Origin of the sequence: Amycolatopsis sp. NPDC051061 (assembly GCF_040682935.1) — a bacterium.
Taxonomy (GTDB): Bacteria; Actinomycetota; Actinomycetes; order Mycobacteriales; family Pseudonocardiaceae; genus Amycolatopsis.
The window spans coordinates 9790-62879 of the sequence record NZ_JBFBBZ010000050.1; the positions used below are offsets into that span (position 1 = coordinate 9790).

Consider the following 53090-nt stretch of genomic DNA (forward strand, 5'->3'; position numbering starts at 1 on the left):
AGAGGTTTGCTCTTCCTATCTCCGCCTCCGCCCTCGGGGTGCCCCTGGGGGGACCGTGACGGCCACCTTCAGGAACTTCAAGTTCCTGAAGGTGGCCTTCACGGACCTGGGAGAAGGGCTCAAGGAGCCACGGCGGGGACGGGCGCGTCGACGTAGACGACACCGTCGGTGACGGCCACGCGGTGCGTGCGCACGGCCTTCTTGGCGGGCAGGCAGGTCGGCGCGCCGGTGCGCAGGTCGAACTGCGCGGCGTGCAGCGGGCACTCGACGAAACAGCCTTCGAGCCAGCCGTCGGCGAGCGACGCGTCCTGGTGGGTGCAGGTGTCGTCGACGGCGAAGAAGCCGGCTTCGGTGTGGAACACGGCGATGGGGACGGGCCCGTCGAGGCGGAGGGCTTCACCCTCGGGCAGGTCGGCGACGGCGCAGGCTCGGATCATCGGGGCCTCCGGGGAACGGGTGACGGGAAACCGGGACGTTTGGTGAAAGTTGCGCATGGCGCGACGCTGCGCTTCTTGCGCAACAATCCGGCTCGACGGGCAGCCGCGTCAAGAGATTCGCCCACTCAGCCGATAGGAGCGGGACGAAACGGATAGTGTTGCGCTATGCGGAACCAGGACTCGGGCAACGCAACTCAAAGCCAGGTGCAGTCGGTCGACCGGGCGATCAGCGTGCTGGAGCTGCTCGCCCGCAACGGCGAAACCGGCATCACCGAGATCGCGGGCGAGCTGGGCGTCCACAAGTCGACGGCGTCGCGGCTGCTCAGCGTCCTGGAGTCCAGAGGCCTCGTCGAGCAGCTCGGCGACCGCGGGAAGTACGCGATCGGCTTCGGCATCGTGCGGCTGGCGGGCGCCGCGACCGGCCGCATGGACCTGGCGAAACTCGGCCGCGCCAGCTGCCTGACGCTCGCCGAGGAACTCGGCGAGACGGTGAACATCGCCATCGCCGACGACGGCGTCGCGATCAACATCAGCCAGGCCCGCGGCTCGGCGGCGATCACGACGCAGAACTGGACCGGCCAGCGCACGCCGCTGCACGCCACGTCCAGCGGCAAGATCCTCTTGGCGTACATGGCCGAAACCGAGCGCAAGCGCGTGCTGAAGCGGAAGCTGGAGCAGTACACGCCGCGCACGACGGTCGAGCCGGACGAGCTGATGACCGAGCTGGAACGAGTGCTCGAAGACGGCTTCGCGGCCTGCTACGAGGAGCTCGAGCTCGGCATGCACGCGGTCGCCGTCCCGATCCACGGCCCGGGTGGGGACGTCGTGGCGGCGATGAGCGCTTCGGGCCCGTCGTACCGGCTTTCCAAGCAGCGGGTGAAGCAGATCGTGCGGCCGATGACCGAAGCGGCGGACGACCTTTCCGCGCAGCTGGGCTATTTTCGGGAGTAGGGGTACAGCCGCGCCATCGCGCGGATCGTGGTTCCCAGGTGTGCCACCAGTTCCGGGGGCGCCAGCACCTGCGCGTCCGCGCCGAGCCGCAGCAACCCCGCAGCCGCGTGCGGCACGCTCTCCAGCGGCACGCGGGCGCGGCGCCAGCCGTCAGCGTCCTCGGGTTCGAGCGTGCGGGAGACGAGCCGGGCGGCTCGCGGGCCCAGGATGTCCGGCAGGGCCTCGATTCCCGCCGGCGAGAGCCGCACAGCGGCCGTCTCGCCCGCTTCGCTCTCCTCGTAGCTTTCGACGTTCGCGCGCCAGAACTCCGCCAAGTCGAAGCCCTCGGGCCGGGTGAAGTGCTCGTCGAGCGTCTGCAGCTCCTCGATGTTGGCGACGCGGTAAGTGCGCACCTTCGGCCCGGCGACGAGGTACCAGACGCCGGCTTGAGCACGAGACCGAGCGGGTGCAGCCGCCGCGTCACCACGCCGGGCGTCGGCGACCAGCGGCGGTAGGCGACCTCGACGACCTGGTCCTGCCACAGCGCTTCCGCCGCCGCGAGCAGCTGCGGCACCTCGTCCGCTTCGCGGTACCAGCCGGGCGCGTCGAGGTGGAAGCGCTGCCGGATCCGCACCGACGCCTCCCGGTACGGCGTCGGCAGCGCGGCCATCAGCTTCAGCTCGGCCGCGGCCACCTGCGCGCCCAGGCCCAGTTCCGCGGCCGGCTGCGGCAGGCCGGTGAGGAACAGCGACCCGGCCTCGCCGGCGGTCAGCCCGGTCAGCCGGGTCCGGTAGCCGTCCATCAGCTGGTAGCCGCCGTCGGGGCCGGTCTCGGCGTAGATCGGGACGCCCGCGGCCGCGAGCGCCTCGACGTCCCGGTACACGGTCCGCGGGGTCACGCCGAGCTCCACCGCCAGCTTCGACGCGCTCATCCGGCCGCGGTTCTGCAGCAGCAGGAGGAGGGAGACCAGCCGGCTCGCGCGCACCCGGCGAAGTCTGCCAGCTACCACTGACAGAAGATGTCAGTGGTAGCGGCCCAAGATCACCGTCATGAACGACTTCGACTTCCTCATCGGCTCCTGGACCGTGACGAACCGGCGGCTCGGCAAGCTGCTCGCCGGCAGCGACGACTGGACCGTCTTCCCCGGCACGACCACCTGCTGGTCGCTCTTCGAGGGCGGCGGCAACATGGACGAGATCGTCTTCCCGACCCTCGGCAGCCGCGGCTGCACCCTCCGGCTCTTCGACGTCGAGCGCGAGGAGTGGTCGCTGCACTGGGCCAACAGCCGGACCGGGCTGCTCCAGCCGCCGGTCGTCGGCACGTTCACCGGCGGCCGCGGCGACTTCTACGGCGACGACGCCCACGAAGGCGCGCCGGTGAAGGTGCACTACGCCTGGACCGGCACGACCACGTCCTCGCCGCGGTGGGAGCAGGAGTTCTCCGCCGACGGTGGGCGGACCTGGGAATCCAACTGGGTCATGGAGTTCACCCGCGCCTGAGCGGGCACCTTTTCGGGCGCTTGACACCGCGTCGCGCATGACGCACGTTGTTGCCGAAGACGCAACTTCGTCGCCCGGAGGGACACGATGGCAGCACGGCCCCGGGTGGTCGTCGCCGGCGCCGGCCTGCTCGGCTGCGCGCTGGCCGACGAGCTGACCGAGTTCGCGAAGTACACCGCCGCGAAGTACGGCGGCCTCCACGGCCAGTGGTGCTTCAACCCGGTCGGCAGCCTGGACCTCGCGACCACCCCCGAGCGGCCCGCGGACCTGGGCCGCCGCCGGTGGGACACCCTGCGCGAACGGGACATCGCCGTCTCGGGTTATCAAGCGTTAACGAGCCTGCGGCTGGAGGCCGCGGCCGGTTACGTCACCAGCGCCGGGTACGGCCACGCCATCCCGTACGCCCGGCTCTCGGTGGAGTACGGCGGACCCGGGACGCCCGTGGAGATCGAGTACTTCGGCGACCGCGTGCCGGGGAGCGTCGCATGACGCACTACGACGTGATCGTGCTCGGCCTCGGCGGGATGGGCAGCGCCGCGGCGTACCGGCTGGCGCGGCGCGGGCAGCGGGTGCTCGGCATCGACCAGTTCGCGCCGGTGCACAACCGCGGGTCGAGCCACGGCGGTTCGCGGATCACGCGCCAGGCCTACCTCGAAGGTCCCGAGTACGTGCCGCTCCTGCTGCGCGCCCACGAGCTGTGGGAGGACATCGAGCGCGACAGCGGACGGCGGCTGTTCACCCGCTGCGGCGGGATCATGGTCGGCGCGGCGGGCTCGCGCACGATCACCGGCAGCGTCGCCTCGGCTCGCGCCTTCGACATCCCCCACGAGCTGCTCGACGCCGGCGAGATCCGCCGCCGGTTCCCGACCTTGGCGCCGTCGACCGGCGAAGTCGCGCTGTACGAGCCGGGCGCCGGGCTGGTGTCGCCCGAGGGCAGCGTCGCCGCGCACCTGCAGCTCGCGGCGCGGTGCGGCGCCGAGCTGCACCACGAGGAGAAGGTGTTCACCTGGAGCACGATGGCCGGCGGCGTCCGCGTCGGGACGTCGCACAGCTACTACACGGCCGACCGGCTGGTGCTCGCGCCCGGCGCGTGGGCCGGCGAGCTGCTGCGCGATTTCGGCGTGGAGTTCACGGTCCGGCGGCAGGTGCAGTACTGGTTCGCGCCTTCGGGCGGAGTGGAGCCGTTCCGGCGGCACCCCGTGTACCTCTGGGAAGGCGACGGCTACACGTTCTACGGCTTCCCGGCGCACAACGCGCCCGCGGACGGCGTCAAGGTCGCGTTCCACACCGGCGGCCGCGCGTGCACCCCGGACGGCATCGACCGGACGGTGTCCGTCGAGGAGGTCCTCGACATCGCCGCCGTCGTCGAACGCCACCTCCCGACGCTGCCGGGGGCGTTCCTCCGCGCGGCGACGTGCATGTACACCGACACGGCCGACGAGAGCTTCGTCGTGGCACCGCACCCGGACGAGGAGCGGGTGGTGCTGGCGTGCGGGTTCTCCGGCCACGGCTTCAAGTTCGCCCCGGTGATCGGCGAGATCGTCGCGGACCTGGTGATCGACGGCGCGACGGCCCACCCGATCGAGCGGTTCGACCCGGCCCGGCTACTCCCCTAGCAGCGTCTTCGCGAGCGCTTCGAGGTCGACGCCCGCGACGCCGTCCAGGACGTGCCACGGCGACAGCCAGCCCGCCGCCGCCAGCTCGTCGTACACCGCCGCGCAGCGCCGCTGAAGTCCGTCGTCGGTCTCGAACGCGTCGCGCTCGCGGTCGGTCTCCGCCTCCGCGCGCCGCTCCGCCCGCTCGGCCGCCACCGCGGGCGCCACTCGCAGCAGCAGGTGCGCGTCGGGGCGGGGCAGGCCGAACCGCGCGACCTCCAGCTCCCACACCCACTTCACGACTTCGCCGGCCGCGTCCTGCCTTAGGCGCGCGGCCGCGTACGCGGCGTTGGACGCGACATAGCGGTCGAGCAGGACGACGTCGTGCGCGTCGCGCAGGGCGCGGATGTCGTCCGCGGCGCCGCTGCGGTCGAGCGCGTAGAGCACGGCCATGCCGTACACCGAGTCGGCGAGGTCGCCGTGCCCGCGGTGCAGCGCCTCCTTGACGAGGTCGGCGTGCACGCTCTCGCCGTAGCGCGGGAACGCCAGCGACGCCACGCTCGCACCCTTCGCGCGCAACGCGTCCGTCAGCCCGTCGGCGAGCGTGCGCTTGCCCGCGCCGTCGAGCCCTTCGATGACCACCAGTCGACCCACGGGCGTCACAGTAACGGTGGTGGACCGGCGGGCTCGGTGGAAGGGGATCGACGCCGAGCCCGCCGGTTCGTCTTCAGGCGGAGATCCGCCGCAGGTGCAGCACGTAGCCGGCACCGCTGACGGCCAGCACGCCGACGAGGATCAGCAGCGGCACCCAGCCGGTGTCGTGGCCGGACGGCGCCGGGCCGCCGTCGCCGCGGGGCATCACCTGCGACGTCGCGTCGTAGCCGCCCGCCTCGCCTTCGCGGGCGTAGGCCGAGCCGGGGAGCTTGTCCGCGTAGCGCGCCGCGACCGTGCGCTGGTAGTCGGCGACGTTAACGGTCGTTCGCTCCGACAGGGACGTGAGACGGCCGTCCCTTACGGCGTACCAAGCGTCGACCTGCGGCTCGTGCAGCAGTTGCGCGCCTGCGGGCAGGGTCCGGGCGAACGCCGTCTCGACGTCGCCCGAGGCGATGTTGCCGACCTGCCAGGCACCGTCGGCCCCGCGGACCGACCAGAGCGTCGCGGTCCGGCCGTCGGAGGCCTGGGCAAGCACCGCGAAGTAGGCGAAGTCGCCGGGTGCCGCGCCCGGCTTGCCCACGACGAAGTCCGGCGACAGCTCGTAGACCGGGTAGGCGTCGGGCGCGATCCGGACCGTCACCGGCTCCTTCGCGTCCGGTGCCTGCGCGAAGAACCGCACCAGCGTGTCCTGGAGGTCCGCCGCCGCGGCGTGCGCGGCCACGGCGTCGGCGCTGCTGATGCCGGCGGCCTGGGCCGCGCCTGACACCGGGGCCGTCATCAGCAGCGCCGCGCCGGTCAGCACGGCGAGCACGAGCGCCCGCCTGCTCATCGGGAGATCCCGGTGAGCGAGTGCGTCCAGGTGAACGACGAGTTGTGCGTGTAGTAGCCGTAGGTCGACCAGTTGTAGCGCGTGGCCGGTCCCGGGTCGCCCCAGGACACCCAGCCGCCGCTGGTGTCGTAGCCGTAGAGGACGTGGGTGTGGCCACCGCCCGAGCGGTAGCCGACCCGGGTCTCGACCGGCCGGTTCGCCGCCGTCTGCGTGCGGACGTCGGCGTAGGAGATGCGGTGGTCGAGGTAGCGGCCCGGCGAGGCGTACCCGAGCTTGGCGAAGGCGCGCTGCGGGTCGGCGAGGGTGCCCGGGAGGTTCGCGCAGTCCTTTCCGGTCTCACCGTGGGCGAGCTGGCAGAACCGCGTCTGGCTGACGGTGGTGCCGTGGAAGGCCGCGATGGTGGCGCCCGAGCCCGCCCAGCACCACTGGCTCCGCTGCTGGGACTGCATCGTGAGCTGGGCCTGGAAGGTCGAAGGCACTCCGGGCGCGGCTCCGGCGGTGACCGGGGCGACCAGGCACAACATCAGGCACACCGCCAGTGTGACGGGTACCCGGCTCGACTTCACCAGCACGGACGGCCTCCTGCTCGAACGTGGGCGAACCAGCGGTGGTCACAACGGTGAACAACGCGGTCACAAGGAGCAAGAACGCCATCTGGATGAACGGACCGTTCCGGGTCGTTGCCGGAACGCGGAACAGTCACCATCACGTGGCCAACCACCCTGAACGGGGGTCGGCACTGCCACCCTACGCTGCTAACGTGAACGTTCCGCGGTGTTCACGCCCAGCGCACACACTGGTCGGGTGAAGGGACGAGCGGTGGCACAAGACGGGAACCTCCCACTGATCATCGATGGCGCCCGCACGACCCGGGCATCGGTCGCCGAGCTGCCGAAAGAGCTGACCGAGGCGCTCCGCACCGGCGAGTTCCACCACGCCTTGAGACTGGCGATCGCCTACCGCGGCCTCTCGCTCGCCCGGCTGCGCGCGCACCTCGCGCTGCGCGGGGTCCAAATCGGACAGTCCACGCTGAGTTACTGGCAGCGCGGGCTGCGCCAGCCCGAGGTCCCCAAGGCGCTCCCGGCGGTCCGGGCCCTGGAATCGGTCCTCCAGCTGCCCGCGGACGCCCTCGTGGTGCTCATCGGGCCGCGACTGGTCCGCCGCGGCCACCAGCCGGCCGCGTCGTTCCACGACCTGCGTTCCGGTGACATGGGGTCGATCGTCGAGGACCTGCTCGCCGAGCTGGGCGCGTACCCGTCGTCGAACCACTACAACGCCGACCTCGAGCTGCTGTCCGTTCACGACACGATCACGTTCGACGCGGAACACCGCCAGGTCAGCCTGCGCACGCGGCTGGTGACGCGGGCGCGCCGGCACGGCCCGGACCGCTACCTTACGGTGTACAACGGCGATCCGGGCTGCCGGATCGACGACGTCGAGCTGATCACCGACGAGGGTTGCCGCGTCGGGCGGATGCGCCGCAACCCGGACGCGGACACGATGGCGACGGAGCTGCTGTTCGACCGCAAGCTCGCCGAGGGCGACATCCACGTGTTCTGCTTCGAGGTCCGCGACGACTCGGGTTCGGCGTCGCCGGGCTACTACCGGATGCTGCGCGACCGGTGCGCGAGCTACCTGGTCCAGCTGCGCTTCGACCGCAACGCGCTGCCCGCTCGCTGCACCCGTCAGGTCCGGGCGCGCGACGACGCCCTGCCGGTGGTCGCGGAGGAGCTGGCGTGCGACATGGGCGGGGTGAGCAGCGCGTTCTTCAACGACGCCGGGCCGGGGCTGGCCGGCGTCGCCGTCGAGTGGAACTGATCACGCCACTCCGCCGCGCAGCGCGACGAACAGCCGCTCGAGACGTTCGCGGTGGTCATCCGCCACGGCATCCGGTTCGCCCCGGTCGATGAGCCGGCTCGCGGTCTGCACCAGCACCGTGGCGTAACCGGCGATGAAGAACGCGGCGAACAGCGGCCCGTCGCCGTCGAAGTCCGGGTCGCTCGCGAGTTCGTCGGCGAGGAGCCGCTGCAGGTCCGCACCGATCTCCCGCCCCCGCGCGATCAGGGCCGGCGACGCCGCGACGGTCCGGAAGAACGGGATCGCCCCGTCGGCGACCCCGGACAGCCCGTGGCGCTCGTCGAGGAGCCGCAGCATCGCGGCGCGCAGCGACTCGAGCACGTCGACACCCGGAGCGCGGTCGCGCACCGCCGAGCGCAGGACGTCGGCGGCGTCGACCTGGCGGTCCAGGAGGAGGTCCTCCTTGCGCGGGAAGTGCTTGAAGACCGTCACGCTCGAGACGCCGGCCTCCCGCGCGACCTCGGCGACCGTGACCGCGTCGAACCCGCGCTCGAGGAACAACCGGGTGGCGACCTGCGAGATCTTCGCCCGCGTCTGCGGCCCGCCACGCTCCCCGGTCCGGGGCATCGGATCACACTCCCTTTCGTCACTAAACTTAGTCAGTTAACTTAGTGGTATGCCCTCCGAACAGACCACCGGCATTCTCGCCGCACCGCGTTCCCCCCGATCACTGCGGGAGGCGTGGATCGCCCTGGCGGGGCTGTCCGCGGTGTTCCTCTTCGAGATGCTCGACAACTCGATCCTCAACGTCGCGCTGCCCACGATCGGCCGCGAGCTGCACGCTTCGACCACCGTCCTGCAGTGGGTGACCGGCGCCTACGCGGTCGTGTTCGGCGGCCTGATGCTGGCGTTCGGCGCCGCGGCCGACCGGTTCGGCCGGCGGCGGATCATGCTCATCGGCCTGGTCCTGCTCGGCGTCGCGAGCCTGGCGACCGCGTTCGTCTCCACCGCGGAACAGCTGATCGCCGTCCGGGTGGCGATGGGGGTCGCGGCCGCGATGACGACCCCGGGCTCGATGGCGCTGGCGTTCCGGCTGTTCGCCGAAGACGGCCTGCGCGTTCGCGCGACCACCCTCATCTCGACCGTCGGCCTGGTCGGCCTCGCGATCGGCCCGACCGCGGGTGGCTTCGTGCTCGCGTTCGCGCCGTGGCAGGTGCTGCTGCTGGTGAACGTGCCGGTCGCCGTGCTCGCGCTCGTCGGCGTGCGGTTCGGCATCGCCGCGGACGACCCGGCCGGCCTGCACCGCGAGCCGGTGGACGTCCTCGGCGCGGTGCTCGGCACGGCGACGGTCGTGCTCGCGCTCGTCGCCCCCACGCTGTTCGTGAACGAGGGCGCCGGCGCGTGGGCGCCGTGGACGGTCACCGCCGCGGCCGGTGTCGCCGCGTTCCTGTTCGTGGTCCGCGAACGCTCGGCCCGCCATCCGCTGCTGGACCTGAAGCTCGTCGCACACCCGCTGGTGTCCAGCGGCCTGGCGTTCAAGGCCGCCGCCGGGCTGGCGACCGCCGGCCTCGGGTACCTCGTGACGCTGCAGCTGCAGCTCGACTGGGGCTGGCCGCCCGCGCTCGCCGCGGCCGGGATGCTGCCGCAGGTCGTGGTGCTGGTCGCGGGCGGCGCGTTCGTCAGCCCGTTCGTGCGCCGGGTCGGTCTCGAGCACGCGGCTTGGATCAGCGCGGCGGCGGTCGTGGCCGGGCTCGCCGTCTACGGCCTGTTCAGCCAGTTCGGCTACCCGTGGGTGGCGATCGCGCTGGTGCTCGTGGCCGCCGGGATGCGGGTGGTGGGCGTCGTCGCGGGCGTCAACGTCCTGCGCGGCCTGCCGGAGAACCGGACGACGATCGGCGCGGCCCTCACGGACACGGCCACCGAGGTCACCTCGGGCGCCGGCATCGCGGCCACCGGCACGATCCTCGCGGCACTGTTCACGGGCGACATCGCCACGACGCACTGGAGCGCGCGGCAGACCGCGGAGTTCCGGGAGGCGGTGACGGCGGCGGGCCTGACGCTCACGATCGCGGCGGCGGCGCTCGTCGCCTGGGGATTCGTCCGCTCACGACGGGCTCAGTGACCGCGACGCTTGGCGCGGGCTTCGGCCTTGGCCAGCTCACGACGGCGGATCGCTTCGGCGGCCTCTCGGCGCTTGCGGGCTGCCTTGTTCTCGAGCGCCCGCCCGGCCACCGCTTCCTTCAACGCGCGCTGAGCGGTGGTGCCGACGCCTTCTTCGCTCTTCACCTGCTTCGCGCGCAGCTTCCGTTCGGGAACCGGCGGGGCTTCGCGTGCTTCGTCGGCGAGGCGCACGAAGTCACGGCCGGCCGCGAAGGCCGCCAGCTCGGCGTTGTTCGGCTCGGCGTTGTTCGGCTCGGCGTTGTTCGGCTCGGCGCCGAAGATGTGGCCCGGACTACCCACCGGGCCGTGAGGTTCGTGAAGCCAAGAACGTCGTCGAGGCTACGCGGGTCCGCCGCCGATGCCGAGCTCGTTTCCCTCGGGATCGCGGTAGATCATCTTGCGGACGCCGTTGTCGTAGGTCTCCCGATCGGCGGGCTCGATGCCCCGCGCGGAGATCCCCGCGACACGCTCGTCGAGGTCCTCGACGAAGAGGGTGCGCATGGCGAGGCCGGCGAGTTCGACGCTCACCACACCTCGAATCCATTGGCTTTCGCGCCTCGCCTTGACGGTGATCTCGCGTAACGAAGGCAACGGGTTCGCCGCCGGTCAACTCGGCCGTGTCGTGCATCGCGACGGCAATGTGGATCGCGTCGAGGGTGCGGACGGGGTAGTTGCCGGTGACCAACCGTCGTGCCGCAGCGAAGATCCGCGGCGGCTCCAACGGGATGACCCCGAGTACCGACTGGGCGTCCTCGTCGAACTGGGCCAGGAACGCACGGGCATCCGGAATCCGGCCGGCTCGCTTGGCCGCCGTGACCGCGCTCGCGAACTCGAGCCGGGTCAGCTCGCTGGTGAGCACGACGTGATCACCGTCGATCAGCAGCTTCCGCAGCTCGGCGTGTTCGGGCTCGTCGACGAGGTAGGCACCGACCACCGCACTCGTGTCGGCGTAGAGGACGGTCACCATTCACCCCTGGTCCAGTCGAGTGCCTCACTGACGGCCGTACCCCAGCCGCGCGAGAGCCTTTCCAGCTCGTCGTGTCCCGGCGCCTCGCCTTCGGCCTCGAACGTCATCAGCTTGCCTTCGGCGATCAGTCGCCGCTTCCATTCCGCGCGTGTTTCGGTCTTCGCCACTACCCCCCTCAACGCTTCCGTGACCAGGTCGTTCATGCTGCGCCCTTCGGCTTCGGCTCGCGCCTTCAGCCGGGCGTGCAGCTCGTCGTCGATCCTCGTGATCAACTGCTTCACAATTCCATGATAACACGTGACCCATTCGTGCTATCACTGTTCAGCGCGCAGAACAAAGGGCCGCCCCGAACACTTTCGGGGCGGCCCTGACCTGCAAAAACCCAATTACCTCAGTACCGGTAGTGCTCCGGCTTGAACGGGCCCTCGACGTCCACGTCGATGTACTCGGCCTGCTCCTTGGTGAGCTTGGTCAGCTCGCCACCCAGGGCATCCAGGTGAATGCGAGCCACCTTCTCGTCCAGCTTCTTGGGGAGGCGGAAGACCTCCTTGTCGTACTCCTCGTGCTTGGTGAACAGCTCGACCTGCGCGATCACCTGGTTGGAGAAGCTGTTCGACATCACGAACGACGGGTGCCCGGTCGCGTTGCCCAGGTTAAGCAGCCGGCCCTCGGACAGCACGATGATCGTGTTGCCGTTCGGGAAGATCCACTCGTCGACCTGCGGCTTGATGTTGATGCGGCGGATGCCCGGGTAGCGCTGCAGCCCGGCCATGTCGAGCTCGTTGTCGAAGTGGCCGATGTTGCCCAGGATCGCCTGGTGCTTCATCTTCGCCATGTCCTCGACCAGCACGACGTCCTTGTTGCCGGTCGTGGTGATCACGATGTCGGCCTCGGGCAGCGCGTTCTTCAGCGTGCGGACCTGGTAGCCGTCCATCGCCGCCTGCAGCGCGCAGATCGGGTCGATCTCGGTGACGATCACGCGGGCACCCTGGCCGCGCAGCGACTCCGCCGCGCCCTTGCCGACGTCACCGTAGCCGCAGACCACCGCGACCTTGCCGCCGATCAGCACGTCGGTGCCGCGGTTGATGCCGTCGATCAGCGAGTGGCGGATGCCGTAGCGGTTGTCGAACTTCGACTTCGTCACCGCGTCGTTGACGTTGATCGCCGGGAACAGCAGCTCGCCGGCCGCGGCGAGCTGGTAGAGCCGCAGGACGCCGGTGGTGGTCTCCTCGGTGACGCCGCGGATGCCCGCGCCGATCTTCGTCCACTTGCCGGTGTCGGCGGCGACCGAGTCGCGCAGCAGCCCGAGGAACACGCGGAACTCGTCCGAGGTGTTTTCGTCCGGGGTCGGCACGACGCCCGACTTCTCGAACTCGGTGCCCTTGTGCACGAGCATGGTGGCGTCACCGCCGTCGTCGAGGATCATGTTCGGGCCCTCGCCGTCCCAGGTGAGCATCCGCTCGGTGCACCACCAGTACTCCTCGAGCGATTCGCCCTTCCACGCGAAGACCGGGACGCCCTTGGGCTCCTCGGCCGTGCCGTGCGGGCCGAGGACGACCGCGGCGGCGGCGTGGTCCTGCGTGGAGAAGATGTTGCAGGACGCCCAGCGCACCTCCGCGCCCAGCGCGACCAGCGTCTCGATCAGGACGGCCGTCTGGACGGTCATGTGCAGCGAGCCGGAGACCCGCGCGCCGCGCAGCGGGTAGACCTCCGCGTATTCGCGCCGCAGCGCCATCAGTCCCGGCATCTCGTGCTCGGCGAGGCGGATCTCCTTGCGGCCGAATTCCGCGGCCTCGAGGTCGGCGACGGCGAATTCGATGCCGTTGCGGGTCTGGTGCCGCTTGGCAACGCTTTCGGGGGTCATAGTGGCGGTTCCTCCAAGACTCGATGACGTCCGAACACTACCGTTGTCCGCTCGACCTTCCCTAGGATCGCGTAGGAGGCCTTCACCGTGCCCATGCCCGGCCCGGACACCCGCGTCGTCGAAATCCGCGTCGCCGGGCTCGTGGGCACCAGCGGCGAGACCCTGCTCGACGCGGTCGCGACCGTCGACGTCGCCGGTGACGGGCTCGGTCGCGTGATCCGCCCGGCGGACCGGCTGCGGCGCCCGGCACCCGGACCCGTGCTGCCGGCCCTGGGCCGGTCGATCCCGCGGACCCTCGAAGGCTACCTCTGGCACGGCATGACCTCCGGCGGCGCCGCGAAGGCCACCTGGGCGCTGCTGTTCCCGTTCTCCCTCGCCAACGTCGCGTTCTGGATGCTGCCGCCGGCGCCGGACCGCCGGCTGCCCCGCGTGCTCGGCGCCGTGTGCCGCGGCCTGCTGCGCGTCGGCGCCCTGCTGCTGACCATGCTGCTGATGGGCCAGCTCGCGGCGATCGCGCTCGACCTGTTCGCCGCGCAGTGCCTCGCGCCCGGGTCCGGCTGCCTGCCCGTGGTCCCCGACGTCCTCCGCTCGGTGCCGGCGCGGATCGCGGTCGGCGTGGTGCCTCTCCTCGTCGTGATCTTCGTGCTGCACCGGATCTCGTCGGCGACGTGGGCGGTGCACGCCGACGGCGACCTCACCGCGGGCCCGCTGCGGATGCGCGCCGACCCGGAGACGCCGGCGCTGCGCTGCCTGCACACGGTCGCGGCGCTGGTCTCGGTCGCGCTGCTGCTGCTCGGCGGGCCGTTCCGAGTGCCGGGCGACGGCTTCGACCTGGTGGTCTGGATCGTCGCGCTGGCGCTGGTGCTCGCGACGATCGTCGCGGCCGCGGTCGGCGTCGACACCGGCCGGTTCGCCCGCCCCGGCGTGATCGCGCTGGCCGCGCTGCTCGTCGTCGTGGCCGCGGTGCGGCTGCGCCCCGGCCCGGGTCCGCTGCCGGGGACCAACGGCGTCGTCGAAGGCCTCGGCGCGGCCCTGGTCGCCGTCACGGTGCTGTTCGCGCTGTTCCTGGTCCCGGCCGCGCTGCTGGCCCGGCCCGGCTGGACGCACAAGCCGCGCCGGCTGCGGCCGTGGCTGGGCGGCTGGGCGGCCGCGCCGGTGCTCGCGCTGGCCGGGCTGCTCGGCGGCGGCTTCGGCGCCGGTCTCGCCGAAGCGCTCCGACGGCTTTCCGGCGCGGAGCTCCTGCACGTGCCCGACACGTACCTGCTGGTCACGGTGCTGTGGGGCGCCGGGCTGGCGCTGGCCGCCGTGCTCGCCGTACTGGGCTTCGCGGTCGCCGTCCCGCTGCGCCGGCTGCGGCGCGGCGTCCCCGCGATCGTCGAGCTGATGGAACACGACGAGCGGCAGAAAGCCCAGGCCGCGGCGGCGTGGGCGCGCTCGGCGTGGGAGCGGCGGCACCTGCACCACCTGGCTCTCACGGTGGCGTCGGCGATGTCCGCGGGCGGCGCGGCACTGCTGGTGCTGCGGTTCGGGTTCGGGCTGGTCCCCGGCTGGTTCGGCCCGCTGTCCGCGATCGGCGTGGTCGCGCTCGGCGCGCTGGCCGCGGGCCTGCTGCGCATCGTCTACACGGCCGCGCGGACCCCGCAGCGCAGCCGGCACCTCGGGGCGCTGGCCGACCTCGTCTGCTTCTGGCCGCGGGCGGCGCACCCGACCGTGCCGCCCTGTTACGCGCTGAAGGTCGTCCCGGAGCTGGCCGCGCGGGCGCGCGAGCACCTCGCCGAGCCGGGGACGCGCGTGGTGCTCTCCGGCTACAACCTCGGCAGCCTGCTCACCGTCATGGCCGCCGCCCGGCTGGCGGCCGAGCTGCCGGAGGCCGACCTCGAACGCGTCGGCGTGCTCACCGCCGGCTCCCCGCTGCAGTGGGGCTACCAGCGCGCCTTCCCGGCGTTGCTTCCGCAGGAAGCGCTCGAAACGCTCTTCGCCGACCTGGACGGCCGCTGGCGCGCGCTGTGCCGCGGCACCGACATCTTCGGCGGCGGCGTGACGACGTGGCGGCACGAGGTCTCCGACCGGCAGCTCTACGGCGTCGGCTACCAGCCCGAAGGCGGCATCGGGCCGCTGAAGGCGAAAGCCGACGAGAACGGCGTCCTCGTCCTCGGCGGCGACCATTGGCTGCCGGACCCGCTTCGCGGCCCGACCGGGCGGCACCGCTGGGCGCCGGGGGTGCTCAAGCACCAGGACTACGTGGTCGACGCGGAATGGGACCACGCCGTCGCGATGGCCGCCGGCCTCGGCAAGCCCTCCGGTGGCGAACAGGGTCTGCTCTTCGGAGACTTCCCCGGAAAGCCGTGAAGGCCCCCTTACCGGCTTCTTGAGCCGGTAAGGGGGCCTTCACGGAACTTCGTGCGCTAGCTCAACCTCACTCGGAGGCCTTGCGGCGGAACTTCAGCAGCGCGAGCAGGCCGCCACCGCCGAGGATCAGCAGGGCCGCGATCCAGACCAGCCACATGTTGTCGAAGCCGGTGTTGGCCAGGCCGCCACCGGTGCCCGACTCGTTGCCCGCCGGGACGACGGCCGGAGCGGTGGTGCTGGTCGGCGCGACGGTCTCCGAGGACGCCGGAGCGCTGGGCTTCGTCGTCTCGGTCGGCTTGGTCGTCGGCGGCTTGGTGGTCTCGGTCGGCTTGTCGGTCTTCTTGCCGCAGAGGTACCAGTGGTCGATGTCGGCCTGGTGACCGTTGCGGCTGAACGGCGCGCGCAGGTCGTTCCACGGCGCGGTCTTCTCGAGACCCTTGGCGCCCGGGGTGTAGTCGTTGAAGCCGTCGTCGCCACCGACGACGACGATCCGCGTGACCGTGACGCCCTCGTGCACCTTCGAGATGTTCAGGCGGTTCTTGACCACCTTGAAGTCGACATCGCTCTGCTTGAGGTCGGTGCCCTTGGCACACGGCGTCGCGGTGCCCGGCGTCGGGTGCGGGCGGTTGTCATCACTGTGGCAGGCCAGCGCGGAGCCGGCGGTGCCGATGAGGGCGGCGGTGGTCAGCGCCATGATCGCGACGGCGCCGCGGAGAGTACGTCTGCGCATTCGGAACTCCTGATACCGGCGGGGAGAGAGCACTTGCGAAATCTGGGGTCACGAAGCCACCGAGCGTGTGAATCACGCTGCTGTAATTCATCCGTCAGTGGCACGCGAAGGATCGAAAGGTATCGCACGTCACTCGACCGGCTACACCGGGTCCCCTTTTAGGCACGAAACGCAAGATCGTCCGATGTGAAGTCCCGCGTAAAAGCCCCGCCGACCTGCGCGAACGCGGATCGGCGGGGCTGCCCGAACGGGTGGGTGACGCTAGGCCTCCGGAGCCTTGACGGGCTCGTCGAGGCCGCCGTCGGCGCCGGCGGCCTGCCGCTTGCCGAGCAGCGAGTGCCGCCGGCTGTAGCCGAAGTAGATCACCACGCCGATGATCATCCAGGCGACGAACCGCAGCCAGGTCAGCACGGTCAGGTTCAGCATCAGCCACAGGCAGGCCAGGATCGCCAGGATCGGGATCAGCGGCACCAGCGGCACCTTGAACGCGCGCGGCAGGTCGGGGCGCGTCCGGCGCAGGATCAGCACGCCCGCCGACACCAGCACGAACGCGAACAGCGTGCCGACGTTGACCATCTCTTCGAGCTTGTCCGCCGGGAAGAAGCCGGCCGCGAGCGCGACCAGGCCGCCGACGATCAGCGTCGCGTGCTTCGGCGTGCCGTGTTCGCCGGTCTTCGCCAGCCCGCGCGGCATCAGGCCGTCGCGCGACATCGCGTAGATGATCCGGACCTGGCCCAGCATCAGCACCATGACGACGGTGGTCAGGCCGGCCAGCGCGCCGAAGGAGATGATGTTGGCCGCCCAGTCGACGCCGTTCGCGGAGAACGCCGTGGCGAGGGTCTTGTGGCTGCCGTCGCCCGCCGAGGTGGCCAGGTCCTTGTACGACGTCATGCCGACGACCACCAGCGAGACCGCGACGTACAGCACGGTGACGATCGCCAGCGAGCCCATGATCCCGCGCGGGACGGCCTTCTGCGGGTTCTTCGTCTCCTCGGCCGTGGTCGCGACGATGTCGAAGCCGATGAACGCGAAGAACACCAGCGAAGCGCCGGCCAGCAGGCCGAAGACGCCGAACGAACTACTCGCGCCGCCCGCGATCAGCGAGAACAGCGACTGGTCGACGCCGGTCTCGCCCGAGCCGCCGGTCGAGCCCGGCGGGATGTACGGCGAGTAGTTGGCGCCCTTGATGTAGAAGATGCCGAGGATGATCACGAACAGCACGACGGCGACCTTGATGCCGGTGATCACCATCGAGACCCGCGAAGACAGCTTCGTGCCGACGGCCAGCAGCGTCGTCAGGATCGCGACGACGACCAGCGCGCCCCAGTCGACGGTCACGCTGCCGATGTCGAACGTCGTCTTGGCGCCCTTGCCGAACAGGTAGCTCAGCACGGTTTCGAGGTAGACCGACCAGCCCTTGGACACCGCGGCCGCGCCGACGGCGAGCTCGAGGATCAGGTCCCAGCCGATGATCCACGCCATGAACTCGCCGAACGTGGCGTAGGAGAACGTGTACGCGCTGCCCGCGACCGGCACGGTCGAGGCGAACTCGGCGTAGCACAGCGCCGCCAGCGCGCAGGCGATCGCGGCGAAGACGAACGCCAGCGAGACCGACGGGCCGGCGTAGTCACCGGCCGTGCGCGCGGTGAGCGTGAAGATGCCGGCCCCGATGACGACCGCGACCCCGAAGACCGTGAGGTCCCACGCGCTCAGGTTCCGCCGGAGCTTGGTGTCCGGCTCATCGGTGTCCGAAATGGACTGCTCGATGGATTTAGTGCGCCACAATCCCGTTCCGGGCACCGTTGACCTCCTGCGGCTGGCCTGCATGTATCGCGGTAGGTCACCCTATCGGGTCAGACGCGTGACGGCTCGCCGAACGCCGGGGCCTACTTCGCGAGACTGCGGTCGAGGTCCGGTTCGAGGTAGATCAGCTTCGCGACGGGTACCTTGGCGCGGACGCGGGCCTCGGCGTCGTCGATGGCCGCGGCCAGCTCGGCGGTGTCGAGGCCGGGGACCATCGCCAGCTTCGCGGCGACGAGCAGCTCGTCCGGGCCCATGTACTGGGTGCGGATGTGGATGACCCGCTCGACCTTGCCGGCGGCGAGCTCGTCGACGATCGTCGCGAGCACCGGCTCGTTGGCGCCTTCGCCGATGAGCAGGCTCTTCATCTCGACGATGAGGATGATCGCGATGACGCCGAGCAGCGCGCCGATCGCGAGGGTGCCGACGCCGTCCCAGACGGGGTTGCCGGTGACGACGGACAGCCCGACGCCGAGCAGCGCCAGGATCAGGCCGATCAGCGCGCCGGCGTCCTCCAGGAGGACGACGGGGAGCTCGGGCTCCTTGGCCTGGCGGATGAAGCCCCACCAGCTCACGTCGCCCTTGATCTTCCGGGACTCGCCGATGGCGGTGTAGAAGCTGTAGCCCTCCAGGCCGACCGCGACGAGCAGGATGATCACGGCGACGATCGGCGATTCCAGGGGTTCCGGGTGACCGATCTTGTGGATGCCCTCGTAGAACGCGAAGGCGGACCCGAGCGTGAAGAGCATCAGCGCGACGATGAAGGAGTAGAAGTACCGGTCGCGGCCGTAGCCGAAGGGGTGCTCCTGGTCGGCCGCGCGCTTCGACGTCTTCTGGCCGAGCAGCAGCAGGCCCTGGTTCGTCGTGTCGGCCAGCGAGTGCACGGACTCCGCGAGCATCGACGACGACCCGGTGACGAGGAAGCCGGCGAACTTCGCGGCCGCGATCCCGGCGTTCGCCCCGAGCGCGGCGATGATCGCCTTGGTTCCGCCTCCAGCTGACACGACCGCTCCCCTGCCGAAGTTCCCGAATTGCCGGTTTGGAGCCTAGAGGACCCTGATCGGTTCCCGCGCCGCACCGCCCCGTTTCTGTCGTACCCCTTCGCTACGGTGGCCGCTCCGGCACTGGGGAAGGTGGACATGGCGCACTTCGGCGTGCTCGGGCCGCTCGCCGTCGAGAGCCCGCCCGGGCACTGGGTCACGCTGCGCGGCGAGCGGCAGCGCACCCTGCTGGCCGTGCTGCTGCTCAACGCCGGCCAGCACGTCCACGCCGACGTGCTGGTCGAAGCGCTGTGGCCGGAGCGGCCGCCGAAGTCCTATGCCTCGAACCTGCACACCTACCTCTCGCGGCTGCGCGAGCGGATCGACGGCCTGCGCGTCGAGCACGGGCCGCCCGGCTACCGGCTGTGCGTCGAACCCGGCGAGCTCGACCTGCTCGTCTTCCGGTCGGCCGTCGCCGACGGGCAGCGGGCCGGGGACGCACTCGCCGCGTCGAGGCACTACCGGCGGGCGCTCGCGCAGTGGCGGGGGCCGGTGCTGGCCGGGCTGCACGTCCCGCGGCTCGACGCCGACGTCGCGCGGCTGGAGTCCGAACGGCTCGCCGTGTTCGAAGACTGCGTCGACGCCGAGCTCACCGCCGGCCGTCACGGGGAGCTGACCGGCGAGCTGCAGGCCATGATCACCGAGCACCCGCTGCGGGAGCGGCTGGCCGCGCAGCTGATGATCGCGCTGCACCGGGCCGGGCGGCAGGGCGACTCCCTCGAGATCTACCGGCGGCTGCGCACCACGCTGATCGAGGAGCTCGGCGTCGAACCGGGCGCCGAGGTGCGGCGCGTGCACGCCGCCGTCCTGCGCGGCGAGGACCCGGTGCCGCGGATGCCGCCGCCGGTCTGGCCGGTGTGCCAGCTGCCGCCGGACATCGCGGACTTCACCGGCCGCGACGCCGAGCTGGCCGAGCTCACCGGCGTGCTGGGCAGCGGCGCCGGCGTCCCGCTCGCCGTGCTCAGCGGCGAACCGGGCGCGGGCAAGAGCACCCTGGCCGTGCGCGCCGCGCACCGGCTGCGGGCGCGGTTCCCGGACGGTCAGCTGTACGTGCCGCTGGGCGGGCGCGACATCGGCGAGGTGCTGGCCGACCTGCTGCGCGCGCTCGGCGTGCCCGGCCCGGCGGTGCCGGACGACGTCCGCGCCCGCGCGGCGGTGTTCCGCGGCCGGCTGACCGACCGGCGGGTGCTGGTGGTGCTCGACGACGCCGCCGACCCCGAGCACGTCCGCGCCCTGTTGCCGGGCACGCCGGGCTGCGCGGTGCTGGTGACGAGCCGGCCGCGCCTGAGCGGGCTGGCCGGCGCGCACCGGCTGTCCCTCGGCCCGCTGTCCGACGCCGAAGCCACCGAGCTGCTGAACCGGCTCGCCGGGGCGCGCGTGGCCCGGGAGCGCGCGGACGCGGGCCGGATCGTCGCGGCGTGCGCGCGGCTGCCGCTGGCCCTGCGGATCGCGGGCAGCCGGCTGGCCATCCGCCCGCACCTGCGGCTCGGCGAGCTGGCCGACCGGCTGGAGGACGAGGTCCGCCGCCTCGACGAGCTGACGGTGAGCGACCTGGCCGTCCGCAGCAGCATCGCGCTGAGCCACGAAGGCCTCCGGCCGCCGGCGCGGCGCGCGTTCGGGCTGCTCGGGCGGTGCCGGCTCGTCGACCTGCCGGCGTGGGCGGTCACGACGCTCATCGGCGAGCCGGACGCGGACGAGGCCGTCGAAGAGCTCGTCGAAGCGAGCCTGCTGGAGGCGCGCGGACCGGATCCGACCGGCGAGGGCCGGTACCGGATGCACGACCTCGTCCGGCTGTACGCGGCGGAAGGGCCGCCGGAGGAGGGCGGCGCGTCGACGGTGCTGGCGGCGACCCTCGCGCTGGCCGACGCGGCCGCGGCCCGCCTGCCGCGCACGGTGCCGATGCCGGCGCCGGTCCACGAGCCGTTCCCGCAGCCGTTGCCGGGTTCGTTGGTCGAGCGGCTGCTGGAACGTCCGAACGAGTGGTTCGCGGCCGAGCGCGCGAACCTCGTGCGGCTCATCGGGTCGCTGGGTGCGCGGGAAGCGTTGCTGCTGCTGGACAAGCTGAGCGTGTACCTGTACCTGCACGGGCACTACGCGGACATGCGCGCGGCGTACGAAACGGTTCTGGCGGCGACGGACGATCGCCCGACGGCGGCGATCGCCGAGGCGAACCTGGCGCTGCTGCGGCACGCGCGCGGCCAGTACGAGGAGGCCGCGTCGGCGTATCGCGAATGCGCGAAGGAGCTCGAAGCCCACGGCGACCACCGCACGCACGCGTGGGTTTCGGCGAACCTGGCGCACTGCCTGATCGGCCTGGGCCGCGCGGAAGAGGCGTTGCACACCGTGCGTTCACTGTCCGCTTTGGACGACCAGTTCCTGGTCCGGGAAGCGGAATCGGCGGCCCTGCTGCGGCTGGGCCGGGTGGCGGAGGCCCGGGAGGTCGACCGGCTCGCCCTGGCCTCGGCCCGGGCCACGGGTGACCCGCGCCGGATCGGCACGGCGCTGCACGGGTTCGCGTGGTCGTCCCTGCTGACGGGCGACGGTGCGGCGGCGGAGGCGGCGATCACGGAGTCGGTGGAGCTGCTGCGCGGGACGATGGCGCGTTCGGCGCTGGCGAAGTCGTTGCGCACGCTGGGCGCGATCTCGGCGGCGACGGGGGCCCGGGATCGCGCGACGGCGGCGTTCGAGGAAGCCCGCGACCTCGCCCGGGACCTGGACGAGCGGCCCCGGGAGCTGTCCTGCACCCGCGCGCTGGCGGCGAGCTGGATCGGCGAAGGGCGGGCGGCGCAGGCGATCCCGGTGCTCCGGGCGTGCCTGGACGAGTTCCGCGAGATGGGCGGCAGATCCGCGACCGGCTTGACGTGGCTGGTGCTGAGCCGGGCGTGTGAGGCGGTGGGTTCCCCGGACGAAGCGTCGGCGGCGGCCGCCGAAGCGGCGGTTCTGGCGGACCCTCGCGACGCGAGCGCGGCCGCCTTGCGGCGAGCGCTGCTCGCGCTGACGGAGCCGGCCTGAGGCGAACACCCGTCGGACGGGACGGGGTGGTGCCGCCCCCTCGCGACACCACCCCCAGCCCAGGGCGCCGGACGATACCGCCCGGCGCCACCCCCAGTGGACCGGCGCGCGCCAGCGCACCAGGGTCCCCCCTTGGTGTCGATCGTGGCGGACGCCGCCACACGGAACGCACACAGAAGCCGGCCAGACACCCGAAGGCCGGCCGACGTACCCAGAGAGTCGGCTGGCGTACTCGAAGGGTCGGCTCACGTACCCAGAGAGTCGGCTGGCGTACCCAGAGAGTCGGCTCACGTACTTGGAAGGTCGGTTCACGAGCCGACCCCCGGGATACGCGAGCCGACCGTCCAGGTACGCGAGCCGACCGTCCAGGTACGCGAGCCGACCGTCTGGGTACGTGAGTCGGCTGCCGAGGTGCGGGAGCTGGGCTGGTGTCAGTCTTCGCAGGTTCCCGCGGTGGCCCGGAACAGCTGGGCCCGCGCGCCGTCCAGCGGGCGCACGCGCACCGGCGGGTCCGCCGCCGGCAGCCACACCGACTGGCCCCGGCGCAGCTCGACCTTCTCGCCGTCGTCGGCCGTCACCAGCAGGTCGCCCGCTGTGCACAGCAGGATCTGCGGGCCCACGCTGTCGACCGAGATCTCGTCGTCCTGACCCGCGGCCCACTCGACGCGCGACAGCTCGAACTCCGGCGCGTCGGTCCGGTACACCGCCATCCGGCCGCCGGCTTCGCCGCACTGGACCGGCATCTCGCCGCACGCGAAGTCGACCACGCGCAGCAGCTCCGGGACGTCCACGTGCTTCGGCGTCAGGCCGCAGCGCAGGATGTTGTCCGAGTTCGCCAGGATCTCCACGGCCGTGCCGTGCAGGTACAGGTGCAGGTTGCCGGCCGGCAGGTAGATCGCCTCGCCCGCGCGCAGCGTCAGCCGGTTCAGCAGCAACGCCGCCAGCACGCCCGCGTCCCGCGGGTGCGCCTCGCCGAGCTCCAGGATCGTCCGGCACTCGACCGCGAACTCGCCGTGCTCCTGGACGTGCCGGACGCAGGCGTCCAGCACGTCCGGCAGCAGCGCGTCGAGCGACGGCTGCGGCAGCGTGATCCACGTCGTGAACAGCGCGCGCAGCCCCGACGGGTCCGGCTGCGCCTCGATCAGCCCGGTGTACTTCGCCAGCCCCGGCGTCTCGATCGCCTTCAGCAGCTTCACCGTGCGGTCCGGCTCGCGGAACCCGGCCAGCGCGTGGAACTCCGTCAGCGCACAGACCAGCTCGGGCTTCGCCGTCGGGTCCGGGTAGTTGCGGTTCGACGCGTCCCGGGGGATGCCTCGCTTCTCCTCGCGGGCGTGTCCCTCCGCGGCCTGCGCCGCCGACGGGTGCGCCTGCATCGACAGCGGCTCCTCCGCGGCGAGGATCTTCAGCAGGAACGGCAGCCGCCCGCCCCACCGCTTCGCGCACCGCTCGCCGAGCTGACGCACCGGGTCGGCGTCGACCAGCTCGAGCAGGCTCCGCTCGGTCCCGTCGGGGCCGATGACGTGCGACGGGTCGCCCGGGTGGGCACCCATCCACAGCTCGGCCTCGGGGTGCGGCGCGGGTACCGGACGGCCCAGCAGCTCGGGGATCGCCGTCCGCGATCCCCAGGCGTAGGGCCGCACCGCGTTGCGCAGCAGCTCCACTGTCACCTCAACTCCACTCCTTCGGCGTCCGCCGGGGCCGGTGCCCGGCGGGTCTCACGCCGTCGCGGGCGCGAAGCGGCCCGCGCCGCCGATGCTCCCCGCCGCCAGCCCGAGATAGACCGCCGCCAGTTCGAACCGCAGCGCCAGCACCGCGGCCCGCACGATTTCGTCCGCCTCGATCTCCTCGGCCGGGGCGATGACCTCCGCCCCGGGCAGCAGATCCTCGGCCTGGAAGCGCGCCGCGTCCGTGGCCGGACCGGTTCGCACCGAGAGGAGCAGCACCCGAGTCGGGATGTCACCTGATGGATCGTCCGGATCGGCGAAGATGTCACGTTCCGCGCCACTCGAAAGTGCGGCCCGCCGCAATGCGGGACGCGCCAGAGCCTGACGATAGTCCTCGACGTCACAGACGGTAGCAGCGTGGGCGGCAAACGCGTGCGCAGCGTGTTCGCCGACGGCGACCGCGACCGGGTCCAGACCCCACAGCAGGGGCACGCGGTCCGCGACGCGCAGCGCGAGCGCCTTGGCCGGGTTCGCGAACGACTCCCGGGCCAGGTAGTCCTTCTCGGCTTCCAGGTCGAGCTGGTCGGCCAGCTCCTGGACGTCGGAGACCAGCAGGCCCAGCGCGTTCGCGGTGAGCAGCCCCGCGGCCAGGCCGCGCGGGAACGCCAGCTCCGGCGGCACCGGTATGCGCGGCGCCAGCAGCAAGCCCTTGCCCGCCACGGCGGCCGCGACCGGACCTTCGGCCGGCGCGGAGAGCACGACCGAGGCGCCGAAGCGCGCGGCGCGCTCCAGCGACGCGGCGAGCTCGCGGTCGCCGGGGTCGTCGGTGTGCGCGAAGACGACGTCGAGCGCGCCGATCCAGCTCGGCACCACCTCGGCGACGACGACCGGCACCGGGCACGCCGGCGCCAGCAGCGCCGCGAGCAGCCGGGTGAGCGTCCGGCTCACGCCCGGCCGGTCGATCAGCACCAGGGCGCGCGGGCGCCCCACGTCGAGCCGGTCGGCCAGCCCCATCTCGGCCGCGAGCTCGGCGGCCGCCCGCACCTGGGCGCCGGCCATCGCGGCAGCTCGCAGCAGCCCCGCGCTGTCGGCCTCGGCCAAACGCGCGGCGTCGTCGAGCAGTGAGTCGTCAAGCACTGTCGGCATCGGATTTTCCGGCGTCGCCCGGCAGGGTGGCCTCGTCGAGGAGCAGCACCGGGATCCCGTCACGGACCGGGTACACGCGACCGCATTCGGTGCACGTCAGTGCGTCGGCTTCGGGGTCGTCCGGTGCCCCGGGGCGCAACGGGGCGTGATCGGGCGACGGGCACGCCAGGATCTCGAGGAGCTGGGCGTCGAGCGTGATGGCCATGGTTCCTCCATACCACGCGGTGAGGTGTGGTGAAGGGCATCTTCCGGACACAGTTGGCCCCGGCCGCCCTTCACCCGGGACGGGTCAGCTGCGGATGATCGCGAGTACTTCGTCCACCAGCGCCTGCACCGCCTCGGTGTTCGCGGCCTCGACGTTCAGCCGGAGCAGCGGTTCGGTGTTCGACGGGCGCAGGTTGAACCAGGCGCCGCCCGGCAGCTGCACGGTCAGGCCGTCCAGCTCGTCGAGCTCGACGCCGGACCGGACACCGAAGGCGTCCTTGACCGCCATCATCTTCGCGACCTGGTCGTCCACGGTCGAGTTGATCTCGCCCGAAGCCGCGTAGCGCGAGTACGCGCTGGTCAGCTCGGACAGCGGGCCGTCCTGCTCGCCGAGGGCGGCGAGGACGTGCAACGCCGCCAGCATGCCGGTATCGGCGCGCCAGAAGTCGCGGAAGTAGTAGTGCGCGGAGTGCTCGCCGCCGAAGATGGCGCCGGTGCGGGCCATCTCGGCCTTGATGAACGAGTGGCCGACGCGGGTGCGGACCGGCCTGCCGCCGTGCTCGGAGACGATCTCCGGCACGCCCTTGGACGTGATCAGGTTGTGGATGACCGTGCCGCCCGGGTCCTTGACCAGCTCGCGGACGGCGACCAGCGCGGTGATCGCGCTCGGCGAAACCGGCTCGCCGCGCTCGTCGACGATGAAGCAGCGGTCGGCGTCGCCGTCGAAGGCGACGCCCGCGTCCGCGCCGACCTCGCGCACCTTCGCCTGCAGGTCGACGATGTTCGCCGGGTCGAGCGGGTTGGCCTCGTGGTTCGGGAAGCTGCCGTCGAGCTCGAAGTACATCGGGACGACGTCGATCGGGAGCCCGTCGAAGACGGTCGGGACGGTGTGGCCGCCCATGCCGTTGCCGGCGTCGACGACGACCTTCAGCGGCCGGTTGCCCGACAGGTCGACAAGGTTGCGCAGGTAGGCGGCGTAGTCGGCGAGGACGTCCCGCTCGGACACGCTGCCGCGCTGGCCCTCGAAGCCGGGCACGCCCTGCTCGATCGTGTCGCGGATCTCGGCGAGCCCGGTGTCCTGGCCGACCGGGGAGGCACCGGCGCGGCACATCTTGATGCCGTTGTACTTGGCCGGGTTGTGGCTCGCGGTGAACATCGCGCCCGGCAGGTTCAGCGAACCCGAGGCGAAGTAGAGCTGGTCGGTGCTGGCCAGTCCGATGCTCACGACGTCGAGGCCCTGCGAGGTGACGCCCTCGGCGAAGGCCGCCGCCAGGCCCGGCGACGAGTCGCGCATGTCGTGCCCGATCACCACGGCCGGCGCTTCCGGCTTGATGAGCAGGGCGAACGCGGCGCCGAAGTCGCGGACGAGGTCCGCGTCGAGCTGCTCGCCGACCACGCCGCGAATGTCGTAGGCCTTCACGATGCCCGAAAGGTCTGGCACGCCGTCTCCCCGCGATTAGTCGTCCCGGCGCCCGCTGCGCCGCGCGGAAAGCCTACCGGCGGTGGTGGTGGGTTACGCGCTCAGGCGCGACCGGGGAGGACGCGCAGGTGCCCACGGCGCCCGGAGGGGCCCTCGGGCTCGGGCGCGGGGGCCGGTTTGCCGGGGCGGCCGGCCTCGCGCACAGCCTCGGCCAGCGCCGTCAACTCGTCGGCCGACGGGTCGGGCGCGGCGAAGGCGCCTTCGTGGCGGACGACTTCCCAGCCCTTGGGGACGGTCAGCCGCAGCGCGTGGGCTTCGCAGAGGTCGTACGAGTGCGGCTCCGAGGCGGTGGCCAGGGGGCCGACGACGGCGGTCGAGTCGCTGTAGGCATACGTCAGCGTGGCCACAGCCGGCTCGAGACAGCCGGTACGCGAACACTTCCGTACGCTTCGCACGATCCGAAACGATAGCGCGTCGCCGCAAGCTAGTAGGAGCGACACGCGCTGGGACGCGCCGACCGCATAGACTTCCGGGGTGGCGACGGCTCGTGACTACCGACAGCGGCGGCGCTCGCGACGGGACCGGCACGGCCGGGGCCTGCGCGGGACGCTGTACCCGGCGACCCTGCCCGCCGCCGCGAGCCGCGCGGAGCGGTTCGACGCGCTGGTGCTCGACGCGCTGGAGCCGATCGAGGCCCGGTGGCGCCACGAGCTGACGAAGCTCGACGTGGCGGTCGACGACGTGCCCGAGGTCCGGGAGAACGGCCGGGCGCCGTCCGACGGCGTGCTGCACGACGGCGCGGTGCCGCTGTCGCGGCTGGTGCCGGCGGGCGTGGACCGGACCGGGCTGCCGACGCGGGCGCGGATCGTGCTCTACCGGCGGCCGCTCGAGGCTCGCGCGAAGGATCCGTCGGAGCTGGCGGATCTGGTGCACGACGTGCTGGTCGAGCAGGTGGCCGGGTACCTCGGCGTGGAACCGGACGTCATCGAAGGCGAGTGACCCGAGCGCCCCAATGTGGCCTTCGGTGCGTTGAACGCACCCAAGGGGCCCTTCGGTGCGTTGAACGCACCCAAGGCCACATTGGGGCGTTGGAAACTCAGGGGCGGCGCCGGGCCGGGACCGCCGTCAGCAGCGTGAACAGCACCGCCGCCAGCTGAGCGAGCAGCAGCAGGTTCCGTTCCGTCCCCGGGAACTCCAGCGTCACCTCGGACGACGTCGGCGGCACCGACACCGCCACCTGGTGTCTCCAGGCCGGCACGATCGGCACGCTCTTGCCGCCCACCGACGCCTTCCAGCCCGCTTCCTGCTCCGCCGCGAGCACCAGCAGCCGCCCGGTCGGCCCGTCGGACACCCGGACCCGCACGTCCGGCAGCCCCGCCTGGACCGGCGCCACGCCCGGCGCGTTCCCGGGCGCGCCGCCGCCCGTCACCGCCGCCTTCGCCTGCTCCGGCGAGATCAAGATCACCTGTCCGGCCGGCGGGAGCAGGCGCAGCACGCCGCGGCCGTCGGACGTCGGGGCCGCCACCGAAACCAGGTCCTTGGCGAGCGGCACGTACGCCTGCGGGTCGACCCCGGCGGGCAGCACCACGAACTGCACCCCCGCGGCGGCCGCGGCGGCGAACGCGCGCTGGACCGCCCCCGCGTCGCCCTGGCCCAGATCCCGGCGCCAGGAAGCCAGCCGGGCGGGAGTTCCGGGCGTCGGGGCCAGTTCGTCGTCGCCGTAGTGGGGCAGGCGGCCGCTGATCTGCCGGGTCGCGTCCGGCGCGATGTCCAGCACCGACCGGCCGGACGCGGACACCTCCGCCGAAACCTCCGGCGCGAGGGAAGGCCGGTCGCCGGCCCGCAGCGGTCCCTGGCCGCCGACGACCACCGCGCCGGCCGCCAGCGCGAGGAACACCCCGGCCCCGGCGATCGCGAACACCTTCGGCAGCCACGGCGACGGCACGCCGGCCGAGCCGCCGCGCCGCCATGAGCCGAGCACGACCCACAACAGCCCGGCGCCGACGATCAGCAGCGGCACACCCGCGTAGCCGTGCGCGGGTGCTCCACCCGGCATCGGCGTCGCCGTCACCAGGCGCACCAGGACCAGCCCGCCCGCGCCCAGGGCGGCCAGCGCGAGGCCGCCGGCGGAGAGCTTCGTCGGGCGGACGACCAGCGCCACCAACGCCGCCGCGATCACCGCGACGCCGATCGGCCACGCGCCCGGCCCGCCCGGGTCGAGCCCGGCCAGGTCGGTGCCGGACACCGTCGAAGCCGCGCCGCCGAGCCCCTGCACCAGCAGCTCCGGGTGCCGCAGCAGGACCGTCGGCCACGGCAGCAGCAACGCCAGCGGCAGCAGCACCACGATGCCGACCGACGCGATCCGCCGCGCCAGCCCGGTCGGCGCGGGCAGCACCACGAAGCCGATCAGCAGCCCGGCGAGCGCGAGCCCGTGCGCCAGCGGCGAGAACGCGCCGAGCAGCGCCACCCCGAACGCCGAGAGCGCCGAAACGTGCAGCCACCGCGTGTCCGCCCGGACCAGCAGCCCGGCGAGGCCCGCGGCCACGAGCGGCAGCACGAGGTGCACCACGACGACGTCGAGCCGCCCCTGCGCCACGCCGGAGGTCGCGGCGGGCAGCAGCGCGTAGGTCGCGGCGACGACCGCGCGGACCCACCGGCGCACGCGCAGCCGGCGCGTCGCCGCGTACGCGCTCAGCGCCGCCAGCGGGATGTCGCCGAGGAGCAGGATCGCCACCAGCGCGGCCGGGCCGCCGATCGGCGCGAACACCGCGCCGAGCGTGCCGAGCACCGGCAGCGTCGCCGACGCGGGCGCGCCGGTGCCGCCGGCGACCGCGTGCCACGGCGTCAGGTACGACGTCCAGAGTTCGCCGAGCCCGCCGACCGGCAGCAGCTTGCCGCCGACGAGGTCGAGGCCGAGCCGGGCGCGGTTGACCACCAGCCCCAGCGCGGTCATCACCACGAGCAGCACCACCGGCGGCGCGAAGATCGTCGCCGCGAGCACGCGCCGCCGGTTCACCTCGACGAAGACGAGTTCCGGCTCTTCGACCGCGGCCGGTACTTCTTCGGCGGACTCGGAGACCGGTTCGGGCGCCGGGGTTTCCGGCAGCGCGACGGCGACGAGCGTGCCCGGCTTGCGCAGCCCGTTCCCCCGCGAGCTGAGCCCGCGCAGGGCGCCGGCGGGCAGCGCGTCCGGCCCGACCGGACGGGTCTCGCGCGCGTCGAGCGCTTCCGGCGTCACCCACGCCGACTCGGTTTCGACGGTCTCGGGCACGCGGCCGAGCGCGACGTCTTCCTCGACGCCGCGGCGGACGAGCCCGACGACGCCCGCGCGGACGGCGTTGCGCAGCCGCGTCACGCGTCCGGTGAAGAGCCCGCGAACCGTGCCCGGCCGCGGATTCCGCCGTCGGCGGGCGCGGGCGGCGCGCAATCCGCCGCGTCCACTGAGGAGGTACGTCGCGGCGGCGAACTCGGCGCGCGCTTCCCCGGTGCGGCGCAGCAGGACGAACACGAGCGCGCGCAGGAGGGAGAGCAGCGGGAGCCGGATCATCCCCAGCCAGAAGGAAAACGGCGAGCAGTTCACGAGGAACACCCGCAGCCCGTGAGCGCGGTTCGCGGCCGCGAGCGGGGCGGCGACGGCATCCGCCGCGCGCTGCCCGGTGGTGACGGCGCGCGCGTGCCGCACCCGCGCGGTCGGCACCGAGAGGACGAGTCCGCCGGCGGCGTTCGCGCGCCAGCCGAAGTCGAGATCCTCGCGCAGCAACGGGAAATCGGGGTCGAAGCCGCCGAGCTCGTCCCAGGCGTCGCGGCGCACGAGCGAGCCCGCGCTGGGCACGGCGAGCACTTCGGCCGGCTCGTCGCCGAGCGCGGCGACCTGCTGGCGGTGGCCGGACGCGTCGGTGGACAGGCCCGCTTCGACGATCAGCCGCGGGTCGGTCCAGTCGAGGCCCAGCGAGCCGAGCACGGTCGCCGACGGGGTTTTGGTGGCGACGCGCAGGAGTTCGTCGAGGCAGTCGGGCTCGGGCGCGCAGTCGTCGTGCAGCAGCCACAGCCACGCACCGGGGTCGCCCCAGCGCTCGGTGGCGTGCTCGACGGCTCCGGCGACCGCGGCGGCGAAGCCGGTGTCACCCGGAAGTGTGATGACGCCGGAGAGCACGGGGGTCGCGTCCGGGCCGGGATCCTCGGCGGCTTCGGCGAGCAGCCGCGGGGTCGCGTCGGTGGAACCGGTGTCCACGGCGAGCACGTGCCGGGGCCGGACAGTGCTGCGGCGCAACGAAGAAAGCGCCAGCGGCAGCCAGTTTTCGCCGTTGTGACAGACCACAATGGCCAGAACGGGCGCGGTGCGCAGGACGGGCGGCGCGGCGGTGCGGGGCAACGAACGCTCCAGATCAGGCGGCGGATCGGTGCGGCCACCCTACGGCCCCGGTCCGTCACCCGATGGTGAACCCACGCCGAGTGTTCACCTCGTGGAATCACCGGTGACGCCTCGCATCACCGGTGACTCCCCCTCAAACGACGCGTTTCTTCAGCTTCCGGCGCTCCCGCTCGGACAGACCGCCCCAGATGCCGAAGCGTTCGTCCTTGGCCAGCGCGTACTCAAGGCACTCGTCCTTGACCTCGCAGCCCAGGCAGATCCGCTTGGCTTCACGGGTGGAACCGCCCTTCTCGGGGAAGAACGCCTCCGGGTCCGTCTGCGCGCACAGGGCGCGTTCCTGCCAATCCTGCTCTTCCTCGGTGGCATCGATGAGCTCGGTGAGATCTCCCAGAGCCTGCTCCGGGATCTCGCCCCAACCCATGACGTGCCCCCATTCCTTACCATCGGCTTCCAACCGCACGTCCGCCTCCTCGCTCCCTAGCACTCCCCAGGCTGGCGGTGGTGAAACGACACTCGCCGTCCCCTCGACGACGAATGACATCACTGTGATTACACCCGTGTAGTGCGGTCAGGTCAAGCGGAGTAGCGAGTTCGGGGGACGTTCCGGCCGGATCGCGCAAGGGGACACGCCGGTAACTTCACACCGGGCATACGGAAGACTGGAAGCGTGCAGAAGTCAGCAGTGCGTCCCAGCCCGATCTTCCTCGGCATCCTCGCGCTCACCGTCGCCGGCGGCGCGATGGCCGCGTTCGGTGACATCAACACCGTTTTCGTCCGCGACCGCGACCCGCTGCTCATCGCCGGCGTCGTGATCTTCGTCGCCGCCGGTTGGGTGGCCTCGCTGTCGCTGCACGAGTTCGGCCACGCGATGGTCGCCTACCGCGGCGGCGACTACAGCGTCGCCCACAAGGGTTACCTGACCCTCGACGTGCGGAAGTACACCGACCCCGTCCTCTCGATCATCCTGCCGCTGATCTTCCTGATCATCGGCGGCATCCCGCTCCCGGGCGGCGCGGTGTGGATCAACCGCGGCGCGCTGAAGTCGCGCGGGACGTCGTCGTGGGTGTCGCTGGCCGGGCCGCTGAGCAACCTCGCGGTCGGCGCGGCGCTGGCCCTGGTGGTCGCGCTGATCCCGATGGCCGGCGGCCTGGTGATCGCGATCTCCTACCTGGCCCTGCTGCAGGTCGTGACGTTCATCCTCAACATCCTCCCGATCCCGGGCCTCGACGGCTGGGGCGCGATCGAGCCGTACCTCCCGCCGCGGGCGCGCGAACTCGGGGCCAAACTGCGCCCGTGGGCGCCGATCGCCCTGTTCGCGATCCTGTGGTTCTTCCGCCCGGCGAACACCGCCCTGTGGGAAGGCTCGTACGCGATCTTCGGCGCGTTCGGCGGCTATGTGGACGGTGCGCAGATCGGGTTCAGCGTCTTCCAGTTCTGGAACTGAGGTTTGAGCGGGGCGCCGCACGGGAAGATCACGTGCAGCGCGAACCTGCCCTTCCGGCCACCTTCGGCAGGATCGCCGGGAAACGGCGTCGCGCGGAGATCGCACTCAGGGCGGGAAGATCAGGTGCGGTGCTCGGTCAGCCACACGTGGGCCCGCTTCCAGACCTCCCGCAACCCCGACCGCTCGCCGAAGTAGTCCGCCGCCGCGCCGACCACCGGCAGCATCCCGATCGCCCGGTGCAGGAAGTTCCCGCGCGGCCGCTTCTCCAGCTCGCCCGTGATCCCGAGCAGCCCGCGCCCGAGGCGCCACAGGGTGCCGGCCGCCGCCTTCACCGTCGCTTTGCCGTGCTTCTTCTCCGACGCTGTCAGCTCTTCGGTCAGCTTCGCCGCTTCGTCCGCCTCCGCGGCTTCGTCGTGCTCCGGGTGCTTGCCTGCCGCGAGGTCGGCGTCGATCTCGCGCTCGAACAGCACCGACGCGATGAGCTGCACCCGCGTTCCGACGTCCGTCACGCCGTACTCACCCGCGATCGCGCACAGCAGCAGTCCCTGCGACGCCGCCCCCAGCGTGTCCTGCACGGGCAGCCGGTCGGCCAGCGCGCCGCCCAGGCCCGGGATCGACGTCAGCAGCGCCGTGAAGCGGCCGACGCGGTTCATCCACCAGCTCGACCGGTCGTAGCCCGTCATCCGCGCCCACGCGGCCGTGCCGGGCACCTTCACCGACGTCACGCCGTGGATCAGCTTCGCCTTGAGGCCGGACTCGACCTCGGCCAAGTCGTCCCCCGCTCGCGCCTGCAGGCCGAACGGGTCGGACTCGCGCAGCGCGTCGAGCATCGGCCCGCACGCCCGCACGAACGGCCGCAGCACGGCCACGACCTGGCGGTCGGAGATCGCTTCACCCACGTCCCGGGCTCCTTCCCACGGCGGCCCGGCCCAGCCCGCCGCCGAGCACCAGCGCGCCCGGCAGCGCGCTCGCGCCGAGCAGCACCAGCGCGCGCCAGTCCTGGATCAGCACCAGGTCGCCGCCCGGGCCCAGCAGGCCGAACCCGAACACGACGACCACCCACACCGCCAGGGGTACCCACGAAAGCCCCGGCCGCACCAGCTTCGCCGTCGTCGACACCAGCCACGGCGTCGTGACGGCGCCGACGACGACCGTCACCGGCAGCGGCACGACCCCGATCCGCAGCGGCAGGAAGAACAGCTCGAGCACGGCCAGCAGCACCGTGTCCACGGCGAGCAGCGCCAGGATCAGCCGCTGTTCCCAGGTCAACGGCTCCGGCACGTCACAGCCCGCCGAACAGGTCGTCCGCCGCACCCTCGGCCGGCCCGTGGGCCAGGACGAAGGAGTCGTGCGCCGGGATCGGCTGGGCCAGCTCGTTCGTCAGCGCGAAGTACGGGACGTCGCCGTCGACCACGGCCAGCTGCGTCGCGTGCGCGCGCAGGGCCGCCAGCTTCGCCGGGACGTACGCGGCGACGTCGAGCTTCGTCGTGATCTCCTCGTCCGGCGTCACCGGCAGCTCGTCGTCGGCCGGCACGCGGTGCTCCCGCTCGACGGCCCGCAGCGCGGCCAGCCCGGTGCGCATCGCGTCACTCGAAGTGACGGTGTGGAACACCCGCGCCACCGACTCCGCGCGGGGCGCCGCCGCCATCGTGATCTCGTGGGCACGGATGTGGTCGGGATGGCCGTAGCCGCCGAAGGAGTCGTAGGTGACGACGACCTGGGGGCGCACCTCGTCGAGGATCTCCGCGAGCTGCGCGGCCTGCTCTTCGGCGCTCCCGCCGGTGAACGCCCGCGGGTGCGACGCCGACGGCGTGTTCGCCATGCCCGAATCGCGCCAGCGGCCGATCCCGCCCAGGTAACGATGTCGTGACACCCCCAGCGCGGCGCACGCGGCCGTCAGCTCGGCGACGCGGTAGCCGCCCAGCTGGTCGGCCGCCCAGGCGCCCAGCCCCGCCAGCTCGGGCAGGCCGGCCATGATCTCGCCCTCTTCGCCGAGCGTGCAGGTCACGACGGTCACTTCGGTACCTTCGGCGGCGTAACGTGCGATCGTGGCGCCGGTGGTGATGCTCTCGTCGTCTGGATGGGCGTGGACGAGCAGCAGCCTGCGCGGTACCGGGGAGATCACGGGTTGAGCGTAATTCCCGTGCTCCGACCTTCGTCGGGGACACCCTCGGTTATCCTCGCGCGAGTCGCGACCGCCGCGTCGCGATCGTCTGTACCCCCACGAAGGGCATCTTGGTGAGCACTGAAGCAACTTCGGCGGACGTCGCCGGCGTGTCCGGATCGGTCTTGTCGATCTCCGATCTGAGCGTGTCGTTCCAGACCGAGGACGGCGTCGTGAACGCCGTCAAGGGCATCGGTTTCGACGTCAAGCCGGGCGAGATCGTCGCCGTGGTCGGGGAGTCCGGGTCCGGCAAGTCCGTCACGTCGATGTCGGTGCTGGGTCTGCTGCCCAAGACCAGCAGGATCGCCGGCGAGCTGCGCCTCGGCGAGCGCAACCTGGCGGATCTCAAAGAGAAGGACATGCAGAAGATCCGCGGCAACCAGGTCGCGATGATCTTCCAGGAGCCGATGACCGCGCTGAACCCGGTCTACACGGTCGGCTGGCAGCTGCGCGAGGCCCTGCGCTCGCACCAGGAGATCTCGAAGGCCGCCGCCGACCGCCGCGCGGTCGAGCTGCTCGACATGGTCGGCATCCCGAACCCGGAACTGCGGTTCAAGCAGTACCCGCACCAGCTGTCGGGCGGTCTGCGCCAGCGCGTCGTCATCGCCATGGCGATCTCCTGCGACCCGAAGGTCATCATCGCCGACGAGCCGACCACCGCGCTCGACGTCACGGTGCAGGCGGAGATCCTGGGCCTGCTGCGCAAGCTGCGCGACACCCTCGACACCGCGATCGTGCTGATCACCCACGACATGGGCGTCGTCGCCGACATGGCCGACCGCGTCATCGTGATGTACCAGGGCGAGATCGTCGAAGAGGCCCCGTCCCGCGAGCTGTTCGCGTCGCCGAAGGAGGACTACACCCGGCGGTTGCTGGCCGCGGTGCCGGTGCTCGGCCAGCGCCCGGAAGGGCGCCGCCTGCTCGACGACACCGGGATCACCTCCGACAGCACCGAGGCGGCCAGGATCGCCGAGGAGATCCGGCTCGCCGACGCCGAGCTGGAGGCCGTGATCGAGGAGGCCGCACCGGCCCTCGAGATCAAGAACCTGGTGCTCGAGTACCCCGGCCGCCGCGGCCAGACCAAGAACCGCGCGGTGGACGACGTCTCGCTGACCATCGCCAAGGGCGAGATCGTCGGCCTGGTGGGCGAGTCCGGCTCGGGCAAGACGACCGTCGGCCGCTGCGCTGTCGGCCTGCTCCGGGCGACCGAGGGCACGATCGCGATCGCGGGCAGGGACATCACGAAGATGTCGGCGAAGGAGCTTCGCCCGCTTCGCCGGTACTTCGCGATCGTGTTCCAGGACCCGGCGTCCACTCTGGACCCGAAGATGACGATCGGCGAGTCCATCGCCGAGCCGATGGTGCTGCACAAGGTGCTGGGCGGCAAGGAGCTGTCGGCCCGCGTGCGGTCGCTGCTCGACAAGGTCGAGCTGGGCGGGCACTACATGAACCGCTACCCGCACGAGCTTTCGGGCGGCCAACGCCAGCGCGTGGCGATCGCCCGGGCGCTGTCCCTGGACCCGGCGCTGCTGATCGCGGACGAGCCGACGTCGGCGCTGGACGTGTCGGTGCAGGCCCGCGTGCTGGACCTGTTCCTCGACCTGCAGCAGTCGCTGCAGTTCGCGTGCCTGTTCATCAGCCATGACCTGGCGGTGGTCGACCTGCTCGCCGACCGCGTCGCGGTGATGCAGCACGGCAAGCTGGTCGAGATCGGCACGCGCGACCAGGTGCTGCACTCGCCGCAGCAGGACTACACGCGCCGCCTGCTGTCGGCGGCGCCGGTCGCGGACCCGGTGCTGCAGGCCGAGCGCCGCGCGGCCTGGGAGGCCGGCAAGCTGGCCCCGGTCGCCGACTGACCGAGCGCCCCAAGGCGGCCTTGGGTGCGTTCAACGCACCGAAGGCCGCCTTGGGTGCGTTCAAAGCACCGAAGGCCACATTGGGGCGCTGCTAGCCCACCCGGATGCGGGGGTCGAGGATCCCGTACATCAGGTCGGCCAGCAGGTTCGCCACCACGACGCTCGCCGCGATCACCACCAGCCAGCCCATCAGCACCTGGGGGTCGTTCTTGTTGACCGCCTCCACCAGCAGCGTGCCCATGCCGTGCCAGTTGAAGACCGTCTCCGTGATGATCGCGCCCGTCACCGTGGCGCCGAAGTTGACCGAGAACAGCGTCATCACCGGAATCAGCGCGTTGCGGAACGCGTGCCGCCAGATCACGCGGCTGTTCGAGACGCCCTTGGCGCGCGCTGTGCGCACGTAATCGGCGCCCAGGACCTCCAGCATCGACGCACGCTGAAATCGGCTGTACGCGGCGAACGTGATGGCCATGATGGACAGCGTCGGCAGCAGGAACGCGCCGACGTACTTCGCGAGCGCGTCGCCCACTCCGGTCGCCGAGAGGCTCTCCGGGCTCGTCGTGCGCAGCCACGGGTTGCCGAGGACGTCGGCCAGGCCCAGCTGCCGCACCCAGCCGTTGAGCTGGATCGCGTAGCCCTTGAGGACGATGGCGATGCAGAAGATCGGCATCGAGAACATCAGGAACGCCAGCGTCGTGGCGAGGTAGTCCCAGAGCGAGTACTGCTTGACCGCGGCGAGGACCCCGACCAGGACGCCGAAGATCAGGGCCAGCACCGACGCCGCCAGCACCAGTTCGAGCGTCACGCGGAACGCCGCCAGCACCTTCGGGGCGACCGGCTGGAGCGCGTTGCCCTGCGCGATGGAAATGCCCCAGTCGCCGCTGAGGAAGTGGCCGAGCCAGGTGAAGTACCGGGCGAAGACGCCCTGGTCCAGGCCCAGCTTGTGCTCGGTGTCGGCGATCGCCTGGAGGTTGATGCCGGGCTTGCTGCGCAGCTCGCCGAGCGGGTCGCCCGTGTTGGCGACCATGACGAAGCAGAGGAACGTGCCGATCAGCAGGACCGGGACGGAGATGGTCAGCCGGCGGAACACGTAGAGCACGAGATTCATCCGAAACCCCCAGGTCCGGCGATCCCCGCGCGAAAACGGACGCGGGGGCGACCGGAACCGGTCACCCCCGCGTCACGCGTTCAGGCCTTCATTCTCCGCTGACGCGGGTCGAAGGCGTCGCGAAGACCGTCACCGATGAAGTTGATCGTCAGTGAAATCAGCACGAGCACGATGAACGGCCCGAAGAACAGCGCCGGCCGCGTCTGCAGCTGGGCGTAGTTCTCCAGGATGACGCGGCCGAGCGAGGTGTCCGGCAGCTGGACACCGAGGCCGATGAACGACAGCGCGGCTTCCGCCAGCACGGCCTGCGCGACCGCGAGGGTCGCGTTGACGGTGATGCTGCCGACCATGTTCGGCACCAGGTGCTTGAAGATGATCCGGAACGTGCCGGCACCCGAAGCGCGCGCCGCGTCGACGAACTCACGCTGGGACAGCGACATCGCTTCGGCGCGGGTGATCCGGGCGATCTGCATCCAGCCGAACGACGCCAGCACCAGCGCGACGATGTACCAGGAGCCGCTCCCGAACACCTTCGCCAGGATGGCCGCCGCGGCGATCTGCGGGATAATCAGGAACAGGTCCGTCACCCGCGAGATCGCCGAGTCGGTGAACCGGCGCAGGTAGCCCGCCAGCGCACCCAGCACGACGCCGACGACGGTCGACAGGATCGACACCGTGAGGGCGATCAGCAGCGAGAACTGGGTGCCGCGCAGGATCTGCGACACCATGTCCTTGCCGACCTGCGTGGTGCCCAGCGGGAAGTCGCCGTTCGGCTTCGCGAAGGACGGGAAGGAGCTGTCCTCGTAGCTGTGCTTCCAGAAGAGCGGCAGCAGGATGCTGAGCACGATGATCAGCAGCAGCACCGCGGTCGACGCCATGGCCAGCTTGTGGTGCAGGAACTTCCGGAGCACCAGCTTGCCCTGGCTCCGGGGTTCGGGCAGCGCTTCCGGCGGGAGCGTTCCGTCCTTGGTCGCGGTCTCGCTCGCGAGAAGGGAGTTCAAGTCAGCCAACGCGAATCCTCGGGTCCAGGATGCCGTACACCAGGTCGGCGATCAGGTTGGCGACGATCACGCTGGTGGCGATGACCACGAGCCAGCCCATCATCACCTGAGTGTCGTTCTTGTTGACGGCTTCCACCAGCAATGTGCCCATACCGTGCCAGTTGAACACCGTTTCGGTGATGATCGCGCCGGCGAGCACCGACCCGAAGTTCACCGAGAACAGCGTCGTGACGGGGATCAGGGCGTTGCGGAACGCGTGCCGGAAGATGACCCGGCCGTTCGCGAGGCCCTTGGCCCGCGCGGTGCGCACGTAGTCCGAGCCCATGACCTCGAGCATCGAGGCCCGCTGGAACCGGCTGTACGCGGCGAAGCTGATCGCCATGATCGACAGCGTCGGGAGCAGGTAGGCGCCGATCGTGCTGGTTATGAAGTCGCCGACGCCGTCCGTTTTCAGCTGTTCCGGGCTGGTCGTGCGTAGCCATGGATTGCCGAGGACGTCCTGCAGGCCGAGATCGCGAACCCAGCCGTTGATCTCGATCGCGTAGTTCTTCAACACGATCGCGATGCAGAAGATCGGCATCGAGAACAGCAGGAAGGCCAGCGTGGTGGCGAGGTAGTCGACGATCGAGTACTGCTTCACCGCGGCGAGCACGCCGACGATGATGCCGATGATCAGCGCGAGGATCTCGGCCCCGACGACCAGCTTGAACGTGACGCCGAACGCGGCCAGCACCTTCGGCGCGACCGGCTGCAGCGCGTTGCCCTGCGCGATGGACGTGCCCCAGTCACCCGACAGGAAGTCGCCGAGCCAGCTGAAGTACCGCGGCACGATGCCCTGGTCCAGGCCCAGCTTGTGGGAGAGCGCGTCGATCGCTTCCTTGCTCAGCTGCGGGTTGTGGCGAAGCTCGCCGAGCGGGTCACCGGTGGCGGCGACCATCACGAACGACAAAAAGGTCCCGACCAGGAGGACGGGAATCGATATCGCCAGACGGCGAAGGATGTAGATCACCAGGTTCAACGAACTGCTCCTCATCCGGGCCTGGTCGTCAGAAGTGCGCTGGACCGCTACCCGGTTGTCTACCGTAGTGGCGGTAACCCTACGGTCAACAGCTACTTCCGGTGGGTACCGGGGCCCGGCTCGTGGCCGGGCCCCGGTACCTCCCAGGTCATCTGGAACGAGGGGAAAGAAGCTGCGGGGCTAGGCCCTGCTTACTTCTTTTCCCACTCGCCGGCGTTCCACAGGACACCGTTGTAGGACTGCATGTACACGCGGTCGATGCCCTTGAACGCCCACATGCTCGGCGTCTGGAACAGCGGCAGGGTCGCATACTTGTCCGCGATCGCCTTGTCGGCGGCCTGGTAGCTCTGCGTCTTGACGGTCTCGTCGGTCGCCTTCACGGCCGTGTTGAACGCGTCGTCGATCTTCTGGTCGCAGAGGTTCTGGTAGTTCTGGTCACCGCCGTCGTTCGGGCAGACGTAGATCGAACGCGACTGCGACTTGAACGGCGCCGAGGACCAGCCGAACAGCGCGATGTCGTAGTCACCGGTCGAGACGCGGCCACCCTTGAGGAAGTTGGCGTCGGTCTCGTCCTTGACCTCGATACCGGCCGCCTTGGCCTGCGAGATGATGATCTCGACGGTCTGGCTGCGGCGGGCGTTCTGGTTGTGCGTGATCTTGAACGAAGCCCGCTGGCCGCCCTTGGCGAAGATGCCGTCGCCACCCTTGACCCAACCGGCGTCGGTCAGGGTCTTGGCCGCGGCGTCGGCGCCCAGGCCGGCCTTGCTGCCGTAGAGGTCGGTGTAGCCCTCTTCACCCTGGAAGAACACGACCGAGTTCAGCGGAGCCGCGTCGGCCTGGACTTCCTTGAGCAGCTTGTCGGTGATCGCCTTGCGGTCGACCGACTCGAAGAACGCCTTGCGCAGCGCGTCGTCCTTGAACATGCGGTTGAACTGCAGGTCAAGGTGCTCGTAGGTGAGCTGCGGGGCCGAGCCGTAGGTCACGCCCTGCGGGGCGAGGCCCTTCATCGTGGTGGCCGCGGTGGCGTCCGGCTGGGTCGACGCCGCGACGTCGATCTCGCCGTTCTGCAGCGCGGTCGCCATGGCCTTGGTGTCTTCCATGGCCCGGACGACGATCTTGGCGGGGCCACCCTTGCCGCCCGACCACTTCGGGTTCTTCACGAGCGTGACGGACTTCTGGTTCGCGTCGAACGAGTCGATCATGTACGGGCCGGAGGCCGGCATGAGCGCCTTGTCGAAGCCCTTCCACTTGTTCGTCCAGAAGTCGCCGGCCTTGGAGAGCTGGGCCGGGTCACCGGTCGGCGCGAGCTTGGTGATGTCCGCGATGCCGGTCCCCTTCTCGAGGACGTGCGCCGGCAGGATCGAGACGCCGCTGAACAGACCCTTGTAGTCGAGGTACGGCTCGCTGTAGTCCGTCTCGAAGGTCAGGGCGTCCTTGCAGGTGGCCGTCTTGATCTTGTCGTAGCCGGTCGTCGAAGCGGCGTTGAACGGGTTCTTGCCGTCCGTGCCCTTCGCCGTGCCGTTCTGCGACAGCCAGTTGAGGTACAGGTCCTTGCAGTCGAAGGGGGCGTCGTCCGACCACTTCTGGTTCGGCTTGATCTTGTACGTGACGACCTGCGGGTCCTTGGAGGTCACGTCGACCGAGTCGAACATGTCGTTGTTGAGCAGCACCTTGTTGTTGCCGTCGAGGACGAACGAGTCTTCGAGGACGGCGGTCAAGATGTAGGTGTTGTACGAGCTGTTGGTGTCCGGGGTCTGGTTGTTGTACCCCGAGTACCCGTCGTCGATCCCGACCGTGACCGTGCCGTCCCAGCCCTTGACGTCCGCGAGCTTGAACGAGTCACCCTGCTCGGCCTTGCCGACCGCCATCGCCTTGACGTCGGTCGACGACCCGTTCGTGTCGGTGCTACCCGAGCCCGAATCGCCGCCGCTGCAGGCGCTCAGCAGCAGCGAGGCGCCTGCGACGAGCGACAAGGCGGAGACTGCTTTGGTTCTCCTCATGAAGTGTGCCCTCCTAGCACTGAGTCCTTGAATTGTGACAAGGACCCACACCGCTCCGGTTTGGTGCCGGAGCCTACGACACGCCAAGCGACACTCAACTGGCGCACTGCGGGAGCACGCTAGAAAGGAAAAGCACCGACAGTCACCAGTTCAGGGTCGATCGTGACCAAAGGGTGACTTCCAGCCGACATCCAGAAATACGACGGTTACCTCACGGATTCACCAACTCCCACTCGAAGGCGTGCGTCAAGATCACCCGGTAGTACTGAATGCGTAGCCGAGCGATTACTTCGGGCCGCGAGTCCAGTTCACGGCCGACCCGAACGGGCCCACCATCGGAGGACCTGGGGTTACGCCCGAGATGCCCGAACCGATCGCGAGGGTGTCAGCCAATTGGAACAGCGGAATCACCACGTTCTGGCGCCAAAGTTCAGGCTCCAGGGTGGTCAGCGCTTCGGCGATCGGGGTCGAGCCGGAGAGCGCCGCGTCGATCGACGGCTGCAGCGCCGCATCGCAGAACCCCGCCGAATTGCCCGGAACGACGGGTTTCGCCGGGTCCGTCCCCGACGCCGTCTGCTCGGGGCGGCAGCCGAAGGTCGACGCGAGCACCGACGCCGTGTCGCCGCCGACGGCCTGCGGCACGACCGCGATGTCGATGCCGACGTTGCCCGCGGAGTCGCCGGCCGGCTGCTGGACCCCGGCGGTGACCGGCATCGCGAGCAGGCCGCTGAACAGGTCGCGCGGCTGCGGCGTGATCGCGTTGACCTCGACGCCCTGCGCGGTGAGCTGGCTGGTGAGCTCCTTGGCGATCGTCGCGTACGGCTCCTGGGTGCCGGGCGAGGCGATGACCAGCGAAAGCGCCTTGCCGTTCTTGCGCCAGGTGCCCGCGGTCTTGGTGTAGCCGGCCGCCTTCAGCGACTCCTCGGCCTTGGCGACGTCGGGCGCCGTGGGCGGGCCGGGCGGGATGGTCGCGGCGTACCCCTTCACCGACGGCGCCGTCACCTGCGCGTCGGCGTGCAGCTGCGACGACGGGCCGCCGTTGACGCCTTCGGTGATCAGCTTGGACCGGTCGATCAGCGCGGCCACCCCGGCGCGGACCTGCGTGTCGTGGAGCGTCGCGCTGACCGGGCGCAGCAGCACGTCGGCGACCAGCGGGCGGGCCACGGTGTGCAGCTGCACGGCCGGGCCGAGCTCGCCGAGCAGCTTCAGCTCGTCGCCGGTGGTCCTGGCGAGGGCGAACTGGTCGTTGCCGCTGCGCAGCGCGGCCAGCAGCGTGTTCTGGTCCGAACGGCGCAGCACGATCCGGTCGATCGCCGCGGGCTTCTCCCAGTAGCGCTCGTTGCGCTCGAGGATCACCTCGCCGCGGGCGGTGTCCAGGCTCTTGATCGAGAACGGGCCGGCGATGGCCGGGAAGTTCGAGGCCAGGGCCCCGCGCCAGCCGTCGGGTGCGTCCTTGAGCAGGTGGGCGGGCAGCAGGTCCGAGAACAGCGTCTGCCAGCCGGGGTACGGCTTGGCGAAGGTGACCTCGACGCGCTTGCCGCCTTCGCGGGACTGCAGGTCGGTGATCTGCCGGTAGCCGGCCGGCCCGATGACGCCAGGCTGGTCGCGCATCTGGGTGCGCAGGTAGTCGAAGTCCTCGGCGGCGATGGGCGCGCCGTCGGACCAGGACGCGTCCGGCCGGATCTCGTAGGCGACCACGAACGGCTGCTGCGAGACGACCTCGGCGGACTTCATCAGGTTCTTGTCGAGCTGGGTGCTGCCGTCGTCCTTCTGGCGGAACACCGAGGGCAGCAGCAGCTGCGACAGCGCGGAGGTCACCTGCGAGGAGTCGGCGAGGTTGTGCGGGTTGTACCCGCCGAGCACGTCGTCGACCCCGACGACGATCTGCGACGGCGTCTTCCCGGTGGTCGACGCGGGCGGGACCGACGAGGACACCACCGGCGGTGGCGGGGTGTTCGAGCAGGAGGTGACCAGCACGGCCGCGAGCGCCAGTACCGGCACCGCCTTGCGATTCACCCGCACGCCCCCGTTCCTCCCAGAATCTCCCCGATCGGGTCAGCCATGCTCCCACGACCGCGTCCACGGCCGGAACCGGGATTCCCGTACCCGGATCGGCCGGGTCCGGCGCCCCGGGGTGCCGCTAGGGAAAAGGACGCGCGGAGGACCGTCCGGGTTCCCGGACCGTTCCGGAACGGCGGAACGAACACGCCCGGGACACGGGACGGGTTCCACCGGTGGTGAACACCAGGCGCCGAATCCGCGAATGCCCCTATAAAGATATAAGGAGAAGCACCGGCGAATTCGTGACGTCCCGTCGGTCGATTATCCACCCAGGGTGACCGGCAGGCAATGCAAAAACCTCCCGGCGCGATACGCCGGGAGGTTTTTACGCGATTTCGCGACCGATTCAGCCGTTGTCGCGGCTCTTCGCGCGCGAACGCTCCTTCGCGCGGGTGTTGACGTCCAACGTGACCTTGCGGACCCGGACGACCTCGGGTGCGACCTCGACGCACTCGTCGACCGAGCAGAACTCCAGCGCCTCTTCCAGGCCCATCTTGCGCGGGCGGGCCAGCGTCTCCATCACGTCGGCGGAGGACTGACGCATGTTGGTCAGCTTCTTCTCCTTGGTGATGTTGATGTCGAGGTCCTCGAAGCGCGGGTTCTCGCCCACGACCATGCCCGCGTACACGTCGGCGCCCGGCTCGACGAAGAAGGTGCCGCGGTCGGCCAGCTGGATCATCGCGTACGCGGTGACGGGGCCGGTGCGGTCGGCGACCAAGGAGCCGCTGTGGCGGGTGCGGATCTCGCCCGCCCACGGGAAGTAGCCCTCGAACACGTGGTTCGCGATGCCGGTGCCGCGGGTCTCGGTGAGGAAGTCGGTGCGGAAGCCGATCAGGCCGCGCGCCGGGAGGACGTAGTCGAGCTTGAGCCGGCCGGAGCCGTGCCCGCCCATGTGCTCCATGCGGCCCTTGCGCGAGGCGAGCAGCTGGGTGATCGAACCGAGGTGCTCCTCCGGCGAGTCGATCGACAGGCGCTCGAACGGCTCGTGCACCTTGCCGTCGATGATCCGGGTGACGACCTGCGGCTTGCCGACGGTCAGCTCGAAGCCCTCACGGCGCATCTGCTCGACGAGGATCGCCAGCGCCAGCTCGCCACGGCCCTGGACCTCCCAGGTGTCGGGGCGCTCGGTCGGCAGGACGCGGATCGAGACGTTGCCGATCAGCTCCTGGTCGAGGCGGGCCTTGACCAGCCGCGCGGTGACCTTGTCGCCGCCGTTGCGCCCGGCCAGCGGCGAGGTGTTGACACCGATGGTCATCGAGATGGCGGGCTCGTCGACGGTGATCCGGGGCAGCGCCACCGGCGTCTCGGAGTCGGCCAGGGTGTCGCCGATGGTGATCTCGGGGATACCGGCGATGGCGACGAGCTCACCGGCGCTGGCCTCGGTCGCCGGGACGCGGGTGAGCGCCTCGGTGACCAGCAGCTCGGAGATGCGGACGTTCTGCACCGTGCCGTCTTCGCGCATCCAGGCCACGGTCTGGCCCTTGCGGAGCTTGCCGGCGTGGATGCGGATCAGCGCGATGCGGCCGAGGAAGTTCGACGCGTCGAGGTTGGTGACCAGCGCCTGCAGCGGCGCGTCGAGGTCGGCGGCGGGCGGCGGCACGTGCCGGAGCAGGGTGTCGAACAGCGGGGCGAGGTCCTCGCTGTCGGGGATCTCACCGTCGGCGGGCTGCTCCAGGCTCGCCTTGCCGGCGCGCGCGGAGGCGTAGACGACCGGGAGGTCGAGGATCGCGTCGTGGTCGGCGTTCTCGATGTCACTGGCCAGCTCGAGCAGCAGGTCGTGGGTCTCCTCGACGACCTCGGCGATCCGGGCGTCCGGGCGGTCGGTCTTGTTGACCAGCAGGATCACCGGCAGGCCGGCTTCGAGGGTCTTGCGCAGCACGAACCGGGTCTGCGGGAGCGGACCCTCGGACGCGTCGACCAGCAGGACGACGCCGTCGACCATGGCCAGGCCGCGCTCGACCTCGCCGCCGAAGTCGGCGTGGCCGGGGGTGTCGATGACGTTGATGGTCACCGAGCCCTCGGGCGTCTGGCGGTGGATCGAGGTGTTCTTCGCGAGGATCGTGATGCCCTTTTCGCGCTCGAGCTCGCCCGAGTCCATCACCCGGTCCACGAGTTCGGCCCGCTCGGCGAAGGCGCCGGACTGGCGCAGCATCGCGTCGACGAGGGTCGTCTTGCCGTGGTCGACGTGGGCGACGATCGCGACGTTGCGCAGGTCGGGCCGGGTCTTACCGGTCGGCCGGCCGGCTTCGACGGTAGCGGTGACTGCGGGCACGCGAGAACTCCTGAACTTCAAGGGTTGGATGGCCGCGTAAGCCCGTCAGGCATCCCGTGACCGGCTCTGGTCACACGCGGACCTCACCCAGGATACCTGCCACCCCATTGTGAGCGGCCCCACGCCCCCACGTCGGTTAGCCTGACCTAACGTGGAAACCCGGTGAACGTCGCCGATTCCGGAAGGTGCGTGCGCGTGGGCAAGAAGCCGGCCGACCCGCGGAAGGTCGTGCGCAAGCTGATGAAGGCCGGCAAGGTCAAGAAGAAGTGCTGCCGGTCGAAGCCGCGCTGCAAGAAGTGCCCGGTGCTGGCCCTCAAGAAGGCGAAGCAGGACCTCGCCGCCTAGCGCGTCACCGCTTCGTTGAGCTGCCGCAGCTCCGGAGCGGTCTTCGTCGGCGAGAACTCGATCACCTCGTAGCGCGCGAGATGCTTCACCGAGAACGGGTCCGACGCCAGGATGGCGTCGAGCTTCCCGCGCGACATCGGGCGCGTGATGATCACGCCGCCAACGCGGGGGTTCCGCCGTCCGGACGCCAAGAAGTGGCCGTGCTCGTACTGCTTGTTCAGCCACTCGGCGTGGTCCGGGAGCGCGTAGTCGATTTCCTCGATCGGAGCCGTGTAGTTCAGCAGGACGACATACATGGTTAAGACGGTAGACCCGCGGGGCCGTCCGCGCGTCCGGACGATACCGAGTGGTGACTGACGTCGGCTATGCTCGCCGGATGCACGCGCAGACGTCCAGCTGGTGGCCGCCCTCGGCGGCCGTCTAGTCCTGCGCTGATCACCAGCGGCCGCCCCGGACGGGCGGCCTTTTTCATGCCTTCTCCGGGGTGGTCTCCCCTCGGAAGGAAGACACGATGAGCAAGCTGTCCGGCATCACGCCCTCCGGTCACGTCCACCTCGGCAACTACCTCGGCGCGGTGCGGCGCTGGGCTCGCGAGGGCGGCGCGGACGACCTGTACTTCGTCGCCGACCTGCACGGCATGACGACTCCGCACAACCCGGCGAAACTCCGATCCTTGGCGAGCGAGCAGCTCGCCGTGCTGATCGCCGCCGGGATCGACCCCGAGCGGGTGTTCGTCCAGTCCGACCTGGCCCGCGAGCTGGGCGCGCTGACCTGGGTCCTGGAGTGCACCTGCAACTACGGCGAGGCCGCACGGATGATCCAGTTCAAGGAGAAGTCCAAGGGCCAGGCCGGGGTGCGGCTCTCGCTGCTGACCTACCCGGCGCTGATGGCGGCGGACATCCTCCTGCAGGGCGCGGACGAAGTCCCGGTCGGCGAGGACCAGCGCCAGCACGTCGAGCTGACGCGCGCGCTGGCCAAGCGGTTCAACGGCACCTACGGCGACGTGTTCACCATCCCGCGAGCGGTGCTCCCGCCGGCGGGAGCGCGGGTGAAGGACCTCGCCGACCCGACGCGCAAGATGTCGAAGTCGACGCGGGACGCGGTGGGCGTGGTCTTCGCGCTCGACGAGCCCGACCAGATCCGCCGCAAAATCCGCCGCGCGGTCACCGACGGCGGGACGGTGCCGGTGCACAGTCCGGACACCCGCCCGGGGATGGCGAACCTGCTCGAGATCCTCGCCGCGTGCCGCGGTGGTTCCCCGGACGACCTGGCCGGGGAGTTCTCGTCGTACGGAGCGGTGAAGGACGCCGTCGCGGACGCCGTGATCGAGGAGCTGCGGCCCCTGCGTGAACGAGCGTTAACCCTGCTGGAAGACGCCGCCGAGCTGGAGAAGGTGCGCAAAGCGGGTGCCGAGCGCGCCCGGGAGCGCGGCACGCACCGGCTCGACGCGGCGCTGCGGATGATCGGCGCGGGCTGAAGAGCCGTGTCCCGCTCCCGGCTCAGCCGAGCAGGTCCCGGAAGGCCGGGAGCAGGATGCGGTCGGCGGGCAGCCAGTCGACGTCGTCGAGGTCGTCGGGCCCGAGCCACCGCACGGCCAGGTGCTCCACCGCGCGCGGCTCTTCACCGGGCGAAACGAGCTTCGCGGCGTAAATGCGGAGGACCTTCTCGCCGGGCAGCGGGACGTCGTCCCCGACGCGCGCCCCGACCTCGATGACGACATCGAGTTCCTCGCTGCACTCGCGCGCCAGGGCGAAGGCCTCGGACTCGCCTTCCTCGACCCGGCCGCCGGGCAGCTCCCACTGCCCCGCGTGCCCAGGGGGCCAGGCCCGCTGCTGGGCGAGCAGCTTGCCGTCCCGCACCAGGGCGGCGCCCACGATCACACCGTTCACAGCCCCGGAATCTACCCGGAAGCTCCGGGACTTCCGCGACCCCGCCGTGTCGACCCCCCAATCACGCGTGTCGACCCTCCAGGCACGCGAGATGCCTCCTCAGTCACGCGAGATGCCCTTCCAAGCACGCGAACCGACCCTCCAAGCACGCGAACCGACCCTCCAGGCACGCGAACCGACCGTCCAGGCACGCGTGTCGACCCTCCGGTCACGCTTCCCCACCGGAGGCCGCGCGCCAGACGACGACGAAGCGCGCCCCGCCGTCGGGCGACTCGCCCACCTGCACCCGCCCACCGCGCCGCCGGACCGTCTCCGCCACCATCGCCAGCCCCAGCCCCGTGCCACCGGACGAGCGCGCCCGGTCGTCCGCGATCCGGTAGAACCGGTCGAACACCTTCTCCCGGTGCTCGACCGCGATCCCCGGGCCGTCGTCGTCGACCACCACCCGCACCGACGAGCGCGAAGCCAGCACCGACACCACGATCTCGCCGCGCGCGTAGCGGCACGCGTTGCGCAGCAGGTTGTCCAGCACCAGCTCCACCTCGGCGTGCGCGGACGATGCCCAGGCCTGCGCGACCGCGTTGCTCACCCGCGTCTCCGGCGCCCCCGCCGGGAGCCGGGCCACCGCCGCCCGGACCTCGCTCACCAGCTCCACCGGCTCCGCGGGCGGCACCTCCCCCGCGTCCGACCGGGCCAGCGACAACAGCCCGTCCAGCAGCGACGAAAGCCGCTCGGCCTCCGTCAAGATGTCCGACAGCGTCTCCTGGGCCAGCTCCGGATCCGGATTCGTCACCGCGACCTCGGCCTGCACCCGGATGGACGCGACCGGCGACCGCAGCTCGTGCGCCGCGTCGCCGGTGAAGCGCCGGAGCCGGTCGCTGGCCTGCTCCTGCCGCTCCAGCAGCGCGTTGAACTCCTCCGCCAGCGCGCGCAGTTCGTCGTGCGAGTCCGGCAGCGCCAGCCGCGCCCCCGGCGGCAACGCCCGGACCGAACCCCGCATGCGCGCCACCGGCCGCAGTGACAGCCGCACCACCAGCCACGTCGCCAGGCCCGCCACCAGCGCCCCGACCGACGCGACGACCACCAGCCAGACGCCGCCGTAGTGCACCGCGGCGGAGAACCCGACCAGGCCCGCGCCGGCCACGACCAGCCGTTGTGAACCGTCGGGCGCGCTGACGACCGTGCCCAGGTACCGCGCGCCGTCGCGCTGGACCGGCTGCCCGGCCTTGAGCGTCGAGATGTCGTACAACGTAAGGCCGGCCGGGGTCCCGCCGTCGACCGGCGCGCCCGCGGTGTCCAGCACCCGCAGCGTCACCGGCGCCGCTCCGGACAGCGGCCGCCCGGCGCTCACCTCGGCACCTGCCGGGCCCAGGGCACCGGAAAGCTCACGGTCGACCGAATCGATGAGCAACGGCGACAGCTTCGCCGCCGCCAAAGCCGCCAGCCCGAGCAGGCAGCCCAGGGTGATCGTCGCGGCCAGCACGGTGATCCGGACCTGCAGGGACCGGCCCCGCCACCACGAGATCACGGGGTGATGACCTCGTCGAGCTGCGCGTCGGAGGCCAGGTAGCCGTGCCCGCGCACGGTCCGCAGCAACGCGCCGGCGCCGACCGCGTCCAACTTACGTCGTACGTATCCGACGTACACCTCGACGAGGTTGCGCGTCACGGCCTGCTCCTCGCCCCAGACCGCGCGCAGCAGCTCGTCCTTCGTGACGACCGTGCCGGCCCGGCCGACGAGCACCTCCAGCAGCGCGAACTCGCGCGGACTGAGCCCGACCTCCTCGCCGTTCCAGTGCACCTGCCGCAGCCCGCGGTCGACCGCCAGCGCGCCGAGCCGCAGCGTCCCCCGGCCGGCCTCCGGCCCGGCGCGGCGCAGGGTCGCGCGGACCTGCGCGACCAGCACCACGAAGGAGAACGGCTTGACGAGGTAGCCGTCGGCGCCGAGGTCGAGGCCGTCGGCCTGGTCGACCTCGCCGTCCTTGGCCGAGACGAGCAGCACCGGCGTCGTGACGCCGTCCTTGCGCAGCCGCTCCAGCACGCGGTAACCGGACAGTCCCGGCAGCATGATGTCGAGCAGGATGACGTCGAAGGACCCCGTGCTCGCCAGCTGCAGCCCGGTCGGGCCGTCCGCGGCGGTGACCACGTCCATGTCCTCCGCGCGCAGCCCGCGTTGCAGTGCCTTCCGCACGCCCGGTTCGTCGTCGACCACCAGCACCCGAGGTTTCACGAGGTTCATCATGGCCGGTTTGCGCAGGTCCCGTGGGATCTCTCAGCACGATCTCAGCCGGAGAGGGAGAACCTTCAGGGGTATCTCAGCCTCGAGAGGGAAGCGTCGGAGCCAGGGAGCCGGGCACACTCGAGCTCGGGAACACCACAGGGAGAGACGCATGAAACCGAAGACGAAGGGCATCACCGCCGCGGTCGTCGGCACCGCGCTCGGTGCGGGCGGGCTCGCGTTCGTCGCGATGCCGGCCAGCGCCGACGACAAGCCGGCGCTGCCGCAGGTGAGCGCCGAGGACCTGGTGCAGTCGGTCATGAAGGCCAAGCCGGGCGCGTTCGACGGCACGGTCAAGGTCAGCAACGACCTGGGGCTGCCGTCGGTGGGGAGCGCGCTGCCGGGGGCGTCGGCGCTGAACATCGACTCGGCGCACATCTTCAGCGACGGCGCGGGCAAGAGCCGCCTGGCCGCCACGCAGGGCGCCAGCCAGGAGACCGTGGTCCACGACGGCACGACCGTCTGGGACTACAGCTCCAAGACGAACACCGCGACGAAGGTGACCATCCCGGCCGACGTCGCCAAGCAGAAGGGCGCCGGCAGCGACAAGACGGCCGACCCGATCGCCGCGAGCACCGAGCTGCTGGCGAAGGTCCGCGAGAGCAGCACGGTGTCGGTCGACGGCACCGCGACGGTCGCCGATCGCCCGGCCTACGAGCTGGTCCTGACGCCGAAGCCGAGCGAGCGGACGCTGCTGCGCGAGATCCGGGTCGCGGTCGACTCGCAGACGCGGATGCCGCTGCGGGTGTCGGTGCTGAGCAACGGCACGTCGACGCCGGCGCTCGAGGTCGCGTTCAGCGAGATCGAGTTCACGCAGCAGCCGGCCGACCTCTTCACCTTCACCCCGCCGAAGGGCGCCAAGGTGCAGGAGAAGACGCCGGCGATCGACCAGCAGTCCAAGGACCTGGCCGAGCAGGCGAAGGACGACGTCAAGGTCGTCGGCGACGGCTGGGACACCGTCGTCACGGGCAAGGTCCCGGCGGACGCGCTGAACGCGGCGCCGAAGCAGCAGTCCGGTCGTGAAGGCCGCAACGCTGACCCGAAGGCGCTGCTCGAGCGCTTCGCCAAGAAGGTCAGCGGCGCGTGGGGCAGCGGCTACCTCGTCACCACGAAGGTGGGCACCGCGGTGCTGACCGACGACGGCCGGTTCGCGGCCGGCGCGGTGCCGGAGCAGGTCCTCTACGAAGCGCTGGGCCAGAAGTGACCAGCACGACCGTGGAGTCCGGGGCGGACGTTTCTTCGGAAGCGTCCGCCCCGGCGGTTCCCCTGGCCGCGCGCACGCGGGGGCTGCGCAAGGTCTACGGCAGCACCGTCGCGGTGGACCACGTCGACCTCGACATCCCGGAGGGCGCGGTCGTCGGGATGCTCGGGCCGAACGGCTCGGGCAAGACGACCACCATCCGGATGCTGCTCGGCCTGGTCCGGCCGACCGAGGGCGAGGTCGAGCTGCTCGGGCGCAAGATGCCCGACGCCGCCGCGCACGCGCTGCCGGACGTCGGCGCGCTGGTCGAGGGGCCCGGCTTCCACCCGTTCCTCTCCGGGCGCGACAACCTGCTGCGCTTCGCCGCGGCCGAGCCGCGGCTGGCGTCGTCCGGGATCCCGTCCGCGGTGGACTCGGCGCTGGAGCGCGTCGGGCTGACCGTCGCGGCACGCCGGCGCTACAAGGGGTACTCGCTCGGCATGAAGCAGCGGCTCGGGCTCGCTTCGGCGTTGCTCGTGCCGCGGAAGATGGTCGTGCTCGACGAGCCGACCAACGGCCTCGACCCTGCGGGTACCAGGGAGATCCGCAGGATCGTCGCCGAGCTGCACGCTTCCGGGGTCACCGTGCTGGTGTCGTCGCACCTGCTGGCCGAGGTGGAGGCGACGTGCACGCACGTCGCCGTGCTGCAGGCCGGCAACGTCGTCGCGCAGGGCGAGCTGACCGAGCTGCTGGAGTCCGGGAACGCGGCCCTGCTGGTCCGCACGCCGGATGCCGAGCAAGCCGTGGAGGTGCTGCGGGAGAACCGGATCGGCGCCCGGCTCACGCCGGACGGCGTCCGCGCGGACCTGACGGCCGCCGAGGCGCCGCGGGTGCTGCAGGTCCTGGTGGGCGCGGGGGTCGCGGTCCACGAGGCGACGCGGGCCCGCACCGGGCTGGAAGACCTGTTCGCGCGGCTGACGGAGTCCACTGTGGAGGGATCGGAATGACGGCCGTACTCGACGCGCCGGCGGCCCGCACCGGCCACGACACGGTGCCGCTGCCCCGCCTGCTGGCCGCGGAGCTGCGCTGGATCTTCCGGCGGCCGCGCACTTTGGCCGTGCTCGGGCTCCTGGCGCTGATCCCGGTGATCATCGGCGTCGGCCTGACGCTGGTCGACGACAACCCGTCCGGTGGCGGCGGCCCGGACGACGGCGGCGGTGCGCTGCTGGCGTCCGCGGTCAACAACGCGTTCGTGCTCCCGATCGCGGCGGTCGTGATGTCGCTGGCGCTGTTGCTGCCGCTGGCCTCGGCCATGGCGGGCGCGGACGCGATCGCCGGCGAGACGGCGCACGGCACCCTGCGCGGCTGGCTGATCGCCCCGGTCGGCCGGGGCCGGCTGCTGGCGGTCAAGGCGTTCGGCGTCGCGACCGTGTCGGTGGTTTCGGTGCTGGCGATGTGCGTCACCGGCGTGGTGACCGGGCTGATCATCAACGGCTCCGACTCGCTGTTCACGCTGTCGGGCACGACGCTGTCCCTGGGCGGCGCACTCGCCCGGATCCTGCTGATGGCGGGCTGGGTGGTGCTCCAGCTGTGGGCGGTCGGCGCGGTGGCGCTGGCGATCTCCAGCTGGACCGAGCACCCGATGCTGGTAGTGGCGTCGGTCCTGGCGGCCGACATCGTCTTCACGATCCTCGGGTTCCTGACGTCGCTGGACTGGCTGCACCCGTTCCTGCTGACGCAGAACTGGTCGGTGGCCCCGGCGGAGGTGCTGCAGGACCCGATGGGCACGCAGATGCTGGGTGAAGGGGCTTTGCGGGCGGCTTGTTACATCGTGATCGGCCTGTCGCTGGCCTACGCCCGCCTCTCCACCCGCGACGGCTAAAGCTGTCGTGAGTGTTTTGGGGGGGTGGGGACCCCCGGGAAACAAAACAACCGCGCCCCCCCGCCAACCCCCGGGGGGGGGGTTGGAAGCCCCCCCCCGGCCCCCCCCGCCCAAAAAAATGCCC

The 53090-nt window shown here is 71.3% G+C and carries 47 protein-coding genes and 3 pseudogenes; 16 read left to right on the forward strand and 34 right to left on the reverse strand.

Features of this window, described 5'->3' with window-relative positions; all coding sequences use genetic code 11:
• Positions 1 to 119: 119 nt before the first annotated feature.
• Complete coding sequence (locus AB0N03_RS42220) at positions 120 to 437, reverse strand: bifunctional 3-phenylpropionate/cinnamic acid dioxygenase ferredoxin subunit (protein WP_364384907.1); 318 nt, start codon at positions 435 to 437, stop codon at positions 120 to 122.
• Between the two features lie 165 nt (positions 438 to 602).
• Here AB0N03_RS42220 and AB0N03_RS42225 point away from each other — a divergent pair, with 165 nt between their 5' ends.
• Positions 603 to 1388 carry an IclR family transcriptional regulator gene (locus AB0N03_RS42225; RefSeq protein ID WP_364384910.1) on the forward strand — a complete coding sequence of 262 codons (786 nt, stop codon included), beginning with the start codon at positions 603 to 605 and terminating at the stop codon, positions 1386 to 1388.
• On the opposite strand, the pseudogene AB0N03_RS42230 reads toward AB0N03_RS42225, so the two are convergent.
• Positions 1373 to 2352 (reverse strand): annotated as a pseudogene (locus AB0N03_RS42230) (WYL domain-containing protein). The gene AB0N03_RS42225 and the pseudogene AB0N03_RS42230 sit on opposite strands and share 16 nt — an antisense overlap.
• A 64-nt stretch (positions 2353 to 2416) precedes the next feature.
• Here AB0N03_RS42230 and AB0N03_RS42235 point away from each other — a divergent pair.
• The 3 genes and pseudogenes from AB0N03_RS42235 (at position 2417) to solA (ending at position 4482) form a co-directional block, all read left to right on the forward strand.
• Positions 2417 to 2866, forward strand: a complete 450-nt coding sequence (locus AB0N03_RS42235) for a hypothetical protein (protein WP_364384913.1) — start codon at positions 2417 to 2419, stop codon at positions 2864 to 2866.
• Between the two features lie 87 nt (positions 2867 to 2953).
• Positions 2954 to 3145, forward strand: a pseudogene (locus AB0N03_RS42240) (hypothetical protein); the annotation flags it as partial.
• A gap of 206 nt (positions 3146 to 3351) precedes the next feature.
• A complete protein-coding gene (gene solA / locus AB0N03_RS42245; RefSeq protein WP_364384916.1) occupies positions 3352 to 4482 on the forward strand; it encodes an N-methyl-L-tryptophan oxidase in 1131 nt (376 codons plus the stop codon).
• On the opposite strand, the gene AB0N03_RS42250 is transcribed toward solA, so the two are convergent.
• The 3 genes from AB0N03_RS42250 to AB0N03_RS42260 all read right to left on the reverse strand — a co-directional run bounded on the left by AB0N03_RS42250 (position 4471) and on the right by AB0N03_RS42260 (position 6516).
• Positions 4471 to 5103 (reverse strand): dTMP kinase, encoded by a 633-nt coding sequence (locus AB0N03_RS42250; protein WP_364385010.1) that lies wholly within the window; start codon positions 5101 to 5103, stop codon positions 4471 to 4473. The two genes, solA and AB0N03_RS42250, sit on opposite strands and share 12 nt — an antisense overlap.
• Positions 5104 to 5188: 85 nt before the next feature.
• Positions 5189 to 5944, reverse strand: coding sequence for a hypothetical protein (locus AB0N03_RS42255; RefSeq protein WP_364384918.1), 756 nt, complete (start codon positions 5942 to 5944; stop codon positions 5189 to 5191).
• Complete coding sequence (locus tag AB0N03_RS42260) at positions 5941 to 6516, reverse strand: papain-like cysteine protease family protein (protein ID WP_364384920.1); 576 nt, start codon at positions 6514 to 6516, stop codon at positions 5941 to 5943. Before AB0N03_RS42260 ends, AB0N03_RS42255 begins: the two co-directional genes overlap by 4 nt.
• Positions 6517 to 6763: 247 nt before the next feature.
• On the opposite strand from AB0N03_RS42260, the gene AB0N03_RS42265 reads away from it, so the two are divergent.
• Complete coding sequence (locus AB0N03_RS42265) at positions 6764 to 7762, forward strand: hypothetical protein (RefSeq protein WP_103341215.1); 999 nt, start codon at positions 6764 to 6766, stop codon at positions 7760 to 7762.
• On the opposite strand, the gene AB0N03_RS42270 is transcribed toward AB0N03_RS42265, so the two are convergent.
• A complete protein-coding gene (locus AB0N03_RS42270) occupies positions 7763 to 8368 on the reverse strand; it encodes a TetR/AcrR family transcriptional regulator (RefSeq protein ID WP_364384922.1) in 606 nt (201 codons plus the stop codon).
• Between the two features lie 49 nt (positions 8369 to 8417).
• Between AB0N03_RS42270 and AB0N03_RS42275 the strand changes: the two genes are divergently transcribed.
• Positions 8418 to 9863 (forward strand): MFS transporter, encoded by a 1446-nt coding sequence (locus AB0N03_RS42275; protein ID WP_364384924.1) that lies wholly within the window; start codon positions 8418 to 8420, stop codon positions 9861 to 9863.
• Here the strand turns inward: AB0N03_RS42275 and AB0N03_RS42280 are convergent.
• From AB0N03_RS42280 to ahcY, 5 genes and pseudogenes are all read right to left on the reverse strand, one after another.
• A complete protein-coding gene (locus tag AB0N03_RS42280) occupies positions 9857 to 10201 on the reverse strand; it encodes a DUF2992 family protein (RefSeq protein ID WP_364384927.1) in 345 nt (114 codons plus the stop codon). The two genes, AB0N03_RS42275 and AB0N03_RS42280, sit on opposite strands and share 7 nt — an antisense overlap.
• A 39-nt stretch (positions 10202 to 10240) precedes the next feature.
• Positions 10241 to 10429: a hypothetical protein gene (locus AB0N03_RS42285; RefSeq protein WP_364385034.1), complete on the reverse strand. Its 189-nt coding sequence runs from the start codon at positions 10427 to 10429 to the stop codon at positions 10241 to 10243.
• Positions 10430 to 10514: 85 nt separating this feature from the next.
• A pseudogene (locus AB0N03_RS42290) lies at positions 10515 to 10868 on the reverse strand (type II toxin-antitoxin system VapC family toxin); the annotation flags it as partial.
• On the reverse strand, positions 10862 to 11149 hold the full coding sequence (locus AB0N03_RS42295) for a toxin-antitoxin system HicB family antitoxin (protein ID WP_364384930.1): 288 nt from the start codon (positions 11147 to 11149) through the stop codon (positions 10862 to 10864). The gene AB0N03_RS42295 and the pseudogene AB0N03_RS42290, both read right to left, overlap by 7 nt.
• A 110-nt stretch (positions 11150 to 11259) precedes the next feature.
• The gene (gene ahcY, locus AB0N03_RS42300; protein ID WP_364384932.1) at positions 11260 to 12732 is read right to left on the reverse strand and encodes an adenosylhomocysteinase; all 1473 of its coding nucleotides are present in this window, start codon (positions 12730 to 12732) and stop codon (positions 11260 to 11262) included.
• A gap of 93 nt (positions 12733 to 12825) precedes the next feature.
• Between ahcY and AB0N03_RS42305 the strand changes: the two genes are divergently transcribed.
• Positions 12826 to 15081 (forward strand): hypothetical protein, encoded by a 2256-nt coding sequence (locus AB0N03_RS42305; protein WP_364385013.1) that lies wholly within the window; start codon positions 12826 to 12828, stop codon positions 15079 to 15081.
• A gap of 67 nt (positions 15082 to 15148) precedes the next feature.
• On the opposite strand, the gene AB0N03_RS42310 is transcribed toward AB0N03_RS42305, so the two are convergent.
• The 3 genes from AB0N03_RS42310 to AB0N03_RS42320 all read right to left on the reverse strand — a co-directional run bounded on the left by AB0N03_RS42310 (position 15149) and on the right by AB0N03_RS42320 (position 18615).
• Positions 15149 to 15811, reverse strand: coding sequence for an LPXTG cell wall anchor domain-containing protein (locus AB0N03_RS42310; RefSeq protein WP_364384935.1), 663 nt, complete (start codon positions 15809 to 15811; stop codon positions 15149 to 15151).
• 261 nt (positions 15812 to 16072) lie between these two features.
• Positions 16073 to 17611, reverse strand: coding sequence for an amino acid permease (locus AB0N03_RS42315; RefSeq protein ID WP_364384938.1), 1539 nt, complete (start codon positions 17609 to 17611; stop codon positions 16073 to 16075).
• Between the two features lie 86 nt (positions 17612 to 17697).
• Entirely contained in the window at positions 17698 to 18615 is a 918-nt protein-coding gene (locus AB0N03_RS42320; protein ID WP_364384941.1) for a cation diffusion facilitator family transporter, read from the reverse strand.
• Between the two features lie 135 nt (positions 18616 to 18750).
• On the opposite strand from AB0N03_RS42320, the gene AB0N03_RS42325 reads away from it, so the two are divergent.
• Positions 18751 to 21663, forward strand: coding sequence for a BTAD domain-containing putative transcriptional regulator (locus tag AB0N03_RS42325; protein WP_364385016.1), 2913 nt, complete (start codon positions 18751 to 18753; stop codon positions 21661 to 21663).
• A 431-nt stretch (positions 21664 to 22094) separates the two neighbouring features.
• On the opposite strand, the gene manA is transcribed toward AB0N03_RS42325, so the two are convergent.
• From manA to AB0N03_RS42350, 5 genes are all read right to left on the reverse strand, one after another.
• Positions 22095 to 23324 (reverse strand): mannose-6-phosphate isomerase, class I, encoded by a 1230-nt coding sequence (gene manA, locus AB0N03_RS42330; protein WP_364385019.1) that lies wholly within the window; start codon positions 23322 to 23324, stop codon positions 22095 to 22097.
• Between the two features lie 54 nt (positions 23325 to 23378).
• Complete coding sequence (locus AB0N03_RS42335; protein WP_364384944.1) at positions 23379 to 24473, reverse strand: hypothetical protein; 1095 nt, start codon at positions 24471 to 24473, stop codon at positions 23379 to 23381.
• Positions 24457 to 24678, reverse strand: a complete 222-nt coding sequence (locus tag AB0N03_RS42340) for a Trm112 family protein (protein WP_364384947.1) — start codon at positions 24676 to 24678, stop codon at positions 24457 to 24459. Before AB0N03_RS42340 ends, AB0N03_RS42335 begins: the two co-directional genes overlap by 17 nt.
• 84 nt (positions 24679 to 24762) lie before the next feature.
• Positions 24763 to 26118: a phosphomannomutase/phosphoglucomutase gene (locus tag AB0N03_RS42345; protein ID WP_364384950.1), complete on the reverse strand. Its 1356-nt coding sequence runs from the start codon at positions 26116 to 26118 to the stop codon at positions 24763 to 24765.
• An 80-nt stretch (positions 26119 to 26198) separates the two neighbouring features.
• Positions 26199 to 26552, reverse strand: a complete 354-nt coding sequence (locus AB0N03_RS42350) for a DUF3499 domain-containing protein (protein WP_026468546.1) — start codon at positions 26550 to 26552, stop codon at positions 26199 to 26201.
• 79 nt (positions 26553 to 26631) lie between these two features.
• Here AB0N03_RS42350 and AB0N03_RS42355 point away from each other — a divergent pair, with 79 nt between their 5' ends.
• Positions 26632 to 27096 carry a metallopeptidase family protein gene (locus AB0N03_RS42355; RefSeq protein ID WP_364384953.1) on the forward strand — a complete coding sequence of 155 codons (465 nt, stop codon included), beginning with the start codon at positions 26632 to 26634 and terminating at the stop codon, positions 27094 to 27096.
• A gap of 97 nt (positions 27097 to 27193) precedes the next feature.
• On the opposite strand, the gene AB0N03_RS42360 is transcribed toward AB0N03_RS42355, so the two are convergent.
• Both AB0N03_RS42360 and AB0N03_RS42365 read right to left on the reverse strand, forming a co-directional pair.
• Complete coding sequence (locus AB0N03_RS42360) at positions 27194 to 30469, reverse strand: glycosyltransferase family 2 protein (protein ID WP_364384955.1); 3276 nt, start codon at positions 30467 to 30469, stop codon at positions 27194 to 27196.
• A 133-nt stretch (positions 30470 to 30602) separates the two neighbouring features.
• Positions 30603 to 30890: a WhiB family transcriptional regulator gene (locus AB0N03_RS42365; RefSeq protein WP_364385022.1), complete on the reverse strand. Its 288-nt coding sequence runs from the start codon at positions 30888 to 30890 to the stop codon at positions 30603 to 30605.
• Between the two features lie 261 nt (positions 30891 to 31151).
• Here AB0N03_RS42365 and AB0N03_RS42370 point away from each other — a divergent pair, with 261 nt between their 5' ends.
• Positions 31152 to 31913, forward strand: a complete 762-nt coding sequence (locus AB0N03_RS42370; RefSeq protein WP_364385025.1) for a site-2 protease family protein — start codon at positions 31152 to 31154, stop codon at positions 31911 to 31913.
• A 119-nt stretch (positions 31914 to 32032) separates the two neighbouring features.
• Here the strand turns inward: AB0N03_RS42370 and AB0N03_RS42375 are convergent, their stop codons facing one another.
• From AB0N03_RS42375 to mshB, 3 genes are read right to left on the reverse strand one after another with little or no spacing between them, the layout of a single operon-like run.
• Positions 32033 to 32812: a hypothetical protein gene (locus tag AB0N03_RS42375; RefSeq protein ID WP_364384958.1), complete on the reverse strand. Its 780-nt coding sequence runs from the start codon at positions 32810 to 32812 to the stop codon at positions 32033 to 32035.
• Complete coding sequence (locus AB0N03_RS42380; RefSeq protein WP_364384961.1) at positions 32805 to 33194, reverse strand: hypothetical protein; 390 nt, start codon at positions 33192 to 33194, stop codon at positions 32805 to 32807. The genes AB0N03_RS42375 and AB0N03_RS42380 overlap by 8 nt, the downstream gene beginning before the upstream one ends.
• A gap of 1 nt (position 33195) precedes the next feature.
• The gene (mshB, locus tag AB0N03_RS42385) at positions 33196 to 34038 is read right to left on the reverse strand and encodes an N-acetyl-1-D-myo-inositol-2-amino-2-deoxy-alpha-D-glucopyranoside deacetylase (RefSeq protein WP_364384963.1); all 843 of its coding nucleotides are present in this window, start codon (positions 34036 to 34038) and stop codon (positions 33196 to 33198) included.
• Positions 34039 to 34151: 113 nt separating this feature from the next.
• Here mshB and AB0N03_RS42390 point away from each other — a divergent pair, with 113 nt between their 5' ends.
• Positions 34152 to 35933: an ABC transporter ATP-binding protein gene (locus AB0N03_RS42390; RefSeq protein WP_364384965.1), complete on the forward strand. Its 1782-nt coding sequence runs from the start codon at positions 34152 to 34154 to the stop codon at positions 35931 to 35933.
• Positions 35934 to 36024: 91 nt separating this feature from the next.
• Here the strand turns inward: AB0N03_RS42390 and AB0N03_RS42395 are convergent, their stop codons facing one another.
• From AB0N03_RS42395 to typA, 6 genes are all read right to left on the reverse strand, one after another.
• The gene (locus tag AB0N03_RS42395) at positions 36025 to 37041 is read right to left on the reverse strand and encodes an ABC transporter permease (protein ID WP_364384967.1); all 1017 of its coding nucleotides are present in this window, start codon (positions 37039 to 37041) and stop codon (positions 36025 to 36027) included.
• Between the two features lie 80 nt (positions 37042 to 37121).
• Positions 37122 to 38042, reverse strand: a complete 921-nt coding sequence (locus tag AB0N03_RS42400; RefSeq protein ID WP_364385028.1) for an ABC transporter permease — start codon at positions 38040 to 38042, stop codon at positions 37122 to 37124.
• A gap of 1 nt (position 38043) precedes the next feature.
• Positions 38044 to 39060 (reverse strand): ABC transporter permease, encoded by a 1017-nt coding sequence (locus tag AB0N03_RS42405; protein ID WP_364384970.1) that lies wholly within the window; start codon positions 39058 to 39060, stop codon positions 38044 to 38046.
• Positions 39061 to 39251: 191 nt separating this feature from the next.
• Entirely contained in the window at positions 39252 to 41060 is a 1809-nt protein-coding gene (locus AB0N03_RS42410) for an ABC transporter family substrate-binding protein (RefSeq protein ID WP_364384973.1), read from the reverse strand.
• A gap of 285 nt (positions 41061 to 41345) precedes the next feature.
• Positions 41346 to 43082, reverse strand: a complete 1737-nt coding sequence (locus AB0N03_RS42415; protein ID WP_364384976.1) for an ABC transporter family substrate-binding protein — start codon at positions 43080 to 43082, stop codon at positions 41346 to 41348.
• Between the two features lie 385 nt (positions 43083 to 43467).
• On the reverse strand, positions 43468 to 45393 hold the full coding sequence (gene typA, locus AB0N03_RS42420; RefSeq protein WP_364384979.1) for a translational GTPase TypA: 1926 nt from the start codon (positions 45391 to 45393) through the stop codon (positions 43468 to 43470).
• A 195-nt stretch (positions 45394 to 45588) separates the two neighbouring features.
• On the opposite strand from typA, the gene AB0N03_RS42425 reads away from it, so the two are divergent.
• Complete coding sequence (locus tag AB0N03_RS42425; RefSeq protein WP_360677664.1) at positions 45589 to 45738, forward strand: hypothetical protein; 150 nt, start codon at positions 45589 to 45591, stop codon at positions 45736 to 45738.
• Here the strand turns inward: AB0N03_RS42425 and AB0N03_RS42430 are convergent.
• Complete coding sequence (locus tag AB0N03_RS42430) at positions 45735 to 46034, reverse strand: YciI family protein (RefSeq protein WP_364384982.1); 300 nt, start codon at positions 46032 to 46034, stop codon at positions 45735 to 45737. The genes AB0N03_RS42425 and AB0N03_RS42430 overlap by 4 nt on opposite strands.
• A gap of 215 nt (positions 46035 to 46249) precedes the next feature.
• On the opposite strand from AB0N03_RS42430, the gene trpS reads away from it, so the two are divergent.
• Positions 46250 to 47215, forward strand: coding sequence for a tryptophan--tRNA ligase (trpS, locus tag AB0N03_RS42435; RefSeq protein WP_364384985.1), 966 nt, complete (start codon positions 46250 to 46252; stop codon positions 47213 to 47215).
• 22 nt (positions 47216 to 47237) lie between these two features.
• Here the strand turns inward: trpS and AB0N03_RS42440 are convergent, their stop codons facing one another.
• The 3 genes from AB0N03_RS42440 to AB0N03_RS42450 form a co-directional block, all read right to left on the reverse strand.
• Complete coding sequence (locus tag AB0N03_RS42440) at positions 47238 to 47627, reverse strand: NUDIX domain-containing protein (protein ID WP_364384987.1); 390 nt, start codon at positions 47625 to 47627, stop codon at positions 47238 to 47240.
• A 208-nt stretch (positions 47628 to 47835) separates the two neighbouring features.
• Positions 47836 to 49155 carry an ATP-binding protein gene (locus AB0N03_RS42445; protein WP_364384990.1) on the reverse strand — a complete coding sequence of 440 codons (1320 nt, stop codon included), beginning with the start codon at positions 49153 to 49155 and terminating at the stop codon, positions 47836 to 47838.
• Positions 49152 to 49868: a response regulator transcription factor gene (locus AB0N03_RS42450; protein WP_360482047.1), complete on the reverse strand. Its 717-nt coding sequence runs from the start codon at positions 49866 to 49868 to the stop codon at positions 49152 to 49154. Before AB0N03_RS42450 ends, AB0N03_RS42445 begins: the two co-directional genes overlap by 4 nt.
• A gap of 148 nt (positions 49869 to 50016) precedes the next feature.
• On the opposite strand from AB0N03_RS42450, the gene AB0N03_RS42455 reads away from it, so the two are divergent.
• From AB0N03_RS42455 to AB0N03_RS42465, 3 genes are read left to right on the forward strand one after another with little or no spacing between them, the layout of a single operon-like run.
• Positions 50017 to 51108 (forward strand): outer membrane lipoprotein carrier protein LolA, encoded by a 1092-nt coding sequence (locus AB0N03_RS42455; protein ID WP_364384993.1) that lies wholly within the window; start codon positions 50017 to 50019, stop codon positions 51106 to 51108.
• Positions 51105 to 52091 carry an ABC transporter ATP-binding protein gene (locus AB0N03_RS42460; RefSeq protein ID WP_364384996.1) on the forward strand — a complete coding sequence of 329 codons (987 nt, stop codon included), beginning with the start codon at positions 51105 to 51107 and terminating at the stop codon, positions 52089 to 52091. Before AB0N03_RS42455 ends, AB0N03_RS42460 begins: the two co-directional genes overlap by 4 nt.
• On the forward strand, positions 52088 to 52966 hold the full coding sequence (locus AB0N03_RS42465; RefSeq protein WP_364384998.1) for an ABC transporter permease subunit: 879 nt from the start codon (positions 52088 to 52090) through the stop codon (positions 52964 to 52966). The genes AB0N03_RS42460 and AB0N03_RS42465 overlap by 4 nt, the downstream gene beginning before the upstream one ends.
• Positions 52967 to 53090 lie beyond the last annotated feature (124 nt).

Excerpts from the sequence above, each read along its gene's own strand:
- AB0N03_RS42305 (WP_364385013.1), top strand. The coding sequence starts at position 12,826 with ATGCCCGGCCCGGACACCCGCGTCGTCGAAATCCGCGTCGCCGGGCTC.
- solA (WP_364384916.1), top strand. The coding sequence starts at position 3,352 with ATGACGCACTACGACGTGATCGTGCTCGGCCTCGGCGGGATGGGCAGC.
- AB0N03_RS42410 (WP_364384973.1), bottom strand. The coding sequence starts at position 41,060 with ATGAGGAGAACCAAAGCAGTCTCCGCCTTGTCGCTCGTCGCAGGCGCC.
- AB0N03_RS42255 (WP_364384918.1), bottom strand. The coding sequence starts at position 5,944 with ATGAGCAGGCGGGCGCTCGTGCTCGCCGTGCTGACCGGCGCGGCGCTG.
- AB0N03_RS42450 (WP_360482047.1), bottom strand. The coding sequence starts at position 49,868 with ATGATGAACCTCGTGAAACCTCGGGTGCTGGTGGTCGACGACGAACCG.
- AB0N03_RS42365 (WP_364385022.1), bottom strand. The coding sequence starts at position 30,890 with ATGGGTTGGGGCGAGATCCCGGAGCAGGCTCTGGGAGATCTCACCGAG.
- AB0N03_RS42225 (WP_364384910.1), top strand. The coding sequence starts at position 603 with ATGCGGAACCAGGACTCGGGCAACGCAACTCAAAGCCAGGTGCAGTCG.
- AB0N03_RS42275 (WP_364384924.1), top strand. The coding sequence starts at position 8,418 with ATGCCCTCCGAACAGACCACCGGCATTCTCGCCGCACCGCGTTCCCCC.
- AB0N03_RS42455 (WP_364384993.1), top strand. The coding sequence starts at position 50,017 with ATGAAACCGAAGACGAAGGGCATCACCGCCGCGGTCGTCGGCACCGCG.
- AB0N03_RS42395 (WP_364384967.1), bottom strand. The coding sequence starts at position 37,041 with ATGAATCTCGTGCTCTACGTGTTCCGCCGGCTGACCATCTCCGTCCCG.
- AB0N03_RS42430 (WP_364384982.1), bottom strand. The coding sequence starts at position 46,034 with ATGTATGTCGTCCTGCTGAACTACACGGCTCCGATCGAGGAAATCGAC.
- AB0N03_RS42310 (WP_364384935.1), bottom strand. The coding sequence starts at position 15,811 with ATGCGCAGACGTACTCTCCGCGGCGCCGTCGCGATCATGGCGCTGACC.
- AB0N03_RS42335 (WP_364384944.1), bottom strand. The coding sequence starts at position 24,473 with ATGCCGACAGTGCTTGACGACTCACTGCTCGACGACGCCGCGCGTTTG.
- AB0N03_RS42465 (WP_364384998.1), top strand. The coding sequence starts at position 52,088 with ATGACGGCCGTACTCGACGCGCCGGCGGCCCGCACCGGCCACGACACG.
- ahcY (WP_364384932.1), bottom strand. The coding sequence starts at position 12,732 with ATGACCCCCGAAAGCGTTGCCAAGCGGCACCAGACCCGCAACGGCATC.
- AB0N03_RS42325 (WP_364385016.1), top strand. The coding sequence starts at position 18,751 with ATGGCGCACTTCGGCGTGCTCGGGCCGCTCGCCGTCGAGAGCCCGCCC.
- AB0N03_RS42235 (WP_364384913.1), top strand. The coding sequence starts at position 2,417 with ATGAACGACTTCGACTTCCTCATCGGCTCCTGGACCGTGACGAACCGG.
- AB0N03_RS42220 (WP_364384907.1), bottom strand. The coding sequence starts at position 437 with ATGATCCGAGCCTGCGCCGTCGCCGACCTGCCCGAGGGTGAAGCCCTC.
- AB0N03_RS42270 (WP_364384922.1), bottom strand. The coding sequence starts at position 8,368 with ATGCCCCGGACCGGGGAGCGTGGCGGGCCGCAGACGCGGGCGAAGATC.
- AB0N03_RS42340 (WP_364384947.1), bottom strand. The coding sequence starts at position 24,678 with ATGGCCATCACGCTCGACGCCCAGCTCCTCGAGATCCTGGCGTGCCCG.
- trpS (WP_364384985.1), top strand. The coding sequence starts at position 46,250 with ATGAGCAAGCTGTCCGGCATCACGCCCTCCGGTCACGTCCACCTCGGC.